The 50,649-nt window shown below is 50.7% G+C and carries 57 protein-coding genes and 7 pseudogenes; 51 read left to right on the top strand and 13 right to left on the bottom strand.

Annotated elements, in window-relative coordinates; genetic code table 11:
- Positions 1 to 30: 30 nt before the first annotated feature.
- From PGS25_RS11075 to PGS25_RS11050, 6 genes and pseudogenes are all read left to right on the top strand, one after another.
- Positions 31 to 909, top strand: a pseudogene (locus PGS25_RS11075) (VirD4-like conjugal transfer protein, CD1115 family); the annotation flags it as partial.
- A gap of 89 nt (positions 910 to 998) precedes the next feature.
- A pseudogene (locus PGS25_RS11070) lies at positions 999 to 1,151 on the top strand (Maff2 family mobile element protein); the annotation flags it as partial.
- A gap of 71 nt (positions 1,152 to 1,222) precedes the next feature.
- A complete protein-coding gene (locus tag PGS25_RS11065; RefSeq protein ID WP_306751100.1) occupies positions 1,223 to 1,585 on the top strand; it encodes a helix-turn-helix domain-containing protein in 363 nt (120 codons plus the stop codon).
- Entirely contained in the window at positions 1,545 to 1,922 is a 378-nt protein-coding gene (locus tag PGS25_RS11060) for a TnpV protein (protein ID WP_117685620.1), read from the top strand. Before PGS25_RS11065 ends, PGS25_RS11060 begins: the two co-directional genes overlap by 41 nt.
- 50 nt (positions 1,923 to 1,972) lie before the next feature.
- Positions 1,973 to 2,377, top strand: a complete 405-nt coding sequence (locus tag PGS25_RS11055; RefSeq protein WP_118106552.1) for an SRPBCC family protein — start codon at positions 1,973 to 1,975, stop codon at positions 2,375 to 2,377.
- Positions 2,378 to 2,398: 21 nt separating this feature from the next.
- Positions 2,399 to 2,863 (top strand): hypothetical protein, encoded by a 465-nt coding sequence (locus tag PGS25_RS11050; protein ID WP_117685618.1) that lies wholly within the window; start codon positions 2,399 to 2,401, stop codon positions 2,861 to 2,863.
- A gap of 111 nt (positions 2,864 to 2,974) precedes the next feature.
- Here PGS25_RS11050 and PGS25_RS11045 read toward each other — a convergent pair whose 3' ends face one another.
- A complete protein-coding gene (locus PGS25_RS11045; RefSeq protein ID WP_117685617.1) occupies positions 2,975 to 3,781 on the bottom strand; it encodes a helix-turn-helix domain-containing protein in 807 nt (268 codons plus the stop codon).
- Positions 3,782 to 4,264: 483 nt separating this feature from the next.
- On the opposite strand from PGS25_RS11045, the gene PGS25_RS11040 reads away from it, so the two are divergent.
- The 28 genes and pseudogenes from PGS25_RS11040 to PGS25_RS10905 form a co-directional block, all read left to right on the top strand.
- Positions 4,265 to 4,453 carry a hypothetical protein gene (locus PGS25_RS11040; protein ID WP_002304353.1) on the top strand — a complete coding sequence of 63 codons (189 nt, stop codon included), beginning with the start codon at positions 4,265 to 4,267 and terminating at the stop codon, positions 4,451 to 4,453.
- Complete coding sequence (locus PGS25_RS11035) at positions 4,450 to 4,791, top strand: DeoR family transcriptional regulator (RefSeq protein WP_117685616.1); 342 nt, start codon at positions 4,450 to 4,452, stop codon at positions 4,789 to 4,791. Before PGS25_RS11040 ends, PGS25_RS11035 begins: the two co-directional genes overlap by 4 nt.
- Complete coding sequence (locus PGS25_RS11030; RefSeq protein WP_117685615.1) at positions 4,784 to 5,080, top strand: DUF3847 domain-containing protein; 297 nt, start codon at positions 4,784 to 4,786, stop codon at positions 5,078 to 5,080. Before PGS25_RS11035 ends, PGS25_RS11030 begins: the two co-directional genes overlap by 8 nt.
- Positions 5,081 to 5,456: 376 nt before the next feature.
- Positions 5,457 to 5,678 carry a DUF4318 domain-containing protein gene (locus tag PGS25_RS11025; protein WP_006876003.1) on the top strand — a complete coding sequence of 74 codons (222 nt, stop codon included), beginning with the start codon at positions 5,457 to 5,459 and terminating at the stop codon, positions 5,676 to 5,678.
- A gap of 184 nt (positions 5,679 to 5,862) precedes the next feature.
- Positions 5,863 to 7,443 (top strand): MobQ family relaxase, encoded by a 1,581-nt coding sequence (gene mobQ / locus PGS25_RS11020; RefSeq protein WP_270418696.1) that lies wholly within the window; start codon positions 5,863 to 5,865, stop codon positions 7,441 to 7,443.
- A gap of 65 nt (positions 7,444 to 7,508) precedes the next feature.
- The gene (locus tag PGS25_RS11015; protein WP_097786104.1) at positions 7,509 to 8,153 is read left to right on the top strand and encodes a CHC2 zinc finger domain-containing protein; all 645 of its coding nucleotides are present in this window, start codon (positions 7,509 to 7,511) and stop codon (positions 8,151 to 8,153) included.
- Positions 8,122 to 9,459 (top strand): virulence-associated E family protein, encoded by a 1,338-nt coding sequence (locus PGS25_RS11010; protein ID WP_270418699.1) that lies wholly within the window; start codon positions 8,122 to 8,124, stop codon positions 9,457 to 9,459. The genes PGS25_RS11015 and PGS25_RS11010 overlap by 32 nt, the downstream gene beginning before the upstream one ends.
- 241 nt (positions 9,460 to 9,700) lie before the next feature.
- Positions 9,701 to 9,898 carry a hypothetical protein gene (locus PGS25_RS11005; RefSeq protein ID WP_002304371.1) on the top strand — a complete coding sequence of 66 codons (198 nt, stop codon included), beginning with the start codon at positions 9,701 to 9,703 and terminating at the stop codon, positions 9,896 to 9,898.
- Positions 9,899 to 11,569, top strand: coding sequence for a recombinase family protein (locus PGS25_RS11000; protein WP_118747348.1), 1,671 nt, complete (start codon positions 9,899 to 9,901; stop codon positions 11,567 to 11,569).
- 91 nt (positions 11,570 to 11,660) lie between these two features.
- Positions 11,661 to 11,744: pseudogene (locus tag PGS25_RS10995) on the top strand (Maff2 family mobile element protein); the annotation flags it as partial.
- 18 nt (positions 11,745 to 11,762) lie between these two features.
- Positions 11,763 to 12,629: a VirB6/TrbL-like conjugal transfer protein, CD1112 family gene (locus PGS25_RS10990; RefSeq protein WP_270418694.1), complete on the top strand. Its 867-nt coding sequence runs from the start codon at positions 11,763 to 11,765 to the stop codon at positions 12,627 to 12,629.
- Positions 12,630 to 12,649: 20 nt separating this feature from the next.
- On the top strand, positions 12,650 to 13,126 hold the full coding sequence (locus PGS25_RS10985; RefSeq protein WP_270418693.1) for a PrgI family protein: 477 nt from the start codon (positions 12,650 to 12,652) through the stop codon (positions 13,124 to 13,126).
- A pseudogene (locus PGS25_RS10980) lies at positions 13,056 to 15,443 on the top strand (VirB4-like conjugal transfer ATPase, CD1110 family). The gene PGS25_RS10985 and the pseudogene PGS25_RS10980 overlap by 71 nt, the downstream one beginning before the upstream one ends.
- 1 nt (position 15,444) lies before the next feature.
- Positions 15,445 to 15,801: a hypothetical protein gene (locus PGS25_RS10975; RefSeq protein WP_270418692.1), complete on the top strand. Its 357-nt coding sequence runs from the start codon at positions 15,445 to 15,447 to the stop codon at positions 15,799 to 15,801.
- A complete protein-coding gene (locus PGS25_RS10970; RefSeq protein WP_270418691.1) occupies positions 15,798 to 17,117 on the top strand; it encodes a C40 family peptidase in 1,320 nt (439 codons plus the stop codon). The genes PGS25_RS10975 and PGS25_RS10970 overlap by 4 nt, the downstream gene beginning before the upstream one ends.
- A 15-nt stretch (positions 17,118 to 17,132) precedes the next feature.
- Complete coding sequence (locus PGS25_RS10965; protein WP_118648705.1) at positions 17,133 to 17,396, top strand: DUF4315 family protein; 264 nt, start codon at positions 17,133 to 17,135, stop codon at positions 17,394 to 17,396.
- Complete coding sequence (locus PGS25_RS10960) at positions 17,386 to 18,516, top strand: CD1107 family mobile element protein (RefSeq protein WP_270418690.1); 1,131 nt, start codon at positions 17,386 to 17,388, stop codon at positions 18,514 to 18,516. Before PGS25_RS10965 ends, PGS25_RS10960 begins: the two co-directional genes overlap by 11 nt.
- A 164-nt stretch (positions 18,517 to 18,680) precedes the next feature.
- Positions 18,681 to 19,118 carry a radical SAM mobile pair system MarR family transcriptional regulator gene (locus PGS25_RS10955; protein ID WP_270418689.1) on the top strand — a complete coding sequence of 146 codons (438 nt, stop codon included), beginning with the start codon at positions 18,681 to 18,683 and terminating at the stop codon, positions 19,116 to 19,118.
- Positions 19,115 to 19,804 carry a radical SAM mobile pair protein A gene (locus PGS25_RS10950; protein WP_270418687.1) on the top strand — a complete coding sequence of 230 codons (690 nt, stop codon included), beginning with the start codon at positions 19,115 to 19,117 and terminating at the stop codon, positions 19,802 to 19,804. The genes PGS25_RS10955 and PGS25_RS10950 overlap by 4 nt, the downstream gene beginning before the upstream one ends.
- Positions 19,792 to 20,700 (top strand): radical SAM mobile pair protein B, encoded by a 909-nt coding sequence (locus PGS25_RS10945; RefSeq protein WP_270418686.1) that lies wholly within the window; start codon positions 19,792 to 19,794, stop codon positions 20,698 to 20,700. Before PGS25_RS10950 ends, PGS25_RS10945 begins: the two co-directional genes overlap by 13 nt.
- A 183-nt stretch (positions 20,701 to 20,883) precedes the next feature.
- Positions 20,884 to 21,783: an LPD16 domain-containing protein gene (locus PGS25_RS10940; protein ID WP_270418685.1), complete on the top strand. Its 900-nt coding sequence runs from the start codon at positions 20,884 to 20,886 to the stop codon at positions 21,781 to 21,783.
- A pseudogene (locus tag PGS25_RS10935) lies at positions 21,774 to 22,475 on the top strand (ArdC family protein); the annotation flags it as partial. The gene PGS25_RS10940 and the pseudogene PGS25_RS10935, both read left to right, overlap by 10 nt.
- Positions 22,476 to 23,050: 575 nt before the next feature.
- Positions 23,051 to 23,383 carry a plasmid mobilization protein gene (locus PGS25_RS10930; RefSeq protein WP_118648711.1) on the top strand — a complete coding sequence of 111 codons (333 nt, stop codon included), beginning with the start codon at positions 23,051 to 23,053 and terminating at the stop codon, positions 23,381 to 23,383.
- A 206-nt stretch (positions 23,384 to 23,589) separates the two neighbouring features.
- Positions 23,590 to 24,012 carry a hypothetical protein gene (locus tag PGS25_RS10925; protein ID WP_270418684.1) on the top strand — a complete coding sequence of 141 codons (423 nt, stop codon included), beginning with the start codon at positions 23,590 to 23,592 and terminating at the stop codon, positions 24,010 to 24,012.
- A 406-nt stretch (positions 24,013 to 24,418) separates the two neighbouring features.
- A complete protein-coding gene (locus tag PGS25_RS10920; RefSeq protein WP_270418683.1) occupies positions 24,419 to 24,673 on the top strand; it encodes a type II toxin-antitoxin system prevent-host-death family antitoxin in 255 nt (84 codons plus the stop codon).
- A complete protein-coding gene (locus PGS25_RS10915) occupies positions 24,666 to 24,992 on the top strand; it encodes a type II toxin-antitoxin system RelE/ParE family toxin (RefSeq protein WP_270418681.1) in 327 nt (108 codons plus the stop codon). Before PGS25_RS10920 ends, PGS25_RS10915 begins: the two co-directional genes overlap by 8 nt.
- A 230-nt stretch (positions 24,993 to 25,222) precedes the next feature.
- Positions 25,223 to 25,516, top strand: coding sequence for a hypothetical protein (locus PGS25_RS10910; RefSeq protein ID WP_270418680.1), 294 nt, complete (start codon positions 25,223 to 25,225; stop codon positions 25,514 to 25,516).
- A gap of 83 nt (positions 25,517 to 25,599) precedes the next feature.
- Positions 25,600 to 25,947: pseudogene (locus tag PGS25_RS10905) on the top strand (relaxase/mobilization nuclease domain-containing protein); the annotation flags it as partial.
- 260 nt (positions 25,948 to 26,207) lie between these two features.
- On the opposite strand, the gene PGS25_RS10900 reads toward PGS25_RS10905, so the two are convergent.
- From PGS25_RS10900 to PGS25_RS10880, 5 genes are all read right to left on the bottom strand, one after another.
- The gene (locus PGS25_RS10900) at positions 26,208 to 26,531 is read right to left on the bottom strand and encodes a type II toxin-antitoxin system RelE/ParE family toxin (RefSeq protein WP_270418678.1); all 324 of its coding nucleotides are present in this window, start codon (positions 26,529 to 26,531) and stop codon (positions 26,208 to 26,210) included.
- Positions 26,521 to 26,781 carry a type II toxin-antitoxin system Phd/YefM family antitoxin gene (locus PGS25_RS10895; RefSeq protein ID WP_270418677.1) on the bottom strand — a complete coding sequence of 87 codons (261 nt, stop codon included), beginning with the start codon at positions 26,779 to 26,781 and terminating at the stop codon, positions 26,521 to 26,523. Before PGS25_RS10895 ends, PGS25_RS10900 begins: the two co-directional genes overlap by 11 nt.
- 138 nt (positions 26,782 to 26,919) lie before the next feature.
- A complete protein-coding gene (locus tag PGS25_RS10890; RefSeq protein ID WP_270418675.1) occupies positions 26,920 to 27,732 on the bottom strand; it encodes a hypothetical protein in 813 nt (270 codons plus the stop codon).
- A gap of 2 nt (positions 27,733 to 27,734) precedes the next feature.
- Complete coding sequence (locus tag PGS25_RS10885; RefSeq protein WP_270418673.1) at positions 27,735 to 28,283, bottom strand: AbrB/MazE/SpoVT family DNA-binding domain-containing protein; 549 nt, start codon at positions 28,281 to 28,283, stop codon at positions 27,735 to 27,737.
- 204 nt (positions 28,284 to 28,487) lie between these two features.
- A complete protein-coding gene (locus tag PGS25_RS10880; protein ID WP_270418672.1) occupies positions 28,488 to 30,071 on the bottom strand; it encodes an AAA family ATPase in 1,584 nt (527 codons plus the stop codon).
- A gap of 221 nt (positions 30,072 to 30,292) precedes the next feature.
- Between PGS25_RS10880 and PGS25_RS10875 the strand changes: the two genes are divergently transcribed.
- The 11 genes and pseudogenes from PGS25_RS10875 to PGS25_RS10825 all read left to right on the top strand — a co-directional run bounded on the left by PGS25_RS10875 (position 30,293) and on the right by PGS25_RS10825 (position 40,008).
- Positions 30,293 to 30,529, top strand: coding sequence for a helix-turn-helix domain-containing protein (locus PGS25_RS10875; RefSeq protein ID WP_118686363.1), 237 nt, complete (start codon positions 30,293 to 30,295; stop codon positions 30,527 to 30,529).
- Positions 30,530 to 30,976: 447 nt separating this feature from the next.
- A complete protein-coding gene (locus tag PGS25_RS10870; RefSeq protein ID WP_243031002.1) occupies positions 30,977 to 31,378 on the top strand; it encodes a type II toxin-antitoxin system PemK/MazF family toxin in 402 nt (133 codons plus the stop codon).
- 5 nt (positions 31,379 to 31,383) lie between these two features.
- Positions 31,384 to 31,584, top strand: a complete 201-nt coding sequence (locus PGS25_RS10865; protein WP_118478688.1) for a helix-turn-helix domain-containing protein — start codon at positions 31,384 to 31,386, stop codon at positions 31,582 to 31,584.
- A 108-nt stretch (positions 31,585 to 31,692) separates the two neighbouring features.
- Entirely contained in the window at positions 31,693 to 32,049 is a 357-nt protein-coding gene (locus PGS25_RS10860; protein WP_270418666.1) for a helix-turn-helix domain-containing protein, read from the top strand.
- 81 nt (positions 32,050 to 32,130) lie between these two features.
- Positions 32,131 to 32,490 (top strand): helix-turn-helix domain-containing protein, encoded by a 360-nt coding sequence (locus tag PGS25_RS10855; protein WP_270418664.1) that lies wholly within the window; start codon positions 32,131 to 32,133, stop codon positions 32,488 to 32,490.
- 9 nt (positions 32,491 to 32,499) lie between these two features.
- The gene (locus PGS25_RS10850; RefSeq protein ID WP_270418662.1) at positions 32,500 to 33,894 is read left to right on the top strand and encodes a tyrosine-type recombinase/integrase; all 1,395 of its coding nucleotides are present in this window, start codon (positions 32,500 to 32,502) and stop codon (positions 33,892 to 33,894) included.
- Between the two features lie 928 nt (positions 33,895 to 34,822).
- Positions 34,823 to 35,026: a hypothetical protein gene (locus tag PGS25_RS10845; protein WP_270418660.1), complete on the top strand. Its 204-nt coding sequence runs from the start codon at positions 34,823 to 34,825 to the stop codon at positions 35,024 to 35,026.
- Positions 35,027 to 35,040: 14 nt separating this feature from the next.
- A pseudogene (locus PGS25_RS10840) lies at positions 35,041 to 35,432 on the top strand (MobQ family relaxase); the annotation flags it as partial.
- A gap of 128 nt (positions 35,433 to 35,560) precedes the next feature.
- Positions 35,561 to 38,704, top strand: coding sequence for a DUF3427 domain-containing protein (locus PGS25_RS10835; protein ID WP_270418658.1), 3,144 nt, complete (start codon positions 35,561 to 35,563; stop codon positions 38,702 to 38,704).
- A gap of 12 nt (positions 38,705 to 38,716) precedes the next feature.
- Positions 38,717 to 39,118 (top strand): (deoxy)nucleoside triphosphate pyrophosphohydrolase, encoded by a 402-nt coding sequence (locus tag PGS25_RS10830; RefSeq protein ID WP_270418656.1) that lies wholly within the window; start codon positions 38,717 to 38,719, stop codon positions 39,116 to 39,118.
- A 230-nt stretch (positions 39,119 to 39,348) separates the two neighbouring features.
- A complete protein-coding gene (locus PGS25_RS10825; RefSeq protein WP_270418654.1) occupies positions 39,349 to 40,008 on the top strand; it encodes a 4'-phosphopantetheinyl transferase family protein in 660 nt (219 codons plus the stop codon).
- 298 nt (positions 40,009 to 40,306) lie between these two features.
- Here PGS25_RS10825 and PGS25_RS10820 read toward each other — a convergent pair whose 3' ends face one another.
- The 3 genes from PGS25_RS10820 to PGS25_RS10810 are packed head-to-tail and all read right to left on the bottom strand — an operon-like array spanning position 40,307 to position 41,859.
- Entirely contained in the window at positions 40,307 to 40,561 is a 255-nt protein-coding gene (locus PGS25_RS10820) for a TIGR03905 family TSCPD domain-containing protein (protein WP_270418653.1), read from the bottom strand.
- Positions 40,562 to 40,586: 25 nt separating this feature from the next.
- Positions 40,587 to 41,291 (bottom strand): HAD family hydrolase, encoded by a 705-nt coding sequence (locus PGS25_RS10815; RefSeq protein WP_117751308.1) that lies wholly within the window; start codon positions 41,289 to 41,291, stop codon positions 40,587 to 40,589.
- Between the two features lie 7 nt (positions 41,292 to 41,298).
- Positions 41,299 to 41,859: a TIGR01440 family protein gene (locus tag PGS25_RS10810; RefSeq protein WP_117491574.1), complete on the bottom strand. Its 561-nt coding sequence runs from the start codon at positions 41,857 to 41,859 to the stop codon at positions 41,299 to 41,301.
- Positions 41,860 to 42,051: 192 nt separating this feature from the next.
- Between PGS25_RS10810 and PGS25_RS10805 the strand changes: the two genes are divergently transcribed.
- From PGS25_RS10805 to PGS25_RS10785, 5 genes are all read left to right on the top strand, one after another.
- Complete coding sequence (locus tag PGS25_RS10805; protein ID WP_118360178.1) at positions 42,052 to 42,231, top strand: spore coat associated protein CotJA; 180 nt, start codon at positions 42,052 to 42,054, stop codon at positions 42,229 to 42,231.
- Positions 42,228 to 42,485, top strand: coding sequence for a spore coat protein CotJB (locus PGS25_RS10800; protein ID WP_118285050.1), 258 nt, complete (start codon positions 42,228 to 42,230; stop codon positions 42,483 to 42,485). The genes PGS25_RS10805 and PGS25_RS10800 overlap by 4 nt, the downstream gene beginning before the upstream one ends.
- Positions 42,485 to 43,096: a manganese catalase family protein gene (locus PGS25_RS10795; RefSeq protein ID WP_118647282.1), complete on the top strand. Its 612-nt coding sequence runs from the start codon at positions 42,485 to 42,487 to the stop codon at positions 43,094 to 43,096. The genes PGS25_RS10800 and PGS25_RS10795 overlap by 1 nt, the downstream gene beginning before the upstream one ends.
- Positions 43,097 to 43,317: 221 nt before the next feature.
- Entirely contained in the window at positions 43,318 to 44,556 is a 1,239-nt protein-coding gene (gene fabF / locus PGS25_RS10790; protein ID WP_270418652.1) for a beta-ketoacyl-ACP synthase II, read from the top strand.
- Between the two features lie 227 nt (positions 44,557 to 44,783).
- Positions 44,784 to 46,409 carry a class I adenylate-forming enzyme family protein gene (locus tag PGS25_RS10785; protein WP_270418651.1) on the top strand — a complete coding sequence of 542 codons (1,626 nt, stop codon included), beginning with the start codon at positions 44,784 to 44,786 and terminating at the stop codon, positions 46,407 to 46,409.
- Positions 46,410 to 46,470: 61 nt separating this feature from the next.
- Here the strand turns inward: PGS25_RS10785 and PGS25_RS10780 are convergent, their stop codons facing one another.
- The 4 genes from PGS25_RS10780 to ychF form a co-directional block, all read right to left on the bottom strand.
- A complete protein-coding gene (locus PGS25_RS10780) occupies positions 46,471 to 46,707 on the bottom strand; it encodes a hypothetical protein (protein WP_270418650.1) in 237 nt (78 codons plus the stop codon).
- A 6-nt stretch (positions 46,708 to 46,713) separates the two neighbouring features.
- Positions 46,714 to 47,262: a tRNA (mnm(5)s(2)U34)-methyltransferase gene (locus PGS25_RS10775; protein ID WP_117491635.1), complete on the bottom strand. Its 549-nt coding sequence runs from the start codon at positions 47,260 to 47,262 to the stop codon at positions 46,714 to 46,716.
- A 12-nt stretch (positions 47,263 to 47,274) separates the two neighbouring features.
- Positions 47,275 to 48,048 carry an IclR family transcriptional regulator gene (locus tag PGS25_RS10770; RefSeq protein WP_270418649.1) on the bottom strand — a complete coding sequence of 258 codons (774 nt, stop codon included), beginning with the start codon at positions 48,046 to 48,048 and terminating at the stop codon, positions 47,275 to 47,277.
- Between the two features lie 349 nt (positions 48,049 to 48,397).
- Positions 48,398 to 49,501, bottom strand: a complete 1,104-nt coding sequence (ychF, locus tag PGS25_RS10765; RefSeq protein WP_110437276.1) for a redox-regulated ATPase YchF — start codon at positions 49,499 to 49,501, stop codon at positions 48,398 to 48,400.
- Between the two features lie 139 nt (positions 49,502 to 49,640).
- On the opposite strand from ychF, the gene PGS25_RS10760 reads away from it, so the two are divergent.
- Positions 49,641 to 50,543, top strand: coding sequence for a hypothetical protein (locus tag PGS25_RS10760; RefSeq protein ID WP_116704816.1), 903 nt, complete (start codon positions 49,641 to 49,643; stop codon positions 50,541 to 50,543).
- The last annotated feature ends 106 nt before the right edge of the window (positions 50,544 to 50,649 follow it).

Raw genomic sequence — 50,649 nt, 5'->3', positions numbered from 1 at the left:
ATTTGATGAAAAAGTCCTTGACTTTTCGTCTCTGGCAAGACAGCCAAAAGCATTTTGATTTCCTGCGGTGCAAGACTGGCTCCCTTTGATATTCCCCAACTCCGGGAGATCATGTCCTATGACGAACTGGAGCTTGATAAGCTGGGGGACGAAAAATCGGCGCTGTTCTTCCTTATCAGCGACACGGATACCACCTACAACTTTTTGGTTGCCCTCGCTTTTTCGCAGATGTTCAACCTTCTGTGTGAACGGGCTGACAACATCTATGGCGGGCGTCTGCCCTACCATGTGCGGGTGCTGTGGGACGAGGCTGCCAACACCGGGCAGGTGCCGGGGCTGGAAAAGATTGTGGCCGTCATCCGCTCACGGGAGATCAGCCTGACGCTCTTTTATCAGGCTATGAGCCAGTGCAAGGCGCTGTACAAAGACCATTCCGAAACCATCATGGGCAACATGGACAGTATCGTATTCCTCGGAGGCCGGGAGGCTTCCACCCTAAAGGATATTTCGGAAAACTGGCTGGGCAAGGCCACCATCTCCATGCAGACCGAGGGCCGAAGCCGTGGACAGTCTGAAAGTTACAGCCAGAATATGCAGCGACTTGGCCGGGAGCTGATGACCACCAGCGAGATCACCACCATGCCCGGGGATAAATGTATCTTGCAGCTTAGGGGGCTCCCGCCTTTTCTATCCCCAAAGTATGACTTGAAAAAGCACCCGAATTACAAGTACACAGCCGAATTTGATAAAAAGAAAAACGCCTTCCGCTTGGAAAGCCTGTTCCGCCACCGGCCATTGAGACTAAAGCCGGAGGACGAATACACGGTGTACGAAGTGGACGGCTCCGACACGGACGAAGAAGCTGACCTGTTGAACTTCGATGATCTGGACAGCGACGAGTTTGTGTAACTTCGGGCCATGATGACCCGAAGCGCCGCCGATGTGGGCGGCTTTTTTTGTACCCAAAACCATCAAACAAACAAAATGGAGGAACGTATATGGAATTTTTCAATCAGGCAATCGACATTCTCAAAATTCTGGTCATGGCTCTTGGCGCCGGTCTGGCGGTATGGGGCGTCATCAACCTTCTGGAAGGTTACGGGTCGGACAACCCTGCGGCAAAAAGCCAGGGCATTAAGCAGTTCATGGCTAATTAAAGGGAACAAAAAGAAAGGAAAAGCACAATCCAGACGGTATCAGCGGCAGTCCACAAGAATAAATTGTGATTTCACAAGATTGGTGCTATAATAAGAGAAAAGTTCCTGCCGGGGCAGCCGCCCCGGTGGTATGGATAGGAAGGCGGGAAAGCAATATGCACATCAGCTATAAACCACTCTGGCATACACTGTTAGAGCGTGATATGAGAAAAGAAGATTTAAGGCTTGCTGCTGGTATGACAACGAATATGATTGCCAACATGAGCAAAGAGGGAAAGCACATCAGCATGGATACATTAGCCCGTATCTGCGAAACGCTGAATTGTGAGATTACCGATGTGATTGAGTTAGTATCAGACGAGCCTGCTTCCACAGGAGGTAAGGAGCATGAGCGAATTGAAACCAAGAATAACGGAAAACGGAATTGATTATATCCTTGTCGGAGATTACTATATCCCAGATTTGAAGCTGCCGGAGGAACACCGCCCTATCGGAAAGTACGGACGGATGCACCGGGAGTATTTAAGAGAAGTCCACCCAGCCAAATTGAACACCTTGACCTTGACAGGGGAGTTATGGACATACCTTGCAGACCTGAACGAACAGGTACAGGAACGGTTAGACACCATCATGGAGCAGATGAAAGCTGCCGAGGGCGTGACCGAGGAATTGAAGCGTACCTGTCAAATGGAATGGGTGCAGCGTTGCAATAACATTCACAACCGGGCAGAAGAAATTGTTTTGTATGAGATGATTTATTCATAATGGTATGGTAGAATGATTATGACAAAATAGAGTTTGAAGGGGGTATGAAAATGGCAATTTCGAATATAAATGCGATTATCAATGATGATATTCATAAAGTTTGGGATATTGTTTTTGCTGTTGATAAATATAGTGCGTGGCGAAGCGATTTAAGCAAAACAGAAATCATAAATGAGAAGCAGTTTATTGAGTACACGAAAGACGGATATGCAACTACATTTTCTATTACTGCTGTTGAGCCATATAACCGCTGGGAATTTGACATGGAAAATAGCAATATGGCCGGGCATTGGACTGGTATTTTTACAGCTAAGGGAAATGAAACACAAATTGATTTTACAGAAAATGTGACACCTAAAAAGTGGTTTATGAAACCTTTTGTAAAACTCTATTTGAAGAAGCAGCAAACTCAATTTGTTCTGGACTTAAAAAAAGCATTGGAACAACAAAGTTGAAGTTGTAAAGGAGAGAATACTATGAATAGAATCAAATATGCAGAACAGTTATATGCTCTTATTTCTATGTGCTTAGGCTGTGCTTTTATCGTTTTTGGTTTGCTTAGTTTTATTGGAATATTACAGCCTACATCAGCGTCAATAGTTCAAAGTCAAAGGCACATTGGGATTGTTTTTTCTGTACTTGGTGTCGCTTTTTTAATTGCACAAGCTATTTTTACAGTTCTCGCTTCAGCAAAGAGGAAATCATATTGCGAGTTGATTTCTAACGGAATTAAAGTTAATGGGATTGTAGAAAAGGTATATATGCAAAAGTTTCTACAATATGGAAAAAAGTCCCCGTACAGAGTTCTTTACAGCTATACATACGGAGGGAAGATTTATCATCACAAAAGCCATCTTTTATGGGATAAGCCGTATATGAAAGAAACAGATTCGATTGCAGTATATATAAATGATTCAGAGAAATCGGCAATCCAATTATAGGGAGTATTTTAGTTGTATCCTCAGTTTGTCACCCTAAATTTTAACTAAATAAGCACAGCATAAACCGCTGCTACATGGAAGCCACCCCAACCATGCAACAGCGGTTTTTTGTTACCGTTTTTTCCTCTGGCTGATAGGCGTTCCCATTTTCTTTGATTTTTGGAGAATCCGAATCAGCCAGCGAAATTCTTCTTCCGATAAATTTTTGTAGTTGATACCAAGCTGCTTGCAGTAAAGTACAACGAGCTTTTCATCCCGGCTGCCCTTGAAATTTTCGACCGCTTCCAGATTTTCTTTCAGTTCATCAGCAACGGTGGTCTGGGGTGCACTCTCGCTGTCCTTTTTGTGAGCTTCCCGAATATCCCGGATAATCAGGTTGAGGTCATCCAGAACCATGTGGCTGAAATATTCATCATCGCTGATATGGGCGGCTTGCAACACTTTCAAATGGGGGTCATCTTCGCCGGGGCGATACCGTTCAATGATTTCATGCCGGACGGTATCGACAAGGGCGTTGAGGTTCTGAATCTGCATGGTGGCAATCCCATCCACATAAATCTCAATGTCCGCAAGAAACTTGATAAAATCTTTATGTGTGGCAAGCTCACAGAGCAGGCGGTTGTTAATCCGACCGCTTTTCAGAAGTGCAACCATCTCATCATTCAAATGCAGCTCTGTTAGTGGCGTGTTAATCTGCTCCCGGTTCTCTGTCCGGCACAGCAGATAATCAACGGAAACCCCATAGAAATCTGCCAGCGTGATAAGGTTGCCATGATTGATTTCCTTATAATCCTCTTTCTCATAACTGCCAAGGGCTGATTTGGAAATACCCGTCAGCTCTGATAATTCTTCCAGATTTAAGCCTTTGTCCTTGCGGAGTTCCCAAAGGCGTTCCTGTATGCTTGTTGCTCCTTTCATGGGCGCACGCTCCTTTCCGGCGGTTGCATTGCTGCCGCTTAACTGGATTATAGCACACTTTCCGCAATCGTGGAAATTTCTGATTTTTACCCCTAATTCCTACTTTGTGGACATACGGCACAGGGCACAAAAATGTTCTATGATACAGGTAGTTCATCGATGGATTATTCCAATCGAATGACCAGCCTGTGTGGGATATGCTTCCCCGGCGATGTAGCGCCATGACTTTTGGCAGGGATATGGAGGAACCCTGACCAAAACGAGCGTACCAACGGGAGCGATACGCCGCTGTGAGATTCAGGGGAGGAACGACACCGGGGAGAACTGGCGGACTGACACCGAAATGATACCGAAACACGACAATCTGATAGGGGGACAGTCTATCCTATCGCTGATACTTCGGGAGATTTTAGGCGGCTCTATGACCGTAATTTTGCCGAAAATCGCCCCGAAACCATACACGAAAACGGGAGGAAGCGCAATATGCCGAGAATGAGCAAAAAGAGGAAGCATGAGCTTTCATTTTACCTCAATGACCGGGGGCGTGTCACTTACAACGAATTATGCCGGAAATGCCAGCATGGGTGCAAGCAGAGCTTCCGGGCGGTTGTGATTGACTGCCCCCGTTATTTATCCAAACGAGCAAAGAAAAAGGAGGAACACACAGAATGAATTTTGAATTTATGACGATAGACACATCATTGCCGCCCTGTATGCCCTTTCCCAGAGCGTTGACAGGATTTCCAGTCAGCAGCACCGCAAAGGTCATGTACTGCCGGATGCTGGACGCTATGCTATCCAAAGGGCAGGAGGACGAGAACGGAATCCTGTTTGTCTGCTTCCCTGTCACAGCCATTGCCGCAGTCCTGTCCCGCAGTCCTATGACGGTCAAGCGTTCTCTGAATGAACTGGAAACCGCCGGACTTATCATGCGGGTGCGTCAGGGCGTTGGAGAACCAAACCGGATTTATGTGCTGATACCGGGAAAGGGGGACGCTGCCCTTGCCTGATACCTCAAAGCTGGAAAAGCTAAACCGGGAGCTGGAGAAAAGCGAAAAGAAACTGCGGAAAGCCATCCATGATGAAAAGGCATTGCAGCACCAGTTAAAGCAGCTTACCCGAAAGGAACGGACGCACCGGCTCTGTACTCGTGGCGGTATGCTGGAAAGTTTTCTACAAGAGCCGGAACGCCTGACAGATGATGATGTCATGCTGTTGTTGAAACTCATTTTTCACAGACAGGACACACAGGAACTGTTGAAAAAACTGCTGGAACGGGAGAAGCCGGAAACCCCTTAGTTTACTAAGGGCGCAATTATACACCACCCAGAGGTTGGTGCATTGCGTTCTCCGAAGGCTCCTCGCCGGAGGGCTGTGATTTTCCGCAGTCATGGTCTGCTCCAAATCAAACAGGGGACGCTACGCTTCCCCTGCGCTGGCTTTCGCCAGCTACCCTTTTGTGGACTTGCCATCTGGGGACACCTTGCATTGCAAGCTGTTCCCAGCCGACAAGTTTTATAAAATATACTATCTTTTCGATAGGCAATGCAGTATAATAAAGACAGCAACAAATTAGAAGTTATAAGTGGACTTTTGCGAAGTTGTATGATACTATTATTTTACAAAGATTTGAAAATTCGTGGATTATTTAACAAATTAGAAGGAGGTATTTTATATGTTTAAAAAGGCTTTTTGGGTTCCTTATGAGGATAGTACCAATTACCCAACTCTTGCAAAAACTATGGAAGCAATTTCAAAATATTGTGAAGAAAATGGCGAGTCTTATACATTTATTAACGATGACGAAGTGGAGATAAATGGAAAAAGATATGAAATATATCGGGGCTACGAAAATGGTAGTAGGGGAAATTACGGTATAAAATGCAAAGAAAAATAATTTCCAGTTTTTCATTCCCTACACATCGGGTCAACTTGCCCCGAACTTTCACAACTAAATACCCGCCGCCTACACAGTGGCACACCAAGCAGGAAATCTGAAAAGATCTCCTGCTTTTTTTCTGCCCAAGGTGGGGTGGCAAAACGCCACCCCATCAGTCAATCACAGGAAGGAGGGACACGAAATGCCCTGTCCACACAACGAAATTTCTATTGTGCAGCGCAGCCAGCGGCAGTCTGCTGTTGCCGCCGCTGCTTACCAGAGCGGCGAAAAGCTGTTCTGTGAATACGACCAGGAAGTGAAGCACTACCCGGAAAAGCGTGGTATCGTTCACAATGAAATCCTGCTCCCGGCAAATGCCCCGCCGGAGTACGCAGATCGCAATACCTTATGGAACGCCGCCGAAGCTGTGGAGAAGCAATGGAACTCCCAGCTTGCAAGGAGGTGGGTGCTTACCATCCCCAGAGAGATACCGCCTTACCAGTACGCCGCCCTTGTCCGGGAGTTCTGTAAACAGCAATTTGTTTCCAAAGGCATGATTGCTGATTTTGCCATCCATGACCCCCATCCGCCGGGACACAATCCCCACGCCCATGTCCTGCTCACTATGCGGGCAATGGACGAACATGGGAAATGGCTTCCCAAGAGCCGCAAGGTTTATGACCTTGATGAAAGCGGAGAACGGATAAAACTTCCGTCCGGCAGGTGGAAAAGCCACAAGGAGGATACGGTTGATTGGAACGACCAGAAGTATTGTGAAATCTGGCGGCATGAATGGGAGGTCATCCAGAACCGCTATCTGGAAGCCAATGACCGCCCGGAGCGTGTGGACTTGCGTTCCTATGCCAGACAGGGGCTTGATATAGTCCCCACTGTCCATGAGGGGGTTGCTGTCCAGCAGATGGAAAAGCGTGGTATCCAGACGAATATCGGCAACCTGAACCGGGAAATCAAAGCCGCCAACCGCCTGATGCAGTCCATTCGGCAGCTCATTCAAAACCTCAAAGGCTGGATTACCGAACTGGGAGAAAAACGGAAAGAGCTGCTTGCACAAAAAACGGCGGAGGAAGCAACACTTCTTCCCAATCTGCTGATGAAGTATATGGAGATACGAAAGGAAGAACGGAAAGACTGGACAAGGGCTGGACAGAACCGGGGGACTTCACAGGACTTAAAGGCAGTCAGCGAAGCATTGTCCTATCTCCGGCAAAAGGGACTTTCCACTGTGGAGGACTTAGAAGCGTTTCTGGAAGCGTCCGGGAAATCAGCCGCCGATTACCGCAATCAGATGAAGCCAAAGGAAGCCCGCAGCAAAGTGATTGACGGGATTCTTGCCAGCCGGACAGACTGCAAAGAATGTAAGGCTGTCTATGAGAAGTACCAGAAGATATTTTTTAAGAAAACAAAGGAGAAATTCAAACAGGAACACCCGGAGGTTGCCCGGTATGAGAAAGCCGCCGCCTACCTTGCCAAGCACCCGGACGATAAGGACAGTACCCAAAAGGAGCTGCAAGAGGAGCAGGAAACGCTTCTCAGCGAAATCGCAGAACTGAAAGTACCGCTGACCGAGGTACAGGAGGATTTGAAGAAGCTGCGGGACATCCGCTACTGGGTACGGAAAGCCACACCCGGCACAGAGGAAAGCAAAGAGCCGCCCAAGAAGCAGCCCATCAAGGAAGTCTTGCAGGATAAGGCAGACGAGAAAAAGGCTCAAAGAACCGCCCCGGCACAGGCGAAACACAGACAACAGGATATGGAACTTTAACAGGCACTTGCCATTTTCAATCAGAGAATGTCAGGTGCTTTTCTTATTTTCAAGGAGGGATAGATTTGAATGTATTTGAAGCTGTGAAGCAGTCCGTCACAACAAGACAGGCTGCGGAGCATTATGGAATCCATGTAGGTCGGAACGGGATGGCTTGCTGCCCGTTCCATAATGATAAAACCCCAAGCATGAAGCTGGATCGGCGTTACCACTGCTTCGGCTGCGGTGCGGATGGGGATGTGATTGATTTTGCCGCCGCCCTGTATGGGCTGGCAAAGAAAGAAGCCGCCGTACAACTGGCAAATGACTTTGGGCTTTCCTATGAGGACTGGAAACCGCCGGGAAAGGCAAAAAAGCCCAAGCCCCGGCAGAAATCCCCGGAGGAACAGTTTCAGGAAGCAAAGAACCGCTGCTTCCGTATCCTTGCCGATTATCTCCACTTGCTTATGGCATGGAGAACGGAATATGCCCCGCACTCCCCAGAGGAAGCCTTTCATCCCCGGTTTGTGGAAGCCTTACAGAAGCAAGCCCATGTGGAATATCAGCTGGATGTGCTGCTCTTTGGGGAAACAGAGGAAAAAGCGGCTTTGATTACGGACTACGGAAAGGATGTGATACAGATTGAACAGCGAATGGCAGAGCTTGCAGCCGCAGACGCAGCAAGAACTAAAAAACACCATGAACGCTATGCAGCCGCCCCAGAGCATTGAGGAAATCAAGGCGGGGCTGGAAACTACCGAGAAAGGCGGTGTCCGTCAGAGCATACGGAACTGCCTGACCGTATTCCAGCGTGACCCGCTGCTTTCCGGGGCTATCGCATACAACATTCTGACCGACCGCAAGGACATCATAAAGCCCATCGGTTTTCACAGGGAAAGCACCGCCCTGAACGATACGGACATGAAGTATCTGCTTCTTTATCTGGAAGAAACCTATGGGCTTACCAATGAGAAAAAGATTGATAACGCCATCGGGATTGTGGCGAATGAAAACAAGTACCATCCCATCCGGGACTATCTCAATACCCTTGTGTGGGACGGGACAGAACGAATCCGTTTCTGCCTGCGGCACTTTCTGGGGGCTGACGCAGACGATTACACCTATGAAGCGTTGAAGCTGTTCCTGCTGGGTGCAATCTCACGAGCCTTTCAGCCAGGGTGCAAATTTGAAATCATGCTCTGTCTGGTAGGCGGTCAGGGGGCTGGCAAGTCCACCTTCTTCCGTTTGCTGGCAGTCCGGGACGAGTGGTTCTCCGATGATTTGCGGAAGCTGGACGATGACAATGTGTACCGCAAGCTGCAAGGTCACTGGATTATCGAAATGTCAGAAATGATGGCAACCGCCAACGCCAAGAGCATTGAGGAAATCAAGTCATTTTTAAGCCGGCAGAAAGAGGTTTACAAGATACCCTATGAAACCCACCCGGCAGACCGCCCCCGTCAGTGCGTGTTTGGCGGCACTTCCAATGCCCTTGATTTTCTTCCCCTTGATCGTTCCGGCAACCGCCGCTTTATTCCCGTCATGGTGTACCCGGAGCAAGCCGAGGTTCACATTTTGGAGGACGAAGTTGCTTCCAGAGCCTATATCGAGCAGATGTGGGCAGAAGCGATGGAGATTTACCGAAGCGGCAGGTTCAAGCTGGCTTTCAGCCCCACCATGCAACGGTATCTCAAAGAACACCAGCGGGATTTTATGCCGGAGGACACCAAAGCCGGAATGATACAGGCGTATCTTGATAAGTACACCGGGAGCATGGTCTGTTCCAAGCAGCTTTACAAGGAAGCCTTGAACCATACCTTTGACGAGCCGAAGCAATGGGAAATCCGGGAAATCAACGAGATTATGAACCAGTGCATTACCGGCTGGCGGTACTTCCCGAACCCAAGAATGTTTTCCGAATATGGCAGACAAAAGGGCTGGGAGCGTGAAAACCCGGCAACGGACTTATGCAACCCGTCTGAAAAAACGATGGATGGTTTTGTGGAGGTCACAGAACAGATGGAGCTTCCATTCTGAAAATGACCGCCCGTTGCACCCCCTGTTGCTATCCCGTTGCCGAGCCGGTTGCCGGGGAAAACCCCTTATTTCCGGGCTTTTCTCCCCTATGACAACCAAAACAACAGAAAAATAAAAGAAAAGTATAAATAGTAACCATCGCCAGATTGAGATTGTTTGCAAGGTCTTTTGAAGCCCGTTGCCGGACTTCGTTGCCGACACCCTCTGTCTGGCTATTTTCATGTATGGAGGATAACTGCCTATGGCAAAAAACAAAACAGAGATTCATGTTACAACGGTGTTTGACGGGGAACTGGACGCCACTGATGTGTTCGTCAGCCTGATTTCCCAGAAATACGGAAAGACAAATACAAAAGAATATCTTGCTAAAAAGAAAGATATAAGCTATAATGAAGATGAGGTTCAAAAGAGCCAGATACCGTCTGGATTGTGTGGGTAAATGGCTATGATGAACGAAATGGAATACAGAACAATCGGAAAGGCACTTGCCGGGGGCTATCGTGCAGCGGTCTATTGCAGGCTGTCAAAGGACGATGACCTGCAAGGCGAAAGTGCCAGTATCGCAAACCAGCGTGATATGCTGGAAAAATACTGCGAAAAGCAGGGATGGGAGGTTGTGGCAGTCTATCAGGACGATGGCTTCACAGGTCTTAACATGGAGCGTCCTGATTTACAGAGAATGTTGAGAGCCATTGAGCGCAGGCAGATCAACCTTGTCATCACGAAAGACCTCAGCCGACTGGGGCGTAACTATCTGCAAACCGGGCATTTGATTGAGGACTTTTTCCCAAGGAACGGCGTCCGCTATATCGCCATGAATGACGGTATCGACACCCTGCGTGATAACAACGATATTGCCCCGTTCAAGAATATCCTGAACGAGATGTACAGCAAGGATATTTCCAAGAAAGTCCATTCCTCTTATCTTCTGAAAGCGCAGAAAGGACAGTTTACCGGGTGTCTTGCCCCGTTTGGGTATCGGAAAGACCCGGAGGACAGAAACCATCTGCTCATTGACGAGGAAACAGCCCCGATTGTGCGGCTGATTTTCGGATATGCCCTAAACGGTCATGGTCCGAACTATATCCGCAGACGGCTGGAGGAAGAAAAAATCCCCTGCCCCACATGGTGGAACCGGGAACGGGGGCTTCGCAATACCCGCACCAAATGGGAAAAGAAAGACCCGGAAAACGGGCGGTATATGTGGGACTTCTCCGTTATCAAAGACCTTTTGATGAATCCCGTCTACACCGGGGCGATTGCTTCCCAGAAAAAGGACTACCGTTTCAAAATCGGCACGATTGGGGAAAAGAAGCCGGAGGACTGGATTGTGGTGGAGGGACAGCATGAACCGCTGATTGACCGCATGAGCTTTGATATTGTGCAGAACAAGCTGAAATCCCGCCAGCGTCCGGGGCAGACCAATGAAATCAGCCTGTTTGCCGGACTGTTAAAATGCGGCGAGTGTGGGAAGTCGCTGACGATACGCTACACAAACGCAAAATATCCCCAGCGGATTTATTCCTGCAAGACCTACAACGCCTTTGGAAAGAACCACTGCACCCAGCACCGGATTGATTATGACACCCTTTACAGCCATGTGCTGCGGAAAATCCGGGAATGTGCCAGAGCTGCCCTGATGGACGGGGAAGCGGTTGCCGACCGCCTGACAAATACCTGCGAAGCCGAACAAAAGGAACAGCGGGAAGCAATGGAACGCTCCCTTACAAGGGACGAGGAACGGATTGAGGTTCTGGACAAAATGGTCATGCGGCTTTATGAGGATATGATTGCAGGGCGTATCAGTGAGCAGAATTTCAACACCATGCTGGAAAAGACACAGACCGAGCAGACGGAGCTTAAAACAAAAGTGTCCGAGGGCAGAAAGCGGCTGTCCGATGAAGTCCAGCTTGCCAATGACGCAAAACAATGGGTGGAAGCCATTCAGGAATATGCCAACATCACAGAGCTGGACGCAGCCACCCTCAACCGCTTAATCAAAGAAATCGTCGTGCATGAGCGCATTGACGAAGATAAAACAAGACACATTTCTATCGAAATTCATTTTAATCTCAAACCCATCCCGGAGGTGGAACAGGTCACTGCCTGACCTGTCCCGCCGGGACGGTTCTCTTAAAAACACCATATAGATTTTTTGTACGCCGCCGCCCGCCATCGAGCAGAGTTTTTACACCTAATTGGGGATAAAACAGCTGATGGCTGGCGGCGGCGTGGCGCTCATTGGCATCACGCTGGTACCTTTGCTCTCCGGCCTGTTCGGCTAAGGAAAGGAGTGTTGATCGTTGGACAGCGTACTCGATCAGATTGGCGAATGGTTAAAGGAACTGCTTGTTTCCGCAATCATGAATCAGCTGACGGGACTGTTTGATTCGGTAAACACACAGGTCGGCGATATTGCAGCTCAGGTGGGGACGACTCCGGCGAACTTCTCGCCGGGCGTCTTTACCATGATACAAAGTGTCTCCGAAACCGTCATCATCCCGATTGCAGGTCTGATTTTAACCTTTATCGCTTGCTATGAGCTGATTCAGATGATTATCGACCACAACAACCTCGCTAGCTTTGAAACATGGATCTTCTTCAAGTGGATCTTCAAGACCTTTGTCGCCGTGATGCTTATCACCAACACGTTTAATATCGTGATGGCCGTATTTGATGTGTCGCAGCATGTTATCAATAACGCAGGCGGACTCATCGCCGGGAGTACGGCTGTGGATACATCTGCATTGGAAACCATGCAGGAAACGCTGGAGGCTATGGAGCTGGGGCCGCTGTTCGGGCTGTTCCTGCAGTGCATGGTGGTCCAGTTTACCATCAAGGCACTCAGCGTTCTGATCTTTGTGATCGTTTACGGACGAATGATCGAGATCTACCTGATGACCAGTATGGCACCGATCCCGTTCTCCACCTTCGGAAACCGCGAACAGAGTATGGTGGGACAGAATTATCTCCGATCCCTGTTTGCTCTCGGGTTTCAGGGATTCCTGATTATGATCTGTGTCGGCATTTATGCGGTGCTGATCCAGAGCATTTCTGTTTCGGATGACATCATCGGATCCATCTGGGGCATTCTCGGATACACCGTGCTTCTGTGCTTCACGTTATTTAAGACCGGTGCACTTGCAAAGAGTGTATTCTCGGCACACTAAGGAAGGAGGGCTGGTTCGCAGTGGCAGCTTATATTCCTGTCCCCCGTGATCTTACGAGGGTTAAATCCAAAATCTTATTTAATCTGACAAAACGTCAACTTCTCTGCTTTGGGGCGGGTGCACTGATCGGTGTCCCGTCTTTCTTTTTGCTCAAGGCCGACGGCAATACCAGCATGGCATCCATCTGCATGATCCTCATCATGATGCCGTTCTTCTTTCTCGGTATGTATGAACGGGACGGTCAGCCTTTGGAAAAAATCGCAAAGCAGTTCATTCAGACCAAGTTTGTAAGGCCGAAGGTTCGCCCTTATCAGACGAACAATTACTATGCCGTCCTGCTCCGTCAGGCGCAGGCAGAAATGGAGGTAAAAAACATTGTTTACGATGAAAAGTCTGTTCCGAAAGGCAGAAAAAAGAGATCTGAACATGCCGAAGAATCTGACGAAAACGCAGGCACGGCAGGTGCAGGAGATCATCGAACGGGCGAAGCGGGATGACGGCATTCCCCGCACCGCGCAGCAGTCGATTCCCTTTCAGCGTATGTTTCCGGATGGCATCTGCCGTGTGAGCGACCGGTATTACACCAAGACCATTCAGTATCAGGACATCAACTACCAGCTGGCGCAGCAGGAGGACAAGACCGCGATCTTTGAAGAGTGGTGCTCCTTCCTGAATTTTTTCGACAGCTCTATCCACTTTGAGCTGTCCTTCATGAACATGGCAACGGATGCAGAGGTATTTGAAAAGAACATCCGCATTCCCCTCAGAAACGACCACTTCAACAGTGTCTGCAGCGAGTACAGCCAGATGCTGAAGACGCAGCTTGCGCAGGGCAATAATGGCCTGACCAAGACCAAATATATCACCTTCGGCATTGAAGCCGAGTCCATGCGCGAGGCAAAGCCCCGTCTGGATCACGTTCAGACCAATCTGATGAACAACTTCAAACGCCTGGGTGTGGTGGCAAAGGTTCTGAACGGCAAGGATCGCCTGCAGCTCATGCACGCCATGTTCCACATGGGCGACAATGACCGTTTTTACTTCGACTGGAACTGACTGGCAGATTCCGGCCTTTCCGTGAAGGATTTTATCGCGCCCACATCCTTCTCCTTCCCCGGAGGCAGGACCTTTACCATGGGAAGCCTCCACGGAGCTATGAGCTACCTGCAGATCACGGCTTCCGACCTGTCGGATCAGTTGCTGAAGGATTTTCTGGATATGGAATCCAGCCAGATCGTCACCATGCACATCCAGTCAGTGGACCAGACCGCTGCCATCAAGCAGATCAAGCACACCATTACCGAACTGGACCGCAGCAAGATCGAGGAACAGAAGAAGGCCGTCCGTGCCGGGTATGACATGGACATCATCCCTTCCGATCTGGCTACCTACGGCAAGGATGCGAAGGCTCTTCTGAAGGAGCTGCAGTCTCAGAACGAGCGCATGTTCCTGATCACCTTTCTCATCATGAACACCGGCAAGACGGAGCAGGAGCTTGAAAACAATGTGTTTCAGGCCAGCTCCATCGCCCAGAAGCACAACTGCAACCTGAGAAGGCTGGACTTCCAGCAGGAGCAGGGCCTGATGAGCAGCCTCCCTCTTGCGAATAACCTGATCGAGATCCAGCGGGCGCTGACCACCAGCTCCACGGCGATCTTCATCCCCTTTACCACGCAGGAGCTGTTCCAAAGCGGCGATGAAGCCCTGTATTACGGGCTGAATGCTCTCTCTAACAATCTGATCATGGTAGACCGAAAGAAGCTGAAGAACCCGAACGGGCTGATCCTCGGTACGCCCGGTTCCGGCAAGTCCTTCTCTGCAAAACGTGAGATCACCAACGCCTTTCTGGTCACCGATGATGATGTCATCATCTGCGATCCTGAGGCGGAGTATACCCCGCTGGTCAACTGTCTGGAAGGTCAGGTCATTAAGATCAGTCCGACCAGCACCCACTATATCAACCCCATGGATATCAACGAGTCCTATTCCGAGGATGACAATCCTCTGGCGCTGAAGGCTGATTTCATTCTTTCTCTTTGCGAGCTGATCGTCGGCGGCAAGGAGGGCCTGCAGCCCATTGAAAAGACGGTCATCGACCGCTGTGTGCATCAGATCTATCAGCACTACTTTGAGGACCCGAAACCGGAAAATATGCCGCTGCTGGAAGATCTCTACCATGCGCTTCTGCAGCAGGAGGAAAAGGAAGCGCACCGTGTGGCAACGGCGCTTGAGATTTACGTCAAAGGCTCTCTGAATCTGTTCAATCACAGGACCAATGTGGACATCAACAACCGCTTTGTCTGCTATGACATCAAGGAGCTTGGCAAGCAGCTGAAGAAGATCGGCATGCTCATCGTGCAGGATCAGGTGTGGGGCCGCGTGACGGCCAACCGCAGCGCAGGCAAGACCACTCGCTACTATATGGATGAGTTTCACCTTCTGCTGAAGGAGGAGCAGACCGCCGCCTACTCCGTGGAGATCTGGAAGCGCTTCCGTAAATGGGGCGGCATTCCCACCGGCATCACGCAGAACGTCAAAGACCTGCTGTCCAGCCGTGAGGTGGAGAACATCTTTGAGAACTCTGATTTCGTGTATATGCTGAATCAGGCTGCCGGCGACCGTCAGATCCTGGCGCAGCAGCTGAACATTTCCCCTCACCAGCTCTCTTATGTGACCCATTCCGGTGAAGGCGAAGGCCTGCTGTTCTACGGGAATGTCATCCTTCCCTTTGTGGATCACTTCCCGACTGATTTGGCGCTTTATAAAATAATGACGACCAAATTATCCGACATTTCGGAGACGAAGGAGGCGTGATATGGCAAGGAAGGCAACCAGACTGCGCTTCACGAAAGAGGAGCTTGCCAGTCCGAAGGTCAGGCAGGCCGCCGCCAGAGCTGAAAAAGCAGCAGACAAAGCAGACCGTGCCGCCGAAAAAGCGCCGAAAAGGCGCAGGCTCAAGCTGAAAGCAGACAAAACCGCTGAGTGCAAAGTACATCTTACCTTCGAAAAGCAGGAGATCCCTGCCGGTGAACTGACCAGCAGGGGCCGCCGCTTCACCAGATCGGCGGTTCATTCCACAGCTGCAGCCGTGTCCGGAACGATTCACGGACAGATTGCTGTGGATAACCAGAATGATAATACAGCCGTACAGGCGGCACCTCAGCGAGAGTGACTGAACTCAGCGCCCATGCCGTCGAGCATAGCATTTACAGCAGAAAGCTGAAAGCATACCGGAAGGCAGAGCGTCTGCAAGGCAAATCCGATGCCGCGAACGTCGAGGCACTCTATCAGAAACGCATGACTGAGCATCCGGAGGAGTTTTCCAACCTGCTCTCCCGATGGCAGCAGAAAAAGGCGATCCGCAAGGAATACGCCGCCGCCAAAAGAGCCGAGGCGGCGGCAGCAAATGCAGGTTCTGCCGCAAAAGAAGGCACTGCGGGCATCAAGTCGATTGGACAGAAGCTCACAGATTTCAAGGATACGCTCTTTGAGCAGGCGGCAAAGCATCCGCAGCTGTTTCTCGCCGTCGGAGCCGTGATGCTCCTTTTCATGATGGTGTCCTCTGCCCTTTCCTCCTGCTCTGCGTTTTTGCCGGGCAGTTCGAGTGCTGTCGTTGCGACCACCTTCACCGCAAAGGACAGGGATATTATCAGCGCAAACGATGACTACAAAGCGCTCGAAGCTGCTCTTCAGAAAAAAATCGACAACATCGAATCGACCTGTCCCGGATACGATCAATATAACTACTACCTCGATGAGATCGGTCATGACCCCTATCAGCTGACCGCCTATCTGACGGTTCTGTTCGAGGATTACAGCCGAAGCGAGGTGCAGTCCACCCTGCAAACGCTCTTTGATCTGCAATATGAGCTGAAAATCGAGAAGGTGGTATCCCGAAAGAGGAAAATTCTCAATGTCACGCTCGTGAACAAAAATCTCGGGCATGTCATCACCGTGTCCGGCGGCATGAACGAGGATCAGTCCGAGCGCTATGCCATTCTGCTGCAGACCAAGGGCAACAAAGACTATCTCTTTGCCGACGATCCCTATGTTTCGGCAGGCAGTGACTATCTGAAATACAATATTCCCGGCGAGGCGCTGACCGACCAACGCTTTGCCAGCATGATCCGTGAAGCGGAGAAATATCTCGGCTATCCGTATGTCTGGGGCGGCTCTTCCCCATCGACCAGCTTTGACTGCTCCGGCTTTGTCTGCTATGTCATTGACCACTGCGGAAACGGCTGGAATGTGGGGCGAACGACCGCCGAAGGGCTCAGAAACTACTGCAAAATCATCCGGCCGAGTGATGCACGGCCCGGCGACTTGATTTTCTTCCAGAATACTTATAACACCTCGGGTGCAAGTCACGTTGGCATTTATGTCGGCAACGGCATGATGATTCACTGCGGCAACCCGATTTCCTACGCATCCGTCAACACGTCCTACTGGCAGGAGCATTTCTACTGCTATGGGCGAATTCCAAACTGACAGGAGGTTTCAGACATGACAAAACTCGAAAGGATTGGCGCTGATTTGAAGCGTGCCCGCGAAAAGCAGGCCGAATGGAATCAGCGCGTAAAGGATCTGGAGAACCGCTACCGCGAGGAGGAGAACGGTGTCATCCATTCCATGGTGCACGCTGCCAATCTGACGCCGGAGCAGCTCGCACAGATCATCTCACTGGCCGCCCAGGGGACTGTCGGTGTTTATCCGCAGCAGAACAGCGTATCGGACTATGACAAGGAGGAAACCGAAAATGAATATTAAGCGAATGACGGCAGGTCTTATGGCTGGCTTTCTGATGACAGGCGTACTTCCTGCGACCTGCTTTGCCGCCGACACCGAAACTGCCGAAAAGCAGACTGCACCGGTTACGGAAAACGCAGAGGCCGCTTCGGATGCCACTTCGGATACCACTTCGGATGCAGCGCAGGCCGAGCAGGAAAAGCTGCCTTACGAGGTGGATGTCGATGAGAACGGCAAGCTCACCTTCTCCTTCGGTGACTGGAAATGGTCTGCCGAGGATGCCGGGCAGGACAGAACCGACGGCACGGTCAGCGATGCAGTGAACAGCTATCTGAACCTTCGCTCCGGCTCCGGCATGGAGTACGAAATCATCGGTCACCTGCTGCCCGGCGAGAAGGTGCAGGTGGTCAGCAAGGACGGTGACTGGTATCAGGTCGTTGTTCCCGAGCGGACCGGCTATGTCTACAAGGATTATGTAGGCATGCTCAAAAAGGAGCAGGAAAGCGGAACGGTCGATGAGGAATTCCTCTCCATGATGCTTTACCTCATGATGAACAGCATCAATCAGACTGGCACTTCGCTCACGCCCGAGGGCAATCTGACACTGGTCGATGATATTGGGTCTTCCTCCGGTGCCGGTCAGCAGTTCATTACCCTTGTCACGAAATCCGGCAACTACTTCTATCTCATTATTGACCGCAACGACAAGGGTGAGGAGAACGTACATCTTCTGAATATGGTGGATGAGGCAGACCTTTTCGCCTTGATGGACGAGGAGCAGGTAAAGTCCTTCCAGACGGCACAGGATGCCGCCAATGCCGAGAAGGATGAGGCCGAATCAGCGCCTCAGGCACCCTCTGAAACAGAAGAGCCCGAGCAGCAGGAGCCTCCAAAGGCAGAAAAGAAAACCGCTCCCGTGCTGCCAGTCATCGGTGTGTTCATCATCCTGATCGCCTGCGGCGGTGGATATTTCATGATGCAGACCAAAAAGAAAAAGGCCGCTGAACAGCGACCTGATCCGGATGCGGATTATACCGAGGAAGATGAGGACGAATACGTGCTTCCGGAGGAATACGAGGACGAATCTTATCCCGAGGACGATGCTGAATATATGCCCGAGCCAGAGGATACGGAGGAGTAAGGAAAAGATTAATTCCTGGGGCAGCCTTCGGGCTGCCTTTACATATGTGATATAATATACGCAAAGCGACAAATAGAAATTTACTTCTACTTAGACATACAAACTGTTGACAGTAAAACTCCTATATAGTATTATTTGATAAAATACTATATAGGAGTTTTTGTGTGAAAATGAATGGCGGATTTCTTGTCACCAAAATAAAACAGCTTGGTGACCGGATTTTTGAGAAGATTCTCAGCGAAAAGAATATTGATGCGTTTAACGGAGCCCAAGGGCGTATTCTTTATGTGCTGTGGCAGGAAGATGGAATCTCAATCAGGTCACTCTCGATTAAATGTGGATTAGCGATAACTTCTCTTACTACGATGCTGGAAAGAATGGAACATCAAGGGCTGATAAGACGTGTTCAGTCTGAAACGGACAAAAGGAAAACACTCCTGTTTCTGACTGAAAAAGCACATGCCTTAAAGGACGAATACGATTCTGTATCTGATAAAATGGGCAGTATTTACTACAAAGGTTTTTCGGAGGAAGAAATTACCCAGTTTGAGGAATACCTCGACCGCATCAGAAAGAATCTTGAGGAGTGGCAGAAATCATGAGTATTTGTATCAAAGATCAGATTCAAAACATGAATATCGTCATCGGATGTACAGTGGGGTGTGCATATTGCTATGCCCGCAATAATGTGAAACGCTGGCATATGATTGATGACTTTGCTGACCCTGAATTCTTTCCGGGTAAGCTCAAGATGATGGAAAAGAAACGTCCGCAAAACTTTCTTCTTACCGGGATGAGCGATCTTTCCGGCTGGAAGTCAGAATGGAGAGACGAGGTATTTGAAAAAATCCGTGAAAATCCACAGCATCAGTTCCTGTTCCTTACAAAGCGACCTGATTTGCTGGATTTTGATACCGATCTGGAAAACGCATGGTTTGGCATTACGGTGACGAGGAAAGCAGAACTGTGGCGTATCGACGCCCTTCGGAAAAACGTCAGAGCAAAACATTACCATGTTTCCTTTGAGCCGTTATTCGATGATCCCGGCACAGTTGACCTTTCCGGGATCAACTGGATCGTTGTCGGCACCATGACTGGAGTTCAGAGCAGGAAGGTTCATACGGAGCCGGAGTGGGCATGGTCTCTGACAGATCAGGCGCATGCGCTTGACATTCCGGTATTTATGAAGGAAGATCTTGTCCCTATCATAGGGGATGAAAATATGATTCAGGAAATGCCGGAGGAATTCAATAAAGTGTTAGAGGTACAGAGATCATGGCAGAAGTAATCGATGGAATCCCCATTCGTGAGGTGGAAACAAAGAACATCATGACCAAGTCCAGTCTGCCTGTAGGCGGTTACTCGGTCAATCCATATGTAGGCTGTACACACGCCTGCAAGTATTGCTATGCTTCTTTTATGAAGCGCTTTACCGGACACACGGAGGAATGGGGCACTTTCCTTGATGTGAAGCATTGGCCGGAAATTAAAAATCCGAAGAAATTTGCCGGACAGCGGGTGGTCATCGGTTCTGTGACAGATGGCTACAATCCACAGGAGGAGCAATTCAGGAATACCAGAAAACTTCTGGAGCAGCTGATCGGCAGTGACGCAGATATTCTGATCTGCACAAAGTCGGATCTTGTGGTACGAGATATTGATCTGCTGAAGAAGCTTGGACGAGTAACCGTTTCATGGTCGATCAACACACTGGATGAAAATTTCAAGAACGATATGGACTCTGCTTCGAGCATTGAACGGCGTATCGCTGCTATGAAGCAGGTATATGAAGCAGGTATCCGTACAGTCTGTTTCGTATCTCCGGTATTCCCCGGCATCACGGATTTTGAAGCAATCTTTGAGCGGGTAAAGGATCAGTGCGATCTGTTCTGGCTCGAAAATCTCAATCTTCGAGGCGGTTTCAAAAAGACAATTATGGATTATATCGCCGGAAAATATCCTGATCTTGTCCCACTTTACGACGAGATCTATAACAAGCATAACCGCAGCTACTTTGAAGCACTTGAAGTAAAAGCTGAGGAAATGGCTAAGAAGTATGATTGTCCCTTTGTGGATAATGAAATGCCTTATGGCAGAGTCCCGCAGGGACATCCGGTGATCGTAGATTATTTCTATCATGAGGAAATCCGAGGGACAGAAAATACCGGAAAAAGAAATCGTTAAACAGAAATTTTGTAAGAACTTTGAACGAGGGAGACTCCTTGTCCGAAGGGCAAGAAGGTGCAACCGAGAAGATTTAGAACAATTCCAGTTTACAGACCTAAAACAGAATACCGTTCCTTACATAGCAGTCATGCACTTCGGTGCCTGGCTGCTGTTTTTTGCGAAAGGAGAAAGATTACGTTGATGTTTGAAAAGAAAGAAGCCCTTTATCTGGTGGATCACGAATCCTACCTGCATCTGAAGGAAACGGTCACGCAGACGGGGTTTGCGTATGAGACCTTCGATAAAGCTACCGGCGCTGCTCAGCACACCGGTCTGATCACCTATGAGGAAATGCTGGAGAATCCGATTCGCAATCCCCTCGCCTGTGCCAGAGTGATGGCGCTTGAGGAGATCGGGCTCAAAGGTGAAGTGGTTTCCGAAGTTGCACTTCGCACGCTGGAGCAAATCAAGGAGGCCAGACGCGCCTATCGAAAAGAGCATCCGGAGGATGCTCACGATCACAGCATCCGTTTTATCACCAGCGACTACAACGAGCTGTTCCGTATCCCGGACGGCGGCAAGGTGCAGATCGACTATGCGGGCAGACACTTTGTTTCTCCCTGCGTGTATATTGATGATTACCACACCAGAATTGCCGGCCGGGTCTATCACATCTGCGAGTTCGCTGAGATGATGGAGCGCGGCGGCGGCACAGTCGCTCCCGAACCGGAAATTACGGCAAACCAGGCCGCCTGGCAGATTGGGCACCGCGAATATCTCTCCATTCAGTCCACTGAAACCGGCTGGGACTACTCTGTTTACGACCGGCAGTTCAGCGAAATTGACGGCGGCGATATTGATTTGAAGCACATCACCATTCAGCAGTGCAGAGATATGCTCCTGCAGGATCTCGGATGGCAGGACAGGAGCTTCGTTCCGATGGATTATGAAATGGTCGAAAACCGCGCTGCCGATGTCGCAGAGGAAAAGCTGAATTCCCTGCTGGAACGAATTCATGCGGAGCGAAAGGAAATCGCAAACAGACCGCACAGCGATGCCCGTTCCGCTCCTAAAAAGAAAAAACGGGAGGAATGTTTATGAGCGCAGAGCAGAAAAGCTATCCCTCGCAGCTTGAGAAGGTAAAGGCCATTACGGATCAGCTGGAGGCAGGTATTCAGTCTCTTTTCGAGAGTGAAAAATTCAAGCAGTATCTGAAAACGCTTTCCAAGTTCCATAATTATTCGCTGAATAACACCCTGCTGATTGCCATGCAGAAGCCGGATGCCACGCTTGTTGCCGGATACACCACCTGGAAAAGGCAGTTTGGGCGTCAGGTACGCAAGGGGGCAAACGGCATCCGCATTCTCGCTCATGCGCCCTATAAGAAGAAAATAGAGGTCGACAAGACCGATACGGCTACCGGCAGAATCGTGAAAAATCCGGACGGAACCAATGCGAAGGAAACGCAGGAGGTTCTGATGCCTGCGTTCAAGGTGGTCAATGTCTTTGATGTCAGCCAGACAGACGGAAAGCCGCTGCCGACAATCGGTGTCAACGAGCTGACCGGCGATGTCGCGCAGTACGACCTGTTCTTCAAGGCATTAACGCGCGCCTGTCCTGTGCCCATTGAATTTGAACAGATTGAGAACGGCGATTACAGCTTCGCCTATGTGGCCGGCTGGTCGCACGGCAAAGAGCTGCCCGAGCTCAGGGCCTCACTGGATAAAATCCGCACGACCGCTTCGGAGATGATTACCGAAATCGACTCTCACCTTGCAGACCTGCACCAGGAATATGTCTGGGCGCATCTGACGGCGGCGGATGTGAAGCATATCGAGTGCATCGGGTCCGAATACATGCCCTTATCCCGTATGGCAGAGCACACCTTTTCCTGTGAGATTGCCGGTGAAGCAATGACGCTGAAGCTCCATTTATCGCAGCACGATGACGGTGAAGGCTTTACCATCCATTCCGAGGGAAAGGACATCTGGGAGGCTATGCCGGAAAGTGAGCTGCGCCGACTGGAGCCTGTTCTGACCTCGGCGGCGGAGCTGCATTACTGGACTCCTGAGGTCGAGCAGGCCGAAACGATACAGGCTGTCAAGGACGCTGCCTGCCGATTTATGGAGGATGAAACGCTTGGCCTGTCGCGGGAACAGTGTCAGCGGTTCTGGACTGTCATCGAGCAGAAGGAAGCGGAGTTTGCGCCGCCCTCTGCCCTCGCTGATTTGCAGGCGAAAAAGACCACAACCGAAAAGGAAAAGCCGTCAAAGCGTGCTCGGAACAAACAGAAAATGCAGGAGGAAGCTCGGTAACATCTGCGCTTCTTCCTGCTGTTTACCACCATACAATCAACAGGAGGTGCTCCATGCAGCCGAGAAACAAATGGGTTCACTTTGTCATGTCGCAGGATGAACTGGACCGAATGCAGCAGAAAATGCAGGAGGTCGGAATCCAGAACAAGAGCGCCTATCTCCGCAAAATGGCACTGGACGGCTACTGTGTGAATCTGGAACTGGAGGACGTCAAGAAAATGGTCTCGCTGCTGCGCTATTGCAGCAACAATCTCAATCAGTACGCAAAACGCGCCAACGCGACCAACTCCATTTATGCAGATGATATTCAGGATTTGCAGAACCGGCTGGAGGAAATCTGGCTGTCTGCGAAAGAAATTCTGGCAAGACTGGCGGTGATTCAGTAGTGTTACTGTTGTGAAAAGTGCTTGAAGCGCCGCTTCTATCTGCTGAATGCGAATTAAATTATGAACAAACTGTAAACGCTCTGAAAGAAGCGCTACATTTTATGTGACGAGATATATATAGTATATATGAGGATTTTGAAGAGTCACTTAGACAATTTTGTATTCTCATATTACACAATTATCAATAAAACGAAAGGACAACTGTAATGGATAACGAAATGTTAGCGCTTTACAAAGAAGCAAACCGTAAATGGAACGAAAAGGAGCATTTGATGCGCAATGTGCTCCGCTACAAGGATGCTCCCCGGGCATCTATCGGAGAGTCGGATCGCCGTTCGCTTTTTGCAGTCGGTTTGACTGATGACTTGATGGACTGGAAAATTGTTTCGCTGGATTTTGGCAGCAGCTCCAGTTATTATGCATACATTTGCAACGAAGATACAGCGATTGGCGCACATTATCGTCTGGTTGGCGAGTTGACGTCCGAAATCCGCATTTTCGATGACGTTCTTGGCGAGAGTATGTTTGCGGCGAAAGCAAACAAAATTCGTATCTGGCGCGCAGGAGCATTTGGCTGCATCATCCAATTGCTGGGTCGTGATGTTTATGTAAAACAGGCCCTCTGGTAATAACCCGACTGCGGCTGACTCCGTCTCCAAACACCATATTAGGCATTAAGGCAATACCGCACAATTAAAGCGGCGGTGCTTTGCGGAAATTTTGTGTCCTGACTTTGGCTTCGGTTCCTTGCGCGAGTTCCGTCCGCGCTGCCGAAGTTTCACGGTAATACATCAAGTATTACCGCAAAACTGTGCCTCGTCAGTACGCAAAATTTACTCGCAAATCACTCTTGTTCAATTATGCGGTGTTGCCTTAAATTATTTGCAAGGCGGCAGCGGTATAGTCCGAGGCCGCCTTTTTGGCGGATGATAGGGCTTAGCAAATTGGAAATCAATAAAATTCATGCGTTGTAAAAACTGCGGTTGAATTTTACAGCAGATTGGGATATACTATGGTTGAAAGGAGTTGAGCAATATGCCAAATATCAGACCCATTTCCGATCTGCGAAATTACAGCGATGTGCTGCATGATGTGGCTGTTGGTGCTCCGGTTTTTCTGACAAAGAACGGGCGCGGCAGATATGCAATTCTCGATATACAGGACTTTGAAAAGACACAGGCAACCCTCCGGCTGATGAATGAACTTGCAAAAGGCCGAAAATCTGGCGAAGAGAAAGGCTGGCTGACATTGGAAGCCGTAGAAAAGAACCTCGGGATTGTCAATGAATAATTTGCATTTGTCCGAAGAAGCCCAAAATGATCTTTTAGAAATCAAAGCCTATATTGAGGAAGAGTTACTGAACCCATCCGCAGCATTGGCCACCGTAAGTCGAATTACAAAGAGTCTCCGCATTTTGCAGAACCATGCACAGGCCGGAGCTCAGCTATCTTCGATTGCGGATATAGAGAGCGATTATCGCTTTATTGTAAGCGGCAATTACATTAGTTTCTACCGTGCTTACGACAGCGAAGTTTTTATTGACCGTATTCTCTATGCCCGCCGTGATTATATGCGGATTTTGTTCGGAGACAGTACAACAGATGAATAGATGACAAACCATTGAACCGCTTGTAGAGATACAAGCGGTTTTGCAATTCAGACACTGCCAAAGATAACGCGCTGCATATCCTCTGTCAGTATGTTTCCCCTTGTTTACCTCAACAATATAAGCTTGCTTTCACCTCTATCCACGCTAAAGTAAACACCTATAAAACGACATCCTTGACAAGCGAAAATCCATATCATAGACTGTAATCAGAACACGCAGGAGGTCTTGATATGTGGCTGATTAAACTTCCCTTTCGCATTATCGCGCTGCTGATTATGGCAGTTGTCAGCGTATTTTCTATTTTTTATTCGATAGCTTTGCATATCTCCACGCTGGCAACGGGACTGTTATATCTGCTGCTGGGCGTCTGCCTTGTCACGCTGCTTTTTCAGCACGCATGGGCCCTCGCTGCGATCGTTTTCGGGTTTGCAGTTCTGGTATTTCTGGCAATCCTGTTCACTGAAATCATTTCACTTGGACTGGAAACGCTGACCGGGCTGCTGTCTAAATTCATTTTTTCGTAATACCGCATACGCTGTAAGATCGGAGGCATGAAAATGTCTCCGATCTTTATTTTTGTTGAAAATGCAGAAAGGAGTGACTGTCTGTGGCCGCTACACGACTGATCCCCATGCACATCAGTAAGGGCAAAACCATTGCGCGCAGCCTGGGCGACAGAACGAATTATGCCAAAAATCCGGATAAGACTGAGAAAGGCAGACTGGTCACCGGGTATCAATGTGATCCGCTGACCGTTGATGAAGAGTTTCTGCTGTCAAAGCGTCGATATGAGCAGATTACCGGCCGCCGGCAGCAGCATGAAGTAATCGCCTATCAAATTCGTCAGTCCTTCAAACCGAGCGAGATCACGCCGGAGGAAGCGAACCGTTTAGGGCGTGAGCTTGCGCTTCGATTTACCAAAGGCAGGTATGCATTGACTTTTGTTTGCAGGACTCCATACCATCCATAGCAAAGGAGTCCAACCTCTCAGTTCATCTGATTGGTTGGGCTCTTTCTTTATATATGGTTGAACTACAACGATAACATCTTAAACTCGATTTGAACTGCGGAAGACTTATTCAAATAACTGTCCTCTCTACTTTTCACTTTTCGATACTGCTTCTGCACGCAAAGCCGCACATGGTCCGATATATACGACCGATTGCACTCTACATTCATCCAGTATAAAAGTGCAGCCTGACTTCAAGCTGCACTTCAAAATTTATTCAAATTAGTTTTTTCATAGTCCCGTCCACCATAAAAACAACGCATAATGTATACTGTCTTTATGCTTTCCTCGACCTTATAAATGATAACATAATTTTTTACGGTAATGCGGCGATACCCCATTGCTTTCAATCGAGTATCTCGACACCGCTCATACATTTCCGGCATTTTCTCCAAATTAGAATAGCAAGATCCTATCCCATCCAATAAATCAGCCGCATCCGACGGATTCGATAATTCCCTCAAAATATAGTCAAGAATTTCTTCCAAGTCCTTATTGGCCAGAGGTGCAATCTCAACTTTATAAGCCATATTTCGCCTTCAAGTCTTTCAATGCTTTGCGAGCGTCTATCGCTTTGCCTTCGTGAATTTCTTCTTCGGCCTGTGCTAATCTGGAATACACATCCAACATATACAGTTTTTCCTCATAGGCTTTCATCCCCATAATAACCATGTCACCATAACCATTTTTAGTGATATAGACCGGCTCAGGAGATTCATTGCACATTTTAGAAATTTCAGTCGTATTTTTCAAATCACGGATTGGTATAATACGAGGCATATAAACACGCTCCTTTCGTACCATAATTATGCTACGCCGTATTTACTTCTGCAATGTCTATTTCTTAGTAATCACCTCCTCCACCGTTCTCATCTTCTACTGAATGATTTTGCGGTACTTATCCCGTAATTTCATATTTTACTTTTTCAATTTCCGGTACTGCGTCTGTATGCAGAACATCACACGATCAGAGATATACGACCGGTCACGCTCAGCATAGAACGCCAGCGGCTCGGCAAGCGCATTTACGATATCTTCCCGTGAGGAATCGTACCGAATCTGAGCGCCGTAGTTTGCCTGTGCCGCGTGAACCTGTCGGACGAATTGGGCATTCATCGGCTGAGCACGAAGTTGGGACAGCAACACTTTCGGCTCTACATCCATCGGGTAATCACGCACATTGGACAGCAGTCCTGCGCCAAAATCGAACATCGGGCAATAGTCAAACACTTCCCCGCGGCGCAACACAGCGATATTGTTCAAGTGACGGTCCTCGTTACCAAACAGCATATCCGCTTCAAACAACGCGGTCAAATAAGCACCGAACCGGTCAAGTCCGGTCAAGCGTTCGGTCTGTTCGACCAGCCACCCGATTTTTGCCTGCATATTGGGAAGTCGTTTTACTTGCGACTGCCAGTCCGAGCCTACGCCTTTGCGCAGTAAATCGGCAAGTGTCAGAATGGATTCTCCCGGCTGCAAAAAGTCTGCACTGGAACAGCCGTTGCGGGTGCGGCCATGGACCTCCAGCCGCTCCATGCGGTAGGTTACATATTGAAAACCCAGTTCAATAATATTGGTTCGAGACAACAGCGCCGAAGTCACAGTTTCCGCCAGCCCTTCATAGCCGAACATATCCAGCTTAAACCAGCGGCCGTCCTCCTGCCACTTCTCCTGATTGCCCTTTGACGAAGTTCCTGCAATGCGGTTTCCTGTCGTCCTCTTGATTACCACGCTCATCCCTCCATGATCACAAGGCGACAGTTGTCCTCTGCCATACGGCCCTCAGTCTTGCGAATGATTTCCAGCGGCTCATACTTTTCCAATCCAAATTCCGCCAAATAATAGCGCAGACCATCCCGTTGACGCGGTACACAGCGGCTTTCTAAAAACTCCTGCAAATCGTTCCAGGTCGGGTTCTGGTCGACACCAAATGCTGTCCGCAATACATCTGCCGTATGGTTCTCGATTGCCAGCGTGCGCGTTGTTCTGTCTGCGCAGATTTTCGTACACAGTGCGTTACCATCGTAAAAATGCAGGACAAGCAGCTCATGTCCGTGCCGACGAGCGGTATCCACAAAGTCTGAGTAGCCGCCCGATACAGCACGCCGTATCGTGATGGATTCACCATCAAACTGCAGCACAACTTCGCGCGATTCTTCGTCAATCCCCAGTTCGTTTATCCAAGCAGACGGCAGTGCCACGCGATAGTTTTTCGCATCCGCGCCAGCCGTTCCGCCTGCCTTGTTGATTAAAATTTTTGCCTTGCGCTGTTCTATCGACACTCATATCACTCCCTGCTATTATTGTATCCATTGGACACCAATATAGCGAATTTTATTGTTCATTATTTACACGATAACGCTGTCCCTGCACGAGTTACTGTATAGGGCTATAAAGAGATCTTATCCGCAAATTTATAGGTAAAACCCTGCATTATATAACGCAGCCGTTAAGAGAGGCTGTAAATCTACTCTTAACGGCTGTGCTTATCTTTTTCTATATTCTTCGATCACGCACTCGTGCTCTTTGGTGTCTTTGTTATAGTTGATGCCAACAAGCAGGATATCGCCCGTATACTGCACAATCGATGCAGGGTAATTTCGATCCTTAATCTGCTGCAAAGCGGTCTGCGCGTTCTTGTTCCACTTCAGCTCGACAATCAGCGCCGGATAATCACTCCGGTATTCCGGTTTAGGCAGAAATACGAAATCCGCAAATCCGCGGCCGGCCGGCAGTTCACGAACCGGCTTAAAATAATACTGCATCGCGCTCAAGTAGGCGATCGTCAGAACACTGCTCAACGAATTTTCGTTATGGTACTGAATGACTGACGTATATTCATTGTGAATCTTCTCGATCTGCTTTGCTACTGCGGCACAGTCCCTATCGAGCGTTGCATCGAGCAGCTTATCAGACTCCTGTTGAAACAGCAGCATCTCATTCCACGGCTTACTCTCCACGGCCGTGGTTAGTTCCTGACGGATTTCTTCATTTGGAACGGATGCGGTTCTTTCCCTCTGATCGTAGCCAAGATAGCCGAGATGGATCAAATAGGTCAGCACATCGTCCTTGCTGTTGATATTTGCCGTATCATTTTTGAATGTCGCGGTGTTCACTTTGACCGACGCGCCTGACAGCATTTCGATGACAGCGGTTTTCAGACCATCGTAGTCCATGTTGATGAGCGGAACAATCGCATCATACGATGCTGTTTCCGACCAGTAGCTGCGGAACTCCTGCCGCTGCATCACGCTGACGACTACCCTCGGATTATAGATCTGCTGACCGTTCAGTAGATAGCCGTTATACCAGCGTTTCACCTCGCCAAAGTCCCGGTGATATGTGCTGCAAAGCCGCTGCACTTCGTCCTCAGTAAAACCGATAAACGGAGCGAGTGGACCGGGGCTCAGCATGGTGAATTCGTTAAAGTTATTGAGTGCTGACTGCGTTTTTTCTTTTTTGATTGGGAGAATACCCGTCAAATAGGCAAGCGCAATATACTTTGTCGGCTCGACTCCCTTAAAGAGACCGCGCAGGAAGCTGATATATTCGTTCTGGATTTTTGTATCAGCCGATGCATCTCGAATGAGCACATCCCATTCGTCAATGATGATAACAAATTTCCGTCCGGTCTTTTCGCGCACACGAGACAAGGCATCCGGCAGAGAAGCAACCTCGGACGGCAGACTATCCGGATAGATATCTCGCAGCTCCTCCATTACGCTTTCTGTGATGACTGAAACGATATTGCCATCCGCATAGGAGCGAAACCACTGAACATCGATATGAATAACATCATAGCGGTTCAGGTGCGTGCGAAACAGAGGGGTTTTCCCAATGTCCAGATCTGCAAACATTTTCTCGGAATCTGTACCTCTGCTGTAATACGCCGCGAGCATATTCGCTGCATAGGATTTTCCAAACCTTCTCGGCCGGCTGTTGCAGATATAGGCATCCGGAGTATCCAACACGCGGTTGGCATATGCAATCAGACCTGTCTTGTCGAGATAGATCTCCGCATTCAGCGCGACCTGAAATGCACTGTTATCTGGATTTACAAATCTCCCCATCTGTAACATCTCCTTTCAGCGGTAATCACTTCTCTATGTATTGATTTTACCATCCATCCGCACAAATAGCAAACGAAGCAGATCTTCAGTGTTCAATTTTATATCGACCGTATTTTCTACCAGCAAAGTTGCGCCAAAAATGCACTTTTCTTACCGCAAAACTGAATTGTTTAACTGAAAGGCTAAAACAGCCTTAAAATAAACAATTAGGAGTTTTACAAATGGACTATTTCGCTCAAATTGAACTCGGGCTGCGCATCAAAAGTCTGCGTACGGAAAAAGGGTTAACCCAGGAAAAACTGGCCGAATCTTTAGGCATCAGCGTTGAATATGTCGGCAAAATCGAACGCGGAAAGCGCACACCATCTCTTGATCTGGTTATTGCCATGTCCAAGTTCTTCCACGCAAGCACAGATTATATTCTTCTTGCCAATCGCAGAACAACTGAACTCGGGTAATCCGTACTCCCTGTACCTGTTACTTCTTTCGCAATAATATACAATTATTATGTAAGGATCATTAATCCTTACATGTTCTTTGACAAGTCAATATCAGTCAATCAAGTTCAGCATGTGATATGGAGGAACATCAGCGACAAACGCCACGATTGCCATTGGCAGGAGCGAAAATCGGCTGTAAGTTTCGGTTTGCTACTGAAATATACCTATGAAATATTGCAAAATAATGATACTTCTGCACGCAGCTCCGAGAGGACCGCGGAGGGGTGAAATTCCCATGAGGTCGGTTATCGCAGCCGACCGCTTGATTGACTCCCTACAGGCTTAATGCCTGCGATCCTGAGGGGGCGTCAGAGACAAATTCTTGGGAAACATAATCTTTAGCAATAGAAATTCACCGTGGGCGGGATCTTCTCCGCCCACGTTACATAATAGGAGTGGGAATCTATGATTAACAAAAATTGGAGTTTTCGCAGAGGTGACATTTACCTTGCTGACCTCGGCGAGCATCATGGTCACATTCAAGGAGGCACCCGTCCTGTTGTTGTCGTTCAGAACGACTACGGCAACAGATTTGCACCGACCCTGATCGTCGTTCCCCTTACGGCTGAAATCAAAAAAACAGACATGCCAACACACTACGTCTTGCGGCATCAACGCGGTCTGGACAAGCCATGCATGGCCTTGGCCGAACAGATCCAGACAATACGTAAATCGCAAATCATCCGCTATTTGGGTCATGTGCGACCAATCCATATGTCGTGCATCGACCTAGGCATTCGCGAGAGCATAGGCCTGCCGCCACAGCACATCATCCGCATCATACCACCTAACGAGCAAAAGGAGTAATTTTTATGCAAAATATCGATAGTATCCCTATCAGCACCGACAAGCGTTGCTATACGGTCGCTGAGTTGCAGAAAATGCTGGGCATTAGCCGTGGAAGCGTCTATCAGCTGCTGAAAACCGGTCAGTTCCACTGGTTTAAAATCGGCACCGCAATCCGCATTTCCAAATTCAGCTTTGACGAATGGCTTAATGGCCAATCCTGCTGATGTCAAGGATGTCGCTCAACTGTTCGACATCCTAACAATGTCGCTATACATCAACTAAAATATAGCCAGGTCAAATGACCTGGCTACTATTTTCGAAGGAGAATCCCCATGACAAAAAAGAAAAAGACTACAATGTCTGTGCCAGAGATGCAGCGCCTGCTCGGCCTGGGTAAAACCGATGCGTATTGGCTTGTTAAAAAGCAATGCTTCGAGACCGCTATTATCAACGGCAAGATTCGAATCATAATAGACAGTTTCGAGCATTGGTATGCCCGACAAGTCAAGCACAAAAAGGTCCATGGGCCGCCGCCCGGCAAAGTACTCCGTGCAGAATCCTATTCCCCGCAAGAGCTTGCCGAAGAGCTAGGCATAGGCTTCAGTACCATATACGATATTATTCAACGTTACAACATTAAAACTTTTAAAGTTGATAGCTGGCTTCGCATTTCCAAGCGCGATTTTTGAGATTGGTATAAAACGCAAACCAGATACCGTACCCGAGCCGACCGAGCACGAGATGCTGCTCTTGAAGCACAGACGATGACAATGCCCGAAGTTGCACAAATTTTAGGCATCCCTCGCAAGGCTGTTTACCACATCCTCCTTTATGGCCCGGATCGAGACAAATTCGACTTCGTTTTTATCGCTGGCCGTCGGCGCGTGACCAAAGAGAGTTTCGACCGCTGGTATTCCGACCAGAGCAGGTTTTGCACCGAAATCGACAAAACAAAGTCGGTTTTTTGGATGCAGGAAGCATCTGTCCTCCTGCACATTACATATAATGATGTCCGCCAAATGATTCAAAGCGGCGAACTCGCCGCGGAGAAATGCGGCGCAAAGTATTTGATTTCGCGAGATGAAATCCAGCGGATTTTGCTCCAACAGGAAAATAAACATGAAATTTGAGGTGAAATAATGGCATCAATCGTACATAGAAACGATCGTTTTCTCGTCGTGCATTACGAGTATGATGAAGTATCCGGAAAGCGCAAGCAAAAATGGGAAACGTATCGAACCCTGGCTGATGCAAAGCGCCGTAAGGCAGAGATCGAGCATCGTCAGGAGCTCGGCGTTATGAACGTTCCCACCTGCAAAACGGTGGCCGATCTGCTTAAAGAGTATGTCTCCCTTTACGGGACAACTACATGGTCGCTATCGGTCTATTCCTCAAACACGCGTTTGATACGGAATTACATTAATCCAGTCATCGGTAAGATGAATTTGTGCGAAATATCGCCACACATTCTCGAGAAATATTATCAGAAACTCCTGAAAACCCCCGCTGTTTCCCATGTCACCCAGAAGCGCGGGGCAAAGGCTTCCGGTTTTGTTCAGCCGGCGACAGTCCGCAAAGTCCACAGTTTGCTGCGGAGTGCCTTCACTCAAGCTGTCAAGTGGGAGCTTATGGAGAAAAATCCAGCTCTTCATGCCACTGTTCCTAAGGCTGTACCCCAAAAACGTGAAGTCTGGGACTCTGAGACAATTTTTCTTGCACTCGATGTTTGTGATGATGCTCGTCTTAAGCTGGCTATCAACCTTTCTTTCGCGTGCAGTATGCGAATCGGCGAAATTCTCGGCTTGACCTGGGACTGCGTCGATATTTCTCCGCAAAGCATCGCAGACGGAACAGCGTCTATCATGATTGAAAAAGAGCTCCAGCGTGTCGACAAGACGGCCATGAAGTCCCTCGAGCAAAAGGACGTCCTCTTCATCTTCCCTCAGAGCTCGAAGCGCAACAAAACCATGCTCGTCTTGAAAAAGCCCAAGACGGAATCTAGCATTCGCAAAGTTTTTATCCCGAAAACTGTTGCGCGCCAGCTTGAATCATGGAAGCGCGAGCAGGAACGCACCAAGGAGGCGCTCGGTGACGAGTACGCTGACCACAACTTGGTCTTGGCCCATGGTCTGGGCAGCCCGGTGGAGCAGTCGCGGATTACTGCGATGTTCCAAGCATTAATTAAGAAAAACGACCTGCCAAAAGTTGTTTTCCACTCGCTTCGCCATTCCAGCATCACTTACAAATTGCAGCTGACTGGCGGTGACATCAAATCCGTCCAAGGTGACTCCGGTCACGCGCAAGCCCAGATGGTGACAGATCAGTACGCCCATGTCATGGACGAGAACCGCAAAAATAACGCCGAGCTGTTCGAGCAGATTTTTTACCGCGGCAAAATCCCTGATTCGCAAGAAGCACCCCCTGCTGTCAGCCCCACTTCTCCTTCCGATATCGATCCGTCGCTTTTGAAAAAAATCTCCGAAGACCCCGACCTGCTCAAGATTCTGAGCGCGCTTGCCGACAATCTTGGCTAACCCTCCCCTATCTAAGAGAGCACCCGTGATCAAGTGCTCTCTTTTCATTTGCGTGGAATTATGATATATTATATAGTATCCTTTGCTTGATTTATGATGTGAAGAACAGTGCTGTATTTCATGTAAAAACGTCTAATATTGGCGCGCGAAAAAAATACGCATCTTCCCCCGTATTAGAAAACGTCTAATAAACGTCCAATTTGCCTGTATCTTCCATGAACCGTGGTGAACATACAGCGACTCTACATCACGGAAATTCACTCATCGACCCACTCCCATGAACTCGGGTGAACACGGGCGAAACCGGCGGGGGGCTTCTCCTAAGCGTGGGGTCGGAGGTTCAAATCCTCTCTGGGACGCCAGCTAACAACGCCGAAAGCCTTTGTTTTCAAGGGTTTTCGGCTTTTCTTATATAAAAAGCTACGAAAAAGCTCTTTCACTGTATGAGATAAAATTCTACTCCAAAATTTGATTTTTGACAACCCCTCCAGAATCGAACGGTTGTTATAAGACAAAATCGCCAGCTAATTTTTAGCAGAAAACGGGCTGTTCTTGCTAATGAAAATGCCCTTCCTGCTAATCAGACCAAAAATCGTGCTAAAAAACCTGCTAATCAAAAAAGGCGGATGTTTTCAGTATCACGCTGTTATGGCAGATAAAATTGAATATGGTTGTATACATAGAGCGTCTATTTGCCCCGCATCGGGGATAGATAGGCGCTCTTTTTTGTCCAAAACCATGGGCAAATACAAGAGATTGGAGGTGTTTTATTTGAGCAAGCCTGTTTATGCCGCAGACAAGCCGAGCGATTGCCATTACTGCTACTTCTGGACGAATGGCAGAAAGGGTTGCCGTCTGGGTAGAAATCATTGCTACTACTTAATCTCTTTGCCACCGAAACCCAAGTCGGAATGTGATGGCTGTCCCTATGGGCGAGATCACCCGTGCATTGGTTGGTGTACGAAGAAGGTTATGCGTGAAGTGGGGCTTCGTTGATATGGATGCGTATGAACAGGAATACCGCTTCTGCTATTTTGCCCGATGTCCTTACGAAAAGACGGATACGACTTTCCGCAGCATTCCGCCGACAACAGAAAGTGTTCCGCAGAAAGAAGGTGGTGAAACCGTGTGAGTTTCGATTATTTTTACGGTCAGCAAGGCGTGGATTTACTTCCCACCGTCCATGAGGGCACAACCGTCCGGGCGATGGAGAAGAAAGGCATCCGCACCGAAAAGGGCGAGTTCAACCGCTGGATCAAGGCAACCAATGCCGTTATCCGAGACATCAAGAAGAAAATCGCTCTCCTGTTTGATTGGATTGCCGAAGCAAAAGCAGAGCTTGCCAAGCCGCAGGCACCCGACCTTGTTTCTCCGCTGAACGCCTATTACACCCAGCGCAAAGCCGGGGCGTATTCCCAGAAAGGTAAAATCAGCAACCTAAAGATACCTTCAATTACCTGCGGGAGAATGGCATTTATTCCCTTGAAGATTTGGAACACCGTGTCAGCGAACACAGTGCTGCCACAGAGAGCTTGAAGGTTGGACGCTGATGAATGGATTGATTTTCCTTGCGGTTTAGAGTACAATAAAATTGTCGAAATTACTCAAAACAGTTCAAGGAATAACACCTATTACGAATTACGATACCACACAGGAGACTTCTTTCATGCTTAAACAAGGCCTTTACGAGCAAGTGGTGAATACCGAAATCAAAGATGAGCTGCGTCAGCTGCCGGAAGGCAGCAAGCATATCGAGAAAATCGATGCTGCCGAGTCCTCCTCTGTCTTAACGCAGTACCTGTCCGAAGTCGTTCACAAAGGTCTTGACCGCATTGCGGGTGACGATATTTCTGCGCAGCTAAATCTGGTCAACAAAATTGTTGATCTGATTTCGCAGGAGACAGCGCAGGACGACCTGCGCGATTTTACTGTGGACGATGAGGGCGAGCAGTTATTCGCATTGCTGTCCCGCGATGATCCTATGATGCGCATCGGCCAGAAAAAAGCAAAGGACCTCCCTCGCCCCGAAACATCGATTGCGCAAAGCAGCTTATTTACCGGAGCAGTTCATGAGCCGCAGATGTTTTCCGAGCTGAAGAAAGAAATCGCCTCCGCAGACCGCATTGATATGCTGGTTTCGTTTGTCAAATGGAGCGGTCTTCGTTTAATCATCGATGATCTTCAGCATTTTGCGGAACGCAGCGGCAGGCTCCGCGTTATTACGACAACATATATGGGCGCAACGGATGTGAAAGCGGTGGAGGCGCTTCGCAAGCTCCCCAACACAGAAATCCGTGTATCTTACGATACCGAGCGTACCAGACTTCATGCAAAGGCGTATATGTTCTATCGTGAAACCGGCTTTACTACGGCGTATGTCGGTTCTTCCAACCTCTCCAATCCGGCTATGTCCAGCGGACTGGAATGGAATGTTAAGCTGACAACCAAGGATATGCTGCCAACCATTCAGAAGATGGAAGCAACCTTCGATAGTTATTGGAACACCGCCAGTTTTGAAGTCTATGAGGACGGGTGCAGGGAAAGACTGGAGCGTGCACTGTCAACAAACGGAAATGCCAATCCGACAAGCGAGATGCAGTTCGTTTTCGATATTCAACCCTACCCATACCAGCAGGAGATTTTGGATCGCCTGCAGGCAGAGCGCGAGGTTCGCGGCTATTACCGCAATCTTGTCGTTGCAGCAACCGGCACCGGAAAAACCTTAATCTCTGCCTTTGATTACCGACGGTTCTGCAAAGCCTTCTCCGGTTCGAAGCCCCGTTTGCTGTTTGTCGTTCATCGAGAGGAAATTCTGAAACAGAGCCGAAGTGCCTTCCGCGCTGTATTAAAGGACCCCAATTTCGGAGAGCTTTTTGTGGGCAGCTTCAAGCCGGGCAGTCTGGAGCATCTATTTATTTCAGTGCAGACATTAGCTTCTCAGAAGCTGTATGACTTTCTCCCGGAGGACTATTACGATTTCATCATTGTGGACGAGTTCCATCATGCAGCAGCACCTACCTATCAAGGACTGCTGAACCACTTCAAGCCGAAAATTTTATTGGGTCTGACCGCAACGCCGGAACGTATGGATGGAAAAAACGTTCTGGATTACTTTAATGGCCGTATTGCATCTGAAATTCGACTGCCGGAGGCAATCGAGCGCAAGCTGCTCTGCCCGTTCCAATACTTCGGCGTTTCCGATGATGTCGACCTATCCAATATTCGCTGGACGCGCGGCGGTTATGATAAAGCTGAACTTAACAACGTGTTTTCTCTGAACCGTGCTGTCGCCGAAAAGCGCGCCGGCCATATTGTCAATTCTCTCTACCGGTATGTAACCGACATCAATAAGGTTCGCGGTCTTGGGTTTTGCGTCTCTGTCGAGCATGCTAAATTCATGGAAGCGTACTTTCTATCAAAGGGTATTCCCTGCATGTCGCTTACCGCTAATTCCAGCGATAAGGAACGAAATGAAGCCAGACAGCGTCTGGTCTCCGGTGAAATCCGCTTTATCTTTGTTGTAGATTTGTATAACGAGGGCGTTGATATTCCCGAAATTGACACCATCCTCTTTCTGCGCCCTACCGAGTCGCTCACGATTTTCTTACAGCAGCTTGGCCGCGGTCTGCGTCTCTCGGAAGGAAAAGACTGCCTGACCGTTTTGGACTTTATCGGTCAGGCAAACAAGAAATACAATTTTGAAGAAAAGTTTGCTGCACTGCTCTCTCACAGCAATCACAGCATGCAGTACGAGGTGAAAAAGGGCTTTGTATCACTGCCGAAGGGCTGCTATATCCAGCTGGAAAAGAAGGCTTCCGAAGTCATTCTGGCGAATATTCGCCGCTCCTTCGGTGACCGTGCCGGTCTGATTGCGCGTATCGAAACCTTCACACAGGACAGCGGCCTTCCCCTTTCCTTGAAGAATTTCATCGGCTACTATCACCTCGACCCGCGGTCGATCTACGGTAAATTCTCCTTCTCCCGTCTCTGTGCAGATGCAGGCGTCCGCGATGATTTTATCGAGCCTGCCGAAAGCATTCTGACAAAGGCGTTCAGCAAGCTGGTTGCCGTGGATTCCCGGCGCTGGATTAAGTTCCTGACGGATATTCTTCCGCGCTTCTCCTGTGAACTTGCGGCTTCGCTTTCCGATTTTGAAAAGCGCATGCTGCAAATGTTCTACATCACCGTATTTCAGGAGGCGGCAGACTGGCGTTTCCATACTACGCAAGCCAACATGCAGCTGCTCGCGGACAGCCCGATTATGATGCACGAACTGTATGAGCTTCTGGCGCTCAATCTGGAACGTATTGACTTTATCGATCAGCCTGTCCCGCTTGGCTTTGATTGTCCGCTGGACCTGCATTGCACCTATACCAGAGATCAAATTCTGATTGCAATGGACTATATGACGCCGAAAAATGTGCGGGAGGGTGTCAAATGGCTGCCGGACAAGCAGGTCGATGTGTTCTTTATCACGCTCAACAAGGCAGACAAGGACTACTCACCGACTACCATGTACAACGACTATTCGATCAACGAAAGCCTGTTCCATTGGCAAAGTCAGAGCACGACCTCCGATACAGCAAGCACCGGTCAGCGTTATATCAACCACCGGCAGCGCGGCAGCAAGGTCGTTCTCTTTGTGCGGGAGTTCAAGCAGGACAGCATTGGCGCTGCACCGTATACCTGTCTTGGAACGGCAGTCTATGTGAAGCACACCGGCAGCAAGCCAATGAATATTACATGGCATCTGGACCAGCCGATTCCGGCGAAGTATCTTCGCAAGACGAACAAGCTGGTAGTCGGATAAGGAAGGCATTTTATGAAACCAATTCGAGTCGCCGCCGCAGTTATTCGCGATGGTGAAAAAATCTTCGCCACCATGCGCGGCTATGGTGACTTTAAGGGGCTGTGGGAGTTCCCCGGCGGAAAAATCGAGCCCGGTGAAACGCCGCAGGAAGCCTTAAAAAGAGAAATCCGGGAGGAACTTGCTTCTGAAATTGCGGTTGGTGAATTGATTGATACCGTTGAATTTGATTATCCGACCTTTCACCTTTCAATGGATTGCTTCTGGTGTCAGCTGATTCGCGGTAATCTTGAACTGTTAGAGGCCGCCGAAGCGCGATGGCTGACCAAGGAAACACTGAAAAGCGTGGAGTGGCTGCCGGCTGATTTAGCGCTGGTTGATAAAATTGAGAAAGCGCTCACTTTGCTGCCATCATGAACTGTAATGCAAGGCGGTGCAGCCATCATCTGCGAAGCCTTTCCGGTATTCAAAAAAACGGATATGCGAAAAATAATCGTCTTGCCGAAACTTGTTGACAGCGAAACCGGTTAGAGGTATATTGGTTTACACAGAAACCAGACACAAACCGGTATTATGAATACCGAACTGATGCATTTATTCGTTAATCAGACAGCAAATCACATGAATGTTGCAAGAGGAGCATTACTTTGACCCATCTTTTCGCCCTGTCCGCAGCGGCCGCCGATATTATGAATATTTCGCTTCGTTCCCGCCTGTCCGCCGCGCGGCTGACGTATATCGACAGCCTGCACGGCGCCTCCCGTCAGCAGAGCTTCACCGCTTCCCTGCTGTTGGATGAGGCAATCCGCCTTTGCTGTCCGTCCGTGCCGCGCCCGCTCGACATTGCCGCGAACGAGAACGGCAAGCCGTATCTGACCGCCGCGCCGGATGTCCATTTCAGCCTGTCGCATTCCGCTGCATGGGCAGTCTGTGCGGTGAGCGACCACCCGGTCGGCGTGGACATTCAGCAGTGCCGCTCCTTCAAGCCCAATATTGCCGACCGCTTCTTCCACCCTGATGAGGTACGGTACCTGTCCTCGCTCTCTCCTGCCGAGCGCGAAAACGCGTTTTACACACTGTGGGCGCTCAAGGAAAGCTACGTCAAGGCCGACGGCCGCGGTCTGCGGCTGCTGCGGCAGTTCTGCGTAGATATTGCCTGTCAGCCGCCGGCAATCACCGTCGGCACACCCGGCTCCCTCTTTGTGCCGGATTTCCCCGATCCCGCCTACAGGCTCGGCGTATGTGTGCAGAAAAAAAACGAGAAATCGCCCACTCTAACCGTTTTACCGCAGCTTTTCATCCCATAAAACGCAAAAAGAACCGATACCATAAGGTATCGGTTCTTTGAGGCTGTCGCGAAACTACAGTTTCGCCGACAAGCAGGAACGGACCGTGGGCCGTTCCAAAGTCGTCCGAAAGTTCCTATACAGAAACTTTCTCCCTCCAGAAGTTCAAAAAGGGTGATACATGCTCCCCCTTTTTGAGCATTTGCAGAGCAAATGCTATTTCATGCGCGCTGCCGCGCGAAATGCTGAAAAATGCTGACTATACGACTTTTTCGACAGACTGAAAGAACCGATACCATAAGGTATCGGTTCTTTCTGTTTATTCAGACTCTTTCGCCTTGCGGACCGCTGTTGCCAACTGATCCGAGCAGCTTGTGCCGCGTCCGCTACACGAAATGCCCTTGAAGTAGCCTTCAATCTGCTCCACGGTCATGCCCTCGACCACGCGGCTGATTGCCTGCAGATTGCCGTTGCAGCCGCCCTTGAAGGATACGTTGTGCACGATATCACCGTCCAGATCGAACGAGATATTCATCGGACATACGCCGTGCGGCTTGTAGTCAAAATGCTGCATGTCTTTCCTTGTCCTCCCTAACTGATCAGAGCAAAGTGCGGATATGCGCCGCTGCCTGCTCGAATGTGCTTACCTCAGTGTAGGACAGCTCACCGACCGGTTTCGGCTTGTCCGTCCAGTTGAGCCACACGCCGTCAATGCCGACGTCGAGCGCGCCCTGAATATCGTGCGTGAAATTGTCGCCAACCATGACGGTCTCCTCCGGCAGACAGCGGCATTTGTGCATCGCCAGCCAGAAGATCGCCGAACCCGGCTTATCCACACCGGCTTCCTCACTCGTAACAAGGCAGTCCACCTTGTCGGCAATGCCGAGGTACTCCAGCTTTTCCATCTGGATATCCGCCAGCATGTTGGTGCAGATGGCCACCTTAACGCCCGCCGCACGCAGCTCATCCAAAAACTCAGCCACGCCCGGACGCAAGGTCATCTTGGCGAACACCGCATCCCAGTACACGCGGAATGCCTCGCGCGAATAGCGAACGGCGTTCAGGCCCATGCGCTCGAGTGCGCCCTGTGCAAACAGCACACGGTCATGCGTGGGCGGCATGGCAGGCTGCTGCCGTGCCAGACGCTTGCGGTTGACGCGGAATGCGTCCGCGAACCCCTTGCCTTTGTCTCCAAACGTGCTGATGGCCCACTCCTCCAGCTTTTCGTAGGCGTAGGCGTCCCCGGCCTGAAAGCTGGTGTATAACGTGTCATCCAGATCGAAAAAAACTGCTTTTAATCCCATAAAATCCTCACAAAAGTTTTTCGTTATAGACTGCGCGGCTGCCGCCTACAAACTTCGGACGGCGGCGTGCGCACAGCAGAACGGCTTCGCCGATCTTCTTGGTCTCAATGCGCAGCGGTACGACCACCGGCTTGATGTGCATGCCAATCAGCGTTCCGCCGATGTCCATGCCCGCAGAGGCGCTCTGCTTGAGCGACTCAACCGCCACCGGATCATCAAAGCGTTTGTACGCGGTCGTGCCGAACGAACCGCCTGCCTTGGGCTGCGGAACGACGTTGACCTCCTCCAGACCGAACTGCTCTGCCACAGCACGCTCCACGATCAGCGCACGATTGAGATGCTCACAGCACTGTGCCGCCAGCTCCACGCCGTGCTCATGCAGTACGCTGTGAATGCCCTCGAATACCGCTTCGGCTACCTCTACACTGGAATGCGTGCCGATCTTCTCGCCCAGAATCTCACTTGACGAGCAGCCGACCACAAACAGGTCGCCGATCTTCAGCTTGGCTGCCTCGCAAACCTGCTCTGCCGCCTTCGCACTTTGTTCTCTGATTTCAGAAAGCTCCATTTTTCATGCCTCCTTTTTATTTATATAGTATAACACAAGTTTGAGAACTTGTTAAGACCCCAGAACATAGCATGACAATGGAGAATGCAATCCTTATAGCTTTGTTATATTGCAGGGCGGGGTGCCCGGCAACATTTCGTTTCATTCATTTTCTATTCTCCATTCTCAATTTTCAATTTACAGGGTGATCTTATGAACAAAAATCCACAGACCAAGGAGAGTATTCCTGCCGGTCTGCTTTCGCTTGCGATGGCCTTTGTGCCGACGCAGGAATTTGATACGCCGTATGATCCGGTGCTGGCCTTCTCGCGCGGCACGATCTTTCCGGCACTCGACAAGCCGTTTCTCGGAGAGGAGGCCGTGCCGCAATGACCGACAAGGCTAAGCTGCTCGGGCGCGTGCGCATGTACGATTTCGCGCTCGTTGAGGTGATCGAGTACCTCGACGGCCATCCGGACAACGCTGCCGCACTCAAATATTACAACGAAATGCGCACGGCGTTTGACAAGGCCGCCGCTGAGTACGAGGATGCATTCGGTCCGCTGACCGCCCGCGAAGTGGATACCTGCAGCGGACATTGGACGTGGATCGACGATCCGTGGCCGTGGGAAGGAGCTGAGGACTGATGTGGTCATACGATAAGCGATTGCAGTTTCCGGTAAAGATCAAGAATCCGAATCCGCAGACCGCCAAAATTGTTATCTCTCAGCTTGGCGGCCCGGACGGCGAGCTGGGTGCGTCCATGCGCTACCTCAACCAGCGGTATGCCATGCCGTATAAGGAATGCAAGGGCATTTTGACGGACATCGGCACGGAAGAGCTTGCCCACATGGAGATGATCTCCGCCATCGTGTACCAGCTGACGCGCAATCTCACGCCCGAGCAGATCAAGGAGGGCGGCTTTGACGCCTACTTTGTCGATCACACGACCGGCATTTACCCGCAGTCGGCCTCCGGTGTGCCGTGGAGCGCCGCAACGTTCCAGTCCAAAGGAGACCCGATCACTGATCTGTTTGAGGATATGGCAGCGGAGCAAAAAGCCAGAACAACCTACGACAACCTTCTCCGCCTGATCGACGACCCGGATGTTCGCGAGCCGCTCAAATTCCTGCGGGAACGGGAAGTCGTGCATTTCCAGCGGTTCGGAGATGCGCTGCGCGTTGTGCAGGATAATCTGGATGCCAAGAATTACTACGCCTACAACCCGTCCATCGACATCCGGCCCAAAGAGAAATAACGCATTTGCAAGGAGATGGTCCCTGACCGTCTCCTTTTTTGTGCAAATACTGCATCAATCCGGGGCACTGTGCAAAACAAATTTGAACACTTTACCGTGTAAAGTGTCTTTTCTTTTCCGTGTATTTCTGCTATAATGCTATTAAGTAGCGCATATTATATATTTGCCTGATCACTATCGGACAGGCCTTCGCATAAATTTCAGTAAGTAGGGGAACAAGCATGAAAGAACAGAAATTGGTCATCACCGGTATGGGCGCTGTTACGCCGATCGGTATTGGTGTGGACGCATACTGGTCCGCACTGGTGGAGGGACAATGCGGTGTAGGAAAAATTACCCGCTTTGATGCATCCGAGCTGCCCGTGCAGATCGCGGCAGAGCTGAAGGACTTCGATCCCGCTGCCTACATGCCGAAAACGCTGGCCCGCACGATGGACCCGTTCATGCAGTTTGCCTTTGTTGCGGCCGAGGAGGCTCTCAAGGACAGTGAGCTGTCCATCGAGAGCGAAAGCGACCGTATCGGCATCGTCATGGGCACTGCAATGGACGGCGTTACCACCGTTGCACAGACGCAGGCGGCGTTCGACGCAGGCAAGCGCGTCGGCCCTCGCTTTGTGCCGATGACCATCGGCAACATCGCTGCTGCCCAGATCTCGATTGCACACGGCATTCACGGCCCGAGTCTGACGCTCAACACGGCATGCTCGGCAGGCGGCGATGCCATCATGACCGCAGCGATGCTGCTCCGCTCCGGCGAGGCAGACGCGGTTCTGGCAGTCGGCGGCGAAAGCATTCTGTGCCCGATCGTGGTTTCCGGTCTGTCGCAGGCCAAGGCGCTTTCCCGCCGAAACGACGACCCCGAGCAGGCGTGCCGCCCGTTCGACCTTGACCGCGACGGCTTCGTTATCGGTGAAGGCGGCGGCGCTCTCCTGATCGAGACCGAGGAGCATGCACTCGCCCGCGGCGCAAAAATCCACGCCGTACTCGCCGGTTACGCGAACACCTCGGATGCACACCACGTTACTGCGCCCTGCCCGGACGGCGAAGGCGCTTCCCGCTGCATGAAGCTGGCGCTCAAGAAGGCTGGCATGCAGCCGTCCGACATTGGCTATATCAACGCGCACGGCACGTCCACGCCGCTCGGCGACAAAGCCGAAACGCTGGCGGTCAAGACCGTGTTCGGCGGCCGCGAAAGCGCACCGCCGATGAGCTCCACCAAGTCCGCGACCGGCCACCTCATGGGCGCCGGCGGCCTGACCGAAGCCATCGCCTGCATCAAGGCCATCGAGGAAGGCGTTCTGCCGCCCACCCTGCACCTGGCAAAGCCCGATCCGGAATGCGATCTGGATTATGTGCCGAATACCGCGCGCAAGGCGGAAATCAACGCTGCAATGAGCAATTCGCTCGGCTTCGGCGGACAGAATTCCAGCCTGATTGTTGCTCGGTACGAGAAACAGTGAGGCGGTAGGAGTGAGAAGCTTGTGCAGCAATTCTCCTCCTGTCAAACAATAAACAAACAGGGACATCGGCATGCAGCCTGTGTCCCTGTAAGATTTTTCTTCTTGCAATTCCATGATTGTGTGGTATTATAATATTCGTTAAGTAGTTTTTAACTCTACATACAACCCATTTCCTGAGGTAATTACGAATTGCTAATTCCCCATACAAATTATTACGAGGTGATCCCTTGAGTCACGAATACACCTATGATATTTCCATGTTCCGCGACACATTTGAAACCCGTTTCACCTATCTGAACGGTTTTCTTCGCAATGTTTCGCGTTTCGGCAGCCGACCGGCACTCTTTGACCCGCGTTCCGGCCGCCGCTGGACCTACCGCGAACTGAACGCCGAAGCCAACCGTCTGGCGCATGCGCTGCGCGCGGACGGCGTCGGCAAGAACGACGTTGTCATGTTCACCCTGCTCAACTCGCCGGAGTTTGTTTTCTGTTATCTGGCGGCGCACAAGATTGGTGCGATCGCGTGTCCGGTCAACTACCGGCAGGGCGCAGGCGAGATTGCACTCGTCATTGATGACAGCACGCCCAAGGCTTTCATCTATGACGCCGAGTTCGGCGAGCTGTCCGGCGGTGCGCTCGACCTGTGCGAGAGCAAGCCTGCCATCAAGATCGTTGTCGGCGCAGACGATGCCGCACCTGCCGGTCAGGTGCGCTATGCGGATTACGTTGCCGATCAGCCGGAGAACGACCCGCCGATCGACTTCGACCCGCACATCTACGACGAGACCACCCGTCTGTACACCTCCGGCACAACCAACCGTCCGAAGGGCGTGCCGATCAACAATATCAACGAGGTGCTTTCCGCGCATGACGTTATGATGCACTTCCCTCTCGGTCCGACCGACCGCACGATGAACATGACCCCGTGGTTCCACCGCGGCGGCATCCACTCCGGCGGCCCGTGCCCGACCCTCTATGCGGGCGGCGAAGTTGTCATTCTGCGCGATTTTGCACCGAAGCGCTGCCTGGAATATGCCGCTAAGTACAACATCTCGTTCCTGATCGGTGTACCGACCATCATCGCCATGCTCGCCCGCACGCAGGAGCGCACCCCGCACGACCTGTCCGCGCTGCGCGGCATTGTCACCATGGGCGCGCCGTTTGAAAAGAGCGCATGTGAGAAGTATATGAAGCTGCTCACGCCGAACATTTTCAACGGATACGGCACAACGGAATCCTTCTGGAACACATTTCTGCGCCCGTTCGACCTGCCGGATAACGCAGGCTCGGCCGGTCGCTCGTGTACGGACGACGAGGTTCGCATCGTAAAGCTGCGCGAGGACGGCTCCCATTCCGAGCCGGACGACATGGTTCCGCACGACAACGTGGCCGAGGGCGAGATCATCATCTCCTCTCCGGCAAAGAGCGCATTTTGTTACTATAATAACCCGGAAATGACCGAGCAGAAGTTCTACAAGGGCTTTCTGTACACCGGCGACGTCGGCACATGGGACGAGAACGAGTTCGTCACCGTGCGCGGCCGCAAGGACGATATGATCGTTTCCGCAGGCGAAAACATCTATCCGCCGCAGATTGAGGCCGTACTGAACGACCATCCCAAGGTCGCAGAGAGCGCTGTTATCGGTGCGCCGGACAAGCTGCGCGGCGAAGTTGTTGCGGCATATGTTGTGCCGAGCGATCCCTCCCTCACCGTTGAGGAGCTGAAGGAGTACTGCACGAACAGTCCCATGCTGTCCTCGTACAAGTGGCCGCGCATCTACAACATCGTTGATTCCCTGCCGCACACTGCGACCGGCAAAATCATGCACCGCGCCCTGCGCAAGCAAAAATAACCCAGACAGCACAAAAGGAGAATGGATTCGTTCCATTCTCCTTTTTACATCTACAACACGTTTACAGCAATCCTTGCAGCGACAGTGCAGCCGCCAGCGCCAGCAAAATGGCGATCAGCGTTTTCAGCACGCGCAGGAATCGTTCTCTTGTGACAAACCGCCGCCAGCCGGTCGGCTTCGGGTCGGGCGGCAGCATTTCGTCCGACGCCGGCTCATGGTCGATGAGCGGCACGTTGCAGTCACTGCATTTCCGGACATTCTCGACGTATTCCGCGCCGCATTTCGGGCACCAAGGCATAATTCGTTACTCCTTCCAGATGAAAATCGGCAGCGGCGGATCATTTTTGCGGTTCATCCACTCACAGCCGAGCACGGTATAGGTTCGGTCGTCCAGTTCCCGCAAGTGAGCCAGAATCGCGTCGCGCTCCTCATAGCCATTTTCCTTGCCGTAATAGAGCGCAAGCGCCATCAATCCGCCTTTTTTGAGCAGCTTCAGTCCCGCATCAACAGCAGGCAGTGAAGTCTCTGCGGTGGTGAATTTTGTCGGGTCTCCGCCGGGCAGACGGCCGAAATTGAACACGATGCAGTCCACGGTCTCCGGTTCGGCGTAGTGCGCCATGTTAGCGTGGCTGTCGAGGTACACCTCGGCGCTGAGGTGCTCCTTCGCCAGCAGCTCACGGGTCTGCCGAACGGCATCCTCCTGCACATCAAAGGCAAGCACACGGCCGATTTCGCCTGTCAGACGGCACAGCAGCGCTGTGTCTCTGCCCTTGCCCGCAGTCGCATCAATACAAAAATCGCCTTCCCGAACCTGCCGCCGGAGCACATCATGTACAACCGAAAGTGTGTTCATGCTCTGCCCTCCTCAAAAGCGGCTGCCGCCGAGCGCACGCGCGATTTCGTCCCGCGCAGCCATGAGCGGCGCACGCAGCTCTGCCACGCGCTGGTCGGTCATGCGGCTGACCGGCGCGGACAGCGAAATCGCGTAGGACGCGCGGCCGCGGTAGTCCGGAATGGCGGCTGCAATACAGCGTACGCCAAGCTCGTTCTCCTCATTGTCGAGCGCATAACCAAGCTGACGCACCTTGTCGATCTCGCGGAAGAATGCGTCCTCATCGACGATGGTGTGCTCGGTCCACGCGTGCACATCGCTGTGCTGCCACACGTCGCGCACCTCTGCGATGCTCCATGTGGCAAGAATTGCCTTTCCGACACCCGTACAGTACAGCGGCAGGCGCATGCCGATGCGCGAGAACATGCGGATGGCAGACGAGCCATTATCCACTTTATGGATGTACACAATGTCCTTGTCGTCGCGCATGACAAGGTGAACCGTCTCATCCGTGCACTGCTCGAGCCGTTCAAGCGACGCGCGTGCTCTCTCAACAATATCCAGATTATCCACAATATAGCTGCTCAACTCGCACAGGCGCATACCGGCGCGGTAGACGCTGGTTTCCGCGTCGCGCTGCACATAGCCGCGCGCGCACATGCTGGCCAGCAGACGGTGAACCGTGCTTTTGTGCAGGCCGGTTTCCGCAGACAGACTGCCGATGCTCATGCCGTTGCGGCTGCGGCACAGAGTTTCCAGCAAATCGAATGCGCGGTCGAGCGATTGAACGGTCGATTGCTCCGCCATGAAAACGCTTCCCTTCGTTCCGTATTATAAAACACACCTCCATTATACAGCAAAGCTGCACAAAAAACAAGGGATTATTTTGGTGTGGTCGCCAAATTTGGATTGGTCACTTGCGAAGCGAACGGAATTTGCGCTGACACCGCGCGGGCGCAACACAAGGCGAATTGCCCGTCGGGCAAGAGAGCATTCCCTGTGGGATAACAGTGCCGCGCAGCTTTTTAACACGTTATACCGCCTGTCACCTGCGAATGAATCTGCTGATAAACACCATCTTGCAGGAATCGAAATTTCTCCTTTTACAAAACAAAACCACAGTCAAAACGACTGTGGTCTGCATAAAATTCAGCAATTAAACATTGAAACGGAACAGAACAACATCGCCGTCCTGCATCACATACTCCTTGCCCTCGGAGCGAACCAGACCCTTTTCGCGGGCAGCAGCCAGCGAGCCAAGCTCGATGAGGTCCTTATAGTTGATAACCTCAGCGCGAATGAAGCCGCGCTCGAAGTCGGTGTGAATCTTGCCGGCAGCCTGCGGCGCCTTTGTGCCCTTCTCGATGGTCCACGCGCGGACCTCCTGCTCACCGGCGGTAAGGTAGCTCATCAGGCCGAGTAGGTCGTAGCAGACCTTGATCAGACGGTCCAGACCGGACTCATGCAGGCCGAGTTCGGACAGGAACATCTCCTTCTCCTCTGCGTCCATGCCGGCGATATCCTCCTCCAGCTTTGCGCAGATCGGCAGAACCATCGCGCCTTCTGCGTCTGCGATGGCCTGTACCGCCTTGAGGCGCTCGTTCTCGGTGTCGTTGCCGGTAAAGCCTTCCTCATCCATGTTTGCCGCGTAGATGACCTTCTTCGCGGACAGCAGGTCGCTCTCGCCGATCACGCGGTCAATGTCCTCGTCCTCGCCAAAGCCCTCGAAGGTGCGGGCGGTCTTGCCCTCCTCCAGATGCGCCTTCAGGCTCTCGAGGATCTCTACGTCACGGAGCAGCTTCTTGTCTGCCTTCGCAGCCTTGCGGGTGCGGTCGAGACGGCGCTCGAGGTGTTCGATGTCCGCAAGGATCAGCTCGAGGTTGATGGTCTCGATGTCACGGGCCGGATCGACCGAGCCTTCAACGTGCACGATGTTCTCGTTGTCGAAGCAGCGGACAACGTGAACGATGGCGTCAACCTCGCGGATGTGGGACAGGAACTTGTTGCCCAGACCCTCACCCTTGCTTGCGCCGCGCACCAGACCGGCAATGTCAACGAACTCGACCACCGCAGGCGTGGTCTTCTTTGCGTGATAGAGATCGGTCAGCGGCTGCAGACGCTCATCCGGTACAGCGACCATGCCGACGTTCGGGTCGATGGTGCAGAACGGATAGTTTGCGCTTTCCGCGCCCGCCTGCGTAATTGCGTTGAACAAGGTAGACTTGCCGACGTTTGGCAGTCCGACGATGCCGAGTTTCATAATGTAATTCCTCCAACTTTATAAGGGGATTTTCTGCTCCCCGTTTTCTGCATAAAAATAGTATACCGCTTTCGCTGGAATTTTGCAATGTTTTGCGCTATACTAAAGATACCAATTTGTCTGCAAGAGGTGAAAAGCCATGCCTTCTTATGTCACTTACCATATTTTTGCGGCTACCGTACAGCGCGTAACCAGCGATTCGGTCGCCCATATCGCGTCCTCCTATCCGGCGGCCTACCGATGGGGCTCGCAGGGAGCGGACCCGCTGGCGCTCTATCACGCGCCGTTCCCATCCGCCCTGCGCAGACTGGCGAATCGCGTCTGCACCGAACCGCCCGCGCCGCTGTTCGAGTCACTGTGCAAAGCCGCCGTCGCGTCGCACAACACGGCTGCGCTCGCGTATGTATTCGGATTCTGCACGCACTATGCACTCAGCCGCGTAACCTATTCGTTTGTTTCCGCACAGGCGGACAGGCTGTCGCAGTTCATGCCGGGCTACTCTGCCGAGGCACGCCGCCATTTAGTCGAGAGCGACATCGACGGTGTGATGATCGCGGATTTTGTCTCGGACACGCCCGCCGAGTATGAGGCGTACCGTCAGCTGGAGCCGGATGCGCCCGAGTCTCCTCTCGCGGCGAAAATTCTGGCGCAGGCCCTGCGGGAGACGTACGGCGTGCACATCACGCCTGCCGCCGTCTACCACTCGATGAACGATATGCGCCGCATGCACCATCTCGCGCATCAGGGTGCCTCTGCACTCAGCCGTCTGCAGCGGTTCGAGCACCTGATCGGCAAATCCGGTTTTGCGTCCTCGCTTATCCGTCCGACAGAGCCGCTCTCGGCGGACTGCACCAATCAGGAGCACCGTCCGTGGACATCCCGCACCGGCGAGCGAACGGATTCGTTCTACGATCTGTTTGATGCCGCCGTGCCGCTGGCGGTCTCGCTGCAGCGTGCCGCTCTCGACCGCTATTATCAGCAGAAGCCGCTCGATCCGCGCTTTTTCCCCACGGATTTTACGGGCACACCCATCAAAAAATAAAAATTTGATAACTTAGCGACAGGTTTCGTATGACTTCGCTCCCTGAAATGGGTATTCTTGGTGCTGTTACCAAACTGTAACCATTGAAAGGAGTGAATATGGCGCA

This window comes from Butyricicoccus sp. AM78-15b2TA, assembly GCF_027665985.1.
Classification (GTDB): Bacteria; Bacillota; Clostridia; order Oscillospirales; family Butyricicoccaceae; genus Agathobaculum; species Agathobaculum butyriciproducens.
This window is presented reverse-complemented; position numbering and strand designations above follow the sequence as displayed.

What these genes read in the sequence shown, in the direction of transcription:
- PGS25_RS10895 (WP_270418677.1), bottom strand. Translation starts at nt 26,781, where the DNA reads ATGCCTCGTATTATACCAATCCGTGATTTGAAAAATACGACTGAAATT.
- PGS25_RS11005 (WP_002304371.1), top strand. Translation starts at nt 9,701, where the DNA reads ATGGCAAAAAACAAAACAGAGATTCATGTTACAACGGTGTTTGACGGG.
- PGS25_RS10870 (WP_243031002.1), top strand. Translation starts at nt 30,977, where the DNA reads ATGATTAACAAAAATTGGAGTTTTCGCAGAGGTGACATTTACCTTGCT.
- PGS25_RS10815 (WP_117751308.1), bottom strand. Translation starts at nt 41,291, where the DNA reads ATGGGATTAAAAGCAGTTTTTTTCGATCTGGATGACACGTTATACACC.
- PGS25_RS10910 (WP_270418680.1), top strand. Translation starts at nt 25,223, where the DNA reads ATGTGGCTGATTAAACTTCCCTTTCGCATTATCGCGCTGCTGATTATG.
- PGS25_RS10855 (WP_270418664.1), top strand. Translation starts at nt 32,131, where the DNA reads ATGCCCGAAGTTGCACAAATTTTAGGCATCCCTCGCAAGGCTGTTTAC.
- mobQ (WP_270418696.1), top strand. Translation starts at nt 5,863, where the DNA reads ATGCCCTGTCCACACAACGAAATTTCTATTGTGCAGCGCAGCCAGCGG.
- PGS25_RS10975 (WP_270418692.1), top strand. Translation starts at nt 15,445, where the DNA reads ATGGCAAGGAAGGCAACCAGACTGCGCTTCACGAAAGAGGAGCTTGCC.
- PGS25_RS11000 (WP_118747348.1), top strand. Translation starts at nt 9,899, where the DNA reads ATGGCTATGATGAACGAAATGGAATACAGAACAATCGGAAAGGCACTT.
- PGS25_RS10940 (WP_270418685.1), top strand. Translation starts at nt 20,884, where the DNA reads ATGTTTGAAAAGAAAGAAGCCCTTTATCTGGTGGATCACGAATCCTAC.
- PGS25_RS10880 (WP_270418672.1), bottom strand. Translation starts at nt 30,071, where the DNA reads ATGGGGAGATTTGTAAATCCAGATAACAGTGCATTTCAGGTCGCGCTG.
- PGS25_RS10965 (WP_118648705.1), top strand. Translation starts at nt 17,133, where the DNA reads ATGACAAAACTCGAAAGGATTGGCGCTGATTTGAAGCGTGCCCGCGAA.
- PGS25_RS10915 (WP_270418681.1), top strand. Translation starts at nt 24,666, where the DNA reads ATGAATAATTTGCATTTGTCCGAAGAAGCCCAAAATGATCTTTTAGAA.
- PGS25_RS11060 (WP_117685620.1), top strand. Translation starts at nt 1,545, where the DNA reads ATGAGCGAATTGAAACCAAGAATAACGGAAAACGGAATTGATTATATC.
- ychF (WP_110437276.1), bottom strand. Translation starts at nt 49,501, where the DNA reads ATGAAACTCGGCATCGTCGGACTGCCAAACGTCGGCAAGTCTACCTTG.
- PGS25_RS10960 (WP_270418690.1), top strand. Translation starts at nt 17,386, where the DNA reads ATGAATATTAAGCGAATGACGGCAGGTCTTATGGCTGGCTTTCTGATG.
- PGS25_RS10810 (WP_117491574.1), bottom strand. Translation starts at nt 41,859, where the DNA reads ATGGAGCTTTCTGAAATCAGAGAACAAAGTGCGAAGGCGGCAGAGCAG.
- PGS25_RS10950 (WP_270418687.1), top strand. Translation starts at nt 19,115, where the DNA reads ATGAGTATTTGTATCAAAGATCAGATTCAAAACATGAATATCGTCATC.
- PGS25_RS10875 (WP_118686363.1), top strand. Translation starts at nt 30,293, where the DNA reads ATGGACTATTTCGCTCAAATTGAACTCGGGCTGCGCATCAAAAGTCTG.
- PGS25_RS10760 (WP_116704816.1), top strand. Translation starts at nt 49,641, where the DNA reads ATGCCTTCTTATGTCACTTACCATATTTTTGCGGCTACCGTACAGCGC.
- PGS25_RS10850 (WP_270418662.1), top strand. Translation starts at nt 32,500, where the DNA reads ATGGCATCAATCGTACATAGAAACGATCGTTTTCTCGTCGTGCATTAC.
- PGS25_RS10860 (WP_270418666.1), top strand. Translation starts at nt 31,693, where the DNA reads ATGACAAAAAAGAAAAAGACTACAATGTCTGTGCCAGAGATGCAGCGC.
- PGS25_RS10770 (WP_270418649.1), bottom strand. Translation starts at nt 48,048, where the DNA reads ATGGCGGAGCAATCGACCGTTCAATCGCTCGACCGCGCATTCGATTTG.
- PGS25_RS10945 (WP_270418686.1), top strand. Translation starts at nt 19,792, where the DNA reads ATGGCAGAAGTAATCGATGGAATCCCCATTCGTGAGGTGGAAACAAAG.
- PGS25_RS11010 (WP_270418699.1), top strand. Translation starts at nt 8,122, where the DNA reads ATGAACGCTATGCAGCCGCCCCAGAGCATTGAGGAAATCAAGGCGGGG.
- PGS25_RS10845 (WP_270418660.1), top strand. Translation starts at nt 34,823, where the DNA reads ATGGGCGAGATCACCCGTGCATTGGTTGGTGTACGAAGAAGGTTATGC.
- PGS25_RS10820 (WP_270418653.1), bottom strand. Translation starts at nt 40,561, where the DNA reads ATGCAGCATTTTGACTACAAGCCGCACGGCGTATGTCCGATGAATATC.
- PGS25_RS10865 (WP_118478688.1), top strand. Translation starts at nt 31,384, where the DNA reads ATGCAAAATATCGATAGTATCCCTATCAGCACCGACAAGCGTTGCTAT.
- PGS25_RS11035 (WP_117685616.1), top strand. Translation starts at nt 4,450, where the DNA reads ATGAATTTTGAATTTATGACGATAGACACATCATTGCCGCCCTGTATG.
- PGS25_RS11050 (WP_117685618.1), top strand. Translation starts at nt 2,399, where the DNA reads ATGAATAGAATCAAATATGCAGAACAGTTATATGCTCTTATTTCTATG.
- PGS25_RS10900 (WP_270418678.1), bottom strand. Translation starts at nt 26,531, where the DNA reads ATGGCTTATAAAGTTGAGATTGCACCTCTGGCCAATAAGGACTTGGAA.
- PGS25_RS10835 (WP_270418658.1), top strand. Translation starts at nt 35,561, where the DNA reads ATGCTTAAACAAGGCCTTTACGAGCAAGTGGTGAATACCGAAATCAAA.
- PGS25_RS11055 (WP_118106552.1), top strand. Translation starts at nt 1,973, where the DNA reads ATGGCAATTTCGAATATAAATGCGATTATCAATGATGATATTCATAAA.
- PGS25_RS11040 (WP_002304353.1), top strand. Translation starts at nt 4,265, where the DNA reads ATGCCGAGAATGAGCAAAAAGAGGAAGCATGAGCTTTCATTTTACCTC.
- PGS25_RS10805 (WP_118360178.1), top strand. Translation starts at nt 42,052, where the DNA reads ATGAACAAAAATCCACAGACCAAGGAGAGTATTCCTGCCGGTCTGCTT.
- PGS25_RS10830 (WP_270418656.1), top strand. Translation starts at nt 38,717, where the DNA reads ATGAAACCAATTCGAGTCGCCGCCGCAGTTATTCGCGATGGTGAAAAA.
- fabF (WP_270418652.1), top strand. Translation starts at nt 43,318, where the DNA reads ATGAAAGAACAGAAATTGGTCATCACCGGTATGGGCGCTGTTACGCCG.
- PGS25_RS10775 (WP_117491635.1), bottom strand. Translation starts at nt 47,262, where the DNA reads ATGAACACACTTTCGGTTGTACATGATGTGCTCCGGCGGCAGGTTCGG.
- PGS25_RS10920 (WP_270418683.1), top strand. Translation starts at nt 24,419, where the DNA reads ATGCCAAATATCAGACCCATTTCCGATCTGCGAAATTACAGCGATGTG.
- PGS25_RS10925 (WP_270418684.1), top strand. Translation starts at nt 23,590, where the DNA reads ATGGATAACGAAATGTTAGCGCTTTACAAAGAAGCAAACCGTAAATGG.
- PGS25_RS10780 (WP_270418650.1), bottom strand. Translation starts at nt 46,707, where the DNA reads ATGCCTTGGTGCCCGAAATGCGGCGCGGAATACGTCGAGAATGTCCGG.
- PGS25_RS11045 (WP_117685617.1), bottom strand. Translation starts at nt 3,781, where the DNA reads ATGAAAGGAGCAACAAGCATACAGGAACGCCTTTGGGAACTCCGCAAG.
- PGS25_RS10800 (WP_118285050.1), top strand. Translation starts at nt 42,228, where the DNA reads ATGACCGACAAGGCTAAGCTGCTCGGGCGCGTGCGCATGTACGATTTC.
- PGS25_RS10795 (WP_118647282.1), top strand. Translation starts at nt 42,485, where the DNA reads ATGTGGTCATACGATAAGCGATTGCAGTTTCCGGTAAAGATCAAGAAT.
- PGS25_RS11025 (WP_006876003.1), top strand. Translation starts at nt 5,457, where the DNA reads ATGTTTAAAAAGGCTTTTTGGGTTCCTTATGAGGATAGTACCAATTAC.
- PGS25_RS10930 (WP_118648711.1), top strand. Translation starts at nt 23,051, where the DNA reads ATGCAGCCGAGAAACAAATGGGTTCACTTTGTCATGTCGCAGGATGAA.